Below are 57,671 nucleotides of genomic sequence, written 5' to 3'. Positions count from 1 at the left end.
GAGTGTTATTTATTTATTGTTTTTTGCTTCGTTATAGAAATTTTCCCATTCGCCGTTGTTAATTTAATGAAGTGATCCCCATCCCCTATTATTTCATTCGGTTTGTACCCGTCTAAAAGATCGATTTTTCCATTATCAACACTCACATCAAATGTCGTATTTGTCGGCTCTTTTTCCGTTTGAATCTTAATATTACCGTTATCAGATTCAAATTCAATAGGGCGATCTAAATGATTCGTCATAAGAGAGATCATTCCATTTTTTACTTTTCCTAAAACCTTACCGTTCACATCGTCCAATATGATTTTTCCGTTATCTGCTTTAACTGAAACAGCTGAAGAATATACATTTTTCAGATCAATGCGTCCATTACTTGTCGTTGCTTTCACTTGTTTTACATCAAGATTTTCTGCTTGAATACGCCCATTGTCTGTTTCAGTAGTGATAGTAGAGCCCGTAATATCTCGCAGTTCTACACGCCCATTGCTTACTTTTACTTTCACTTCTTTCACACGTAAATTCGCCGCTTTAACACGTCCATTATCACTGGAAATTCTGAGTGAATCATACACTTTTTCAGGTACATATACTTTCAATGATAATGACGTTGATATAAAATCAAAGTTATAAAGTTTTGTCTGTCGCTCTTTTAACTGGACCGAAAGTGTCGTTCCTTCTACGTCAGCCAAGAACGTATATGCCGAGCTTTTCTTCGCTGTTCCTGACACCTCTACTGTTGTTTCTTGTTTATTTGTGGGGATGATTTCAATAGCGGCGTTGTCTGTCGTCACGCTCAAATGTGTAATGTTTTGATCGGTTATTCCTTTTTCTTCCAACACAGAAACAGAGTGATTCATCTTTTTAAATGTAATGAAACTTCCCGCGGCGCCCATGAGTAAAAGAATGAGTGCGATGAGTGATATTTTTTTCATATTAAACATGTTTTAATCCACCTTTAACCATTTTCGTGTTGAATTTTAAATAGCGGACAAATCCATGTATGAGTGCCTTCGTAATAAAAAACATGCCTACGGCAATAAACAAGCCCAGTCCACAAAGCAGCATCGAGAAGAACAAATCAAATAGAATAAATGTATCTGGATTTAAAATGACATTCATAAATACAAGCAAAGGAGAAGCAATAAACGCAATACTTGACGCCCACCCGGCAAAAACCAATGCTGCAATTGCGATAAATGGTCCTAGCACGATGACTACGTTAAAAAACCCTAATCCAATCACTGCCCACATCGCACGAATAATATTTCCCGTCGTTTCCGTTTTTTCTGCTTTTTCAAGGAGATAAGAGGCAAGTAGTTCTTTTGCAATGTGATTGGGTGAACCGAGAGAAGCTGAAATGTGTTCTTCGCTTTTTCCTTCTGCTATTCCATTAGCAAAATGTTCTTCAAAGTCCTGTAAAATATCTTGCCGTTCATCTGAAGAAAGTTTTTGTAAAGATTCGTCTAAACTATTCAAGAATTGTTTTTTATTCATCACTGACACCTTCTTTTATTAATTGATTAACACCGTTTGAAAATTCCTTCCATTCCCGGGTAAGCTCGCGAAGATACATTCTCCCTTTGTCCGTTAACTTGTAATACTTACGTGATGGACCTTCCGATGATTCCTGTAAATAGGTTGTAAAATATTCTTCTTTCGTTAAACGTCTTAGCAATGGGTAGACAGAGCCTTCCGATATGGCAATTTGTTCAGATATTTTTTGAACAAGTTCATATCCGTACCGATCTTGCTTATCTAGTAATACGAGAACGCATAGTTCTAACACACCTTTTTTAAATTGTACATTCAAAGTTACATCCCTCATTCCTTCTCAGTACTATATATTATACAGTACTGAATTATAAAAAATACCGGTTGAAAATAATATACTACTTGGTACTATTTATTGCAAGGAACTATTTATTGCAAGTTACTATTCGATAAAAAAACACGTTTCCATTTCAAAACTTGATCAGAAAACGCATTTTTTATTTTGTCCACAAAGTATTGATTTAATAAATGTTGTACTTTATGTATATTGATTCGTGTCTGCTTAAATCTTTCTTCATTGCCGGTTCAACCGGTTTTCTTTCAAGTAATAGGAATTTGTATATGAAAAGTTGTTCCTTCCCCAAGGACACTTTGAACAGCAATGTTTCCTCCATGCTCTTGTACCGTTGTAAAGACTTGCGTCAGTCCCAAACCGGTTCCTTCACTTTTACTCGTGAAAAATGGTGTACCAAGTATATGGATTTTTTCTTCTGGTATCCCTATTCCCGTATCACTTATAATGATATGGTTGCAGCCATCTTTATAATAATGTTCAATTTTAATGTTCCCTTCGCCTTCAATCGCATCCAGTGCATTTGTCATTAAGTTGTAAAATGCTTTAATGAATAAGTTTTTCTTTCCTTTTATTGTTTTCTCGGAATCTTTTAAATCTATCTCTACTTCTACGCTATACAATCTGTCCTGGAATAAAAATAGGATTGACTGTATTTCTTTGCATATATTGATTTGGACAAATGGTTCATCCTGTAGATCGGGTTTGGATACTTGTAATAAATTTTTTAAGGTATCCAATGCTTTATCTAACTCCGCATTCATTGTCGTTAAATACGGATGTGAATGGCCTTCTTGATATAGCTGTAAAAACCCTTTGACCGCTGTCAATGGATTTTTCACTTCATGCGCAATACCTGCTGCGATTTGACCGATAGATGCTAATTGTTCTTGATCAGTTAATCGCTTTTCTGCTGCTTTACGGGAAGATATATCTTGAATAATGAGTTGAGCTAAAACTTTTCCTTCCATATTAAAAGGAACTACCATTAATTCTACATCAATAAGCGCCCCATCACGCCTAATCATCTTTTTCTCCCCTCGTCCCGCTATTTCTTGTTTCTCAATCACGTTTTTCAATTGTTGCTTACACAAAACATGGAACTCCGGGGAAACAAACGCAAATAAATTTTTCTGTATCACTTCATTAGATGAAAAAAAATCGAGTAATTCAACAAAGGCTTTATTACAATAAATAATTTTTCCTTCTTGTTCAACAATTAAAATCGAATTAAATGAATAATCAATTAATTGGCGAAAATCTATATTCGTTCCTCCGACTTCCGATAGCAAGTACATCACCTTCTTTAGTATAAATATAGCAAAAAGTTACCTAAAAAAGAACCAATTATTACTATTTATACTGTAATTTTTTTCTACGTGTACGTAAGAATTCAAATCACCTGAAATTGATTCACTAACATATGTAGGAAGAAAAGGAGCAAAGACAAACCCGCTTCTATCTGGAATTGTAAAAAGCAGGTTTGTCGAAGGTATAAAAACATTCACAAAAATTGTTCGTTCAACTCTTCTGCCCGCCCCATAAATCTTACCCCTTCACTTATTTGAACAGTATCACAAATGAGGTGCACAACATTGTTTTTTTCAGTCCATGCGATTAAATCTTTTTCTAATATCTTTTTCCCACAAGTAGAACATGTTAAACCTACTGCATAATTCATCATATGATCTTCCCCCTTTTATGAAAGCGCTTTATATTATTATAACGCACCTATTATGAAAATATTGTAAAATAAATAAAATTATTACGTCGAATATAGAGAACTTTTGGGGTTTCATCCGTTCGATCAAGAGAGCATTTCAAGTGATCATTTTTCATATTCATTTAATTGATCGTGTGGTATTATTGTGTTGATAATAAATAATTCAGATAAAGGCAAACTAATCGAAAGGTTAGGACGCAAAGTTACAGGTCTAAGGTCAAATGACTATGATGGCTGGGCCGCCTCATAAATTGGAGGTATGGGTGTTGAAGCGGGGCGATGTTGGAATAGAGAGATTAGACAGATTTTGGATGTTTTTACCTTCAAAAGTGACAGTTGGGTATATGAAGAAGCTATATCTATCAGATGAACAATTGTTGATCGCACACAAAGACGCACTAACACTAAAGTTAGACAAAGATTTTATTCATCTGCTTGAAATAGAAATAAAAAGAAGAGGCTTAATGCTGACAGTCGACTCCACCATACATATGGAAAACTCGGCAGAGATGAGCCGTTAATCATCCATCTTTTGATCGCTCAACAAAAACAATCTCATCATTAAACCAATTTAATGATGAGATTGTTTTTTATACCGGACACCTATTTTTTAATGATATAAATCCTTATTTTCTATAGGCATAAGAACTTGTACTAATGTGCCTGACCCCTCTTTACTGAAAATTCGAATCTTTCCTTTATGCTGCTCGATAATTTTTTTGCTTACCATTAAACCGAGACCTGTCCCGCGTTCCTTGTCCGAATAAAATGGTTCAAAGAGGTAAACTTGTTTGTCTTTTGGTATCCCTATTCCTTGATCCTTTATATCAATAGCTATCCATCCATCTTCTCTTCTTGTTGTGACTCGAACTTCTCCGCCAGAAGGCATCGCTTCAATGGCATTTTTCACAAGATTCATGATCACTTGTTTAATCTGTTTCGGTTCACAATAAACGATTGGCTGCCCTTGATCCAATTCCATTTTAATTTCCACTTGATTCAACAACGCTTCTGGTGTCATAAATGCAATCATCTCTTTTAACAAATCATTTATATATTGCTTTTTCATGATCGCTTCCTGCTCCGGCTTTGCCAGCATGAGAAATTCATTCATAATAAATTCGATTCGTTCAAGTTCAGACAAGATCACATCGCTGTAAGCATTATTCGTTTCTTCATTAAGAAGCTGTATAAATCCTTTTACGGCTGTTAGTGGATTTCTAATTTCATGGGCAATGCCGGCTGCCAGCTGCCCGATGATTCCTAATTCATCCCGTTTTTTTAACATGTTATCTCTTTTTTTTATATCTGTCATATCCTGTGATATACACATGTGATGGATGACCGTCCCTGTTTCATCCAAAATCGGTGTTATTTTTGACCAGATCCAGCGTGTTTCTTCTTCTGTGTCTCCTTTGACTTCATACTCTAATTCTTTCGGACTGTTATCCGTCGCCCTGTGAAATTCAATCAATTTATCTCGATCCTCATGATGAAGATTCTCGAGCCACTGCATTGGATCTTTAAGTAGCTCTTCGTCGCTGACTCCCCAAAAACTATCATAAGAAGGGCTCTTGTAAAGAAGCTTCCTATTACTAATATCATATAGACAAATAACTTCTTTAATGTTTTCCGTAATGTAGCTCATCACTTTTTCCCTTGTTATCAGCAATTCTTTTTGTTTTTCAATTATCTTTTGTGTCTCCAAATACTCCGTCCGATCATGTGTGACGGACGATAATGCTTTAATTTTACCTGTATCATCTTTCACCGCAGATAGGGAGAGTGCGACTGGCAAGAGTCTACCATCTTTTTTCAATCGGAATGTCGGATAATGGGCAACATTTCCTCCATTTGTCACCCGTTCTTTTAATTCATTAAATTCATCTACAAGATGCTCCGGAACAATTGGAAGGAATTGATCACTTATCTCTTTTAATGTCCATCCGTACAGTTTCTCGAACGCTTGATTCGCAGCCATCACCCGACCGTCTAAACTTATAATCGCAGCAGAACTGTCTGACATCGTAAACAAAGGATGATTTACGTTAATAATAGAATCGTTTTTAAGATGTTTTTCTTTTTCCCTGTCTTTATTATATACAATTGCTTGAATCCATCCTCTTTCAGACAGTTCTGCCGAAGCAAAGTATAGTTTACAGTACGAACCATCTTTACGAAGAAAGCGCATTATGAAGGGGGTAAAGCTATGAGGGGGTTGTAAATAAAAGAGGTTTGCTATCGTCTTTTCTTTGTCATTTGGATGAATAAATTCAAGTAAATTCTGGTCTATTATATCTACAACAATATGCTGTGAAACAGTCTCCATAACAGGGTTTATATATTTTATTCGTCCGCTTTTATCAATTAAAAGTCTTATCTCATCTTTTTCATTAGAAAACCATTGTATGGAATCGTCGTCTGTTAATTTACTGTTATAAACCAATTTTCTCCCTCTCCTTTTAGTCAAAACTCTCATAGTTGTAAATTTATTCATCAATAGATATATTCATTAAATCACGAATAAATAGTTTTGACTATTCTTTATTACTGTAATTAAAGTAAAATTTTATTTAGAGGTACAAAAAAAGAGCCGTCCCAAAACCAGTTATTCACTAATTTTTTAGGACGACCTCTCGTTTTCTTTCTTATTTTGCATTCATTGCGTTATAAATCGCGACAGTAAATGTTTCCCGTGTCGCATGATGCGTTCCATAGAACTTATCACCTGCGAAAATACCTGTTTTATCGATCATAGCCATTGCCACAATGCCTTCAAAAGCCCAGTGACTCGCATCGATATCTGAGTAACTGACACTTGCTGCAGCTGTTTGTGACATGTTGAGGTCAAATGAACGCTTGATGATGAGGGCCATTTCGTTTCGTGTCATTTCTGCTTCAGGACGGAATGTTTTGTCTGCAAATCCCGTGATGATCCCTGCTTCACGCATCGCTGCGATATCGTAAGCGAAACGGTTTGATTTTGGTACATCTGTAAAATGGCTCATTACTTTCGGTTCGATGTTCAAAACACGGTTAATAATTGCTGCTGCTTGTCCACGTGTTACTTTTTCATTTGGACGGAATGTATAATCTTCAAATCCTGTAATCACTTCTTGATCTGACAATGTTTTAATAGCTGTGTATGTAGATGAAGATTTATCGATATCTGTAAACCAATCTGGTGTCTGTGCTTCATCCGAAACGCGTTTCGCGCCTGCGTATTTCGGACCCCAGTACGGATGATTCAGTGAAACAAGATCAATTCCCTTGCTTGATGTTGCGTTTAATACCATGTTTCCACCGGCATACACTCCAACATGTGAAATACCTTTGCGATATGTATTTGCGTAGAAAACAAGATCTCCTGGTTGTAAATCACTTTTTGCTACTGAAGTTCCAACATTATATTGTTCGTCTGTTGTACGTGGCAGTGAAATACCTGCTGCATGTTTGTAAATATACTGTACGAATCCGGAACAATCAAATCCATTTGGTGTCGTCCCGCCAAAAACATATGGGACGCCCATGAATTTTTCTCCATAGGTGACGATCGATTCTCCGATTGATGCAGCTTCTGTTTTAAAAGATGCTATCGGAGAAAAGGTTAAAAACATCATTGCTGCCATAATTGAAATGATTATTTTTCTGCAACTATTCACCATAAACCTCCCGGATTCTTTTTTTCTATTAATCTCTTTGTTTCCCTTATTATTCTGATTCTACCAAAATGAAACATTAATTTGTTTTACGTTATAATGACAAATCCAATAATATTTGTAATATAAGATGAATTTTTTACCAAATTATGATTCTATTAAAATCCCGTTCATCCATTATTTTCATCTGTTATTTATTTTTCTTCCTTTTCCGTCTGGGAAACATATCGGCGTACCGAATTGACGATCTATATCGATGCGGCATTTTAATCCGTAAATACGTTCTATGTTTTCGCTCGTTATCATATCTTCGGGAGCACCCTGAATAAACACTTTTTGATCTTTTATCGCTACGAGGTGATCTGCATAGCGACAAGCTAAATTAATATCGTGTAAAACCATGACAATTGTTCTATTCTCTTCTCTATTCAAATCATAGAGCAAGTCTAAAATTTCGATTTGGTGGGTTAAGTCTAAATACGTTGTTGGTTCATCTAATAAAATAGTATCCGTATTTTGCGCAAGATTCAGGGCTATCCAAGCTCGTTGGCGCTGTCCACCAGATAATTCATGAACGTATCGATCTTGCAATTCTTCCATACTCGTTACTGTTAAAGCATGATGAACAGCGTTTTCATCTTCATTTGTCCATTGTTTGAATGTACCTTGATACGGATATCTGCCTTGTTTCACTAATTGTTCTACCGTTACGCCTTCTGGGGCGATTGGTGACTGTGGTAAAATGGCTAACTTTTTAGCGACTTCTTTTGACTTCATTTTCAAAATGTCTTGGTCATCAAGAATGACGCTGCCCGTTTGTGGTTTTAGTAAACGGGCAATGGCGTGTAACAAAGTTGATTTCCCACACCCATTTCGACCGATGAGTACGGTGATTTTCCCTTTAGGTATGGCTACATTTAATGAATCAATTATTGTCGTTTTGCCATATGCTAGTGTTATATCTTTCACATTTATTTTAATCTCGTTCATTGTATAAATCCCTCGCTTTTATTTGCTTACTTTTAATGGGGCAATTGCTACAATAACCGATTCCTTCAACATCTTTTTCTAATTTATAGTACAAGCAGCACGTTTTTCGGCATGGATTTACGATAAGTTCTTCTCCTATTTTTAAATACTGTTTAATCGGGTTTTCTTTTAAATTAAACAGATCTCCACTCGCATTTTTCAAAAAATGAAAGTCGCTGTTTAACCGTTCAATTTTAACTGGATCCATTTCTTTCGCTAATGTTTTCCGGTAAATAGAGTTAATTCGAATGGCTACGTTTTCCCACAATATGGACGATGGAACGCGGGATGTTTTTTTCAATATGTTTAAAACTGGCGTAATATGAGACGAAAAAAGGGTATGTAGCACGTTCTCACGCCATTTTTCCCTCTCCATGCTCTTTACTTCCTGCCATTTGCACATGCCTGCTTGAATACATAATGTACGTTCTTTACTTAATGCACACGCTTTTACCGGCAAATGAAGGGCACAGTTGAATTCGACCATACTGTATAAAGTGGAAGACACGACGAGATAAGCATATCTTTTCGAAAGCATGGAAGCTGTGACGGATAAACTCGGTGCTTTTATCTCGATCATTTGCTTTCGTAGAAATGATAAACATTTTTCTTCATTTAATAAGTCTGTTATCTCAATTTCCGTGAGCTTCTCATGTTCCATATGTATATCAAACGTTTTCAGTTCGTTCATCACAATACTGCTCATTTATATCATCCTTAAAATGAATTTCGATTTTTAATCAGTAAATAAAGAAAAAATGGTGCGCCGATTCCTGATGTAAAAACACCTGCTGGAATATCTAACGGTTGGAAGGCAATGCGCGCGATCCAGTCTGCAAGTACAACTAATATCGCACCGATGCCAGCTGTCGTAATGAATAAGAGTGATGTATGGTGACGCACAATTCTTCTTGAAATATGCGGCGTCAGCAAGCCAATAAAGCCGATTCCTCCAGCTACTGAAACCGATAATCCACAGAGCATGGCACTAAAGAACAAAAATACAATTCTAAATCGTTTCAAATTTAACCCTAACTGTTCGGCAACTGAGTCACCATAGCTGTACAATTCAAACTTCCGCTTCGACCACATAATCACTATAAATAAAATAGTAAACGACACAAAGATGGATATGGTTTGCAGCCAATTAGCACCATATAAACTTCCTGTCAGCCATAAATAGGCGCGTTCAGATGTGAATGAAGCAGACATAACGAGAATATAGGTGACGAGCGCACTCGCAAGTGATGCTAAACCGATGCCAATTAAAACAAGCCGATTTGCAGTAATCGTCGGATGCAGGGAAAAAAGATAAAGAATAAAGAACGTAATAATGGCACCGATAATAGCAAAGATTGGTGTCCACTGAACACCTAGTGTGTCACTAAAGTACGTTAAAAATAAAACGGCACTTACAGAAGCACCGCCTGTGACACCAATGACGTCTGGTGAAGCAAGCGGATTTCGAATAATCCCTTGTACAATTAAACCAGCTACAGCAAGTGAGGCGCCGACAATCATCCCCGACAAAACACGTGGCATCCTTAATTCCCCTAGCGCAAATTCATTCTCAATCGGTGCTAAATGAAATGTATAATTGATCACTTCATGAAGTGGTATAATATCGATTCCAACCATCAACCCTAACAAAACGACGAACAATAAACTACCCAACACCGCGATCGTTTTATAAACCTCTTTCTGTAATACATAAAACGATAGTTTCCCCTTTTTCGACCGAACGATCCATCGATTAGCCACGTGCACGCCCTCCTTTAAAAGCGACATAAATAAAGAACGGTGCTCCGATAAATGCAGTAATTACACCTAAAGGAATTTCCGCAGGCGGATGAATCAACCGCGTACTAATATCTGCAATTAGTAAAAAGATACTTCCTAATAAAATAGAATAAGGCGTCAACCAAACATAAGCATTCCCGACAAGCGATTTCGCTACATGCGGAATGATCAAACCGACAAATGCAACGTTCCCTATGACTGCTAATGAACCGCCCGCAAGCACAACCATTAAAACAAGCAGCGTCAATTTCAGCAACATCACGTTTTGTCCTAACCCTTTGGCAATACTTTCGCCAGATGCATAAATGTTCATCGACCGTCCTAAAAAACATGTCGCAATGAGCGATATAAGTAAGAACGGCAAAACGGCTAAAATCATGTTTAAAGTCCGGCCGCTAATCGTCCCTGCCATCCAAAATAAAACGTCACTCATCCCTTTTTGATTCATTAACAAAATAATTTGCGTAAAGGAGACAAACATCGCATTCACAGCAATCCCAGCTAAAATGATTTTCACAGAAGTCGTCCCTGAATAATGTAAAGAACCGAGCAAATAAACTAAAATAGCCGCCACTAGCGCTCCTAAAAAAGCAAAATAAACAAGAATGTTTAAATCTGACACGTTAAATAAAACAACGAAGACAACAATAAAGAAAATCGAACCGGAATTAATCCCTAACACGCTAGGAGAACCTAACGGATTACGTGTCAACAGCTGACTAATGACACCAGCAACGGCAAGTGATGCTCCCGTAACGACCGCAATCACCATCCGTGGAAAACGTTCTTTCCAAAGTATGATATGCGTTATATCTTGTGTATTAAACGACGTGACCATGCTATAAATATCAGCCAACGTATAATGCGTAATCCCGAACATCAAACTGGATAACATACAAACCATTAATAAAACGATTAACAAACATAAGCCAACTATCTTCCCCTTATCTTGCTTTATAAGTTGTACCATTTAATCACCATTCATATTTTGATTTCGTCCAACAGTAAAAGAGAACCTGCTTCAATGATGAACAAGGATCGTTCATTTCATCAGCAGGTTCACGATTGTCATAAGCTTTTCACTTATTTTTTCAATTCATAAATGTCATATAAACTATCGAGCATTAAGTTCGCGGATTGATAACCAGCCCCTGCACTCCAGTACACTTCATCAACTTGGTAAACCTTATCATTTTTCACTGCATCAAGCTCTTGCCAAAGCGGATGATTGGTCCACTCCTCGTAGTTTTTCTCAACGAGTTCAGAATCTTTTGAGGCATTGAAGTTAAAGATCGTATCGGCGTTCAAATCTGGAATACGTTCCTTCGTCGTAATCTTTTCTCCCCAATCTTCACCCTCAGTACCGGCAGGTCGTTCAAGTCCTTCAAATCCTAATTCTTTCAAAATAGATCCTGCATAACTATTGTAATAAACACGCATATGATCCGAGCGGAAGTTTGTAATAGCCGCTTTAATCGGTAAAGCATCACCCATTTGTGATTTGAAATCTTCTACGCGTCCATCCCACTCGGCCAATAATTCCGTTTCTTTGTCTTGTTTATTTAGTGCATCCGCCATTAAATGCAACGTATCTTTCCATTCATAAACGGTATCGTCCATAATCGTTGGTGCAATTTTAGATAATTGCGGATAAATTTCTTCATGACGATATTTAGAAGCTATAATTAAATCTGGCTTCAATTTAGAAATTTCTTCTAAATTAGGCTGTAACTCTTGTCCTACAACGGTTGCACCCTCTAAATCAGATCTTAAATATTCATAAATCGGTTGTTGATCCCAAGACTCAACGATCCCAACAGGCTTCACGCCAAGTGCCACAGCCGTATCATTCGCGCCTTGATATAACGTGACGATTCTTTCAGGCGTACCTTTAATCGTTGTCTCCCCTCCAGCATGCTTAACTACACGCTCCTCTTGAGGTGACGACGCGTTCTTCTCCTTCGTAGTCGTTTTTTCTTCATTACTGTTGCTGCACCCTGCTATAAGCAGCATCAGTGCCATCACACAAAACATAATCGAAAATAACTTATTACTGCGCAACATATGTACACTCCCTTTCCACTTGGTATTGATAATCATTTTCATTTATATGATACTATTTTTTTTCACAATGTACAGCATTATTTTCCATTCTTTTTAATTTTTCTTTTTTTTCTTTCTCAATCGCCAACTCTATTAACGTTTTATAGTTTAATTGGTTAATTTTGAAAATTCCATCTTGATCCGCAATGACATAATCACCTGATTCAAAAACGACGTTCCCCACACTTACTGCCGTGTTCACTTCTCCCTCCAACTTTAATACTCTTGTCGTTTTTGGAGATATCGACTCATAAAACACAGGTACACGACTCGTTCTCAAATAGGAAATATCTGTTACGGCTCCATTTACTATAACGGCAGATAGGCCCATTTCTTCTGCTTTCCTCGCCCTAAATTCTCCCCAACAAGCATGTGTTTTATTTCCTGACGTATCAATAACTAAAATATCTCCTTTTTTAGCTTGTTGAAGCGCAGTATTTAACGGGTAACCATCTCCACTAGATAATTTGACTGTTGTCACTTCTCCAGACACTTTCGTTACCGGGATCGTACATTCATAGTTCGCCAAAAAACCAAAATCAGTAAAGTGACCGATCGTAGACGTACTAACCATTTTAAATTTCTCTATTTCATCGGTTGAGTATTTTTCTATTCTATCGTTAACCGTTAACATAGAAGCCTCCTTATTCTTGTAAATAAAACGGATTGTGTCCAACGCCTTTTCCAGATGGCATTGCTCCTGGTACACCATCCGCTTCTAGTAATGGACGAATGATTAACTTCACTGGCCACTCTTTATTTTCAAATAGTTCATAGTGAAGGGTTTCTCTATCCGCTTCTGGAATATCGATTGTTTGTAACGATTCTCTTAATTTCGCTTCAGTAATTTGCCAAAGTCTTTTTTCTGGAATAGTATACACACTCGATAACGATTCCATAATGGCAGCCAAATTTACTTGTGTTCCAAGAGATTGAACGTAGTAAATTAACTTTTCAATCGTTTCATTGTATAAACTATTGGAATAACCTGGTCTAATATGGTAGGCCGGATCTTTAATTTGATGTTTATCTAAATACGGTTGATGCAGACGCACGGAATCATGATCTCTAAATAATAATCCAACTATTTTCTTATGCTTCAGTACGACACAACAATTTTGACCATGTATTTCTGGTACAATCCCGACTTTAAATAACCTCATCGTAATATCATAAAACGCAGCGGCTAAATCCGTATAAAAGTGGAGGACATCTTCATTTGATAAATTTTCTCCTATGATTTCCGTTAAAAAATGACGATCTTGCATCACAACACCTAAAGAAGCCATGGGGATGATTTTATACTCTTTTTTCATAATTTCTTGTGGATACACTCTCACTTGGGCGGCCAAATGACGAGGATGATCATCAAAAAGGCCCAAAGTCTCTGGCATATAGCCCCACCAATGTTTTTCTTCACATAAGAATACTCTATCAGCAAGCGTCTTATCGCACGCTATTGCTTGGCGAAACATTTGCTCTCCGGCTATCCCGTTTAATAATTTAACGACTGGCAAATATCTGGCAGCACCTAAAGATGTAACACTAATCGGTAACTTTAACATTTTCGTTGATGCTTGAGGGGATAGTAATGAACGTACAGAAGATGTCGCCAAAAAATCGCCTACTTTTGAATCTAAAATGATGATTGTTTGATCCGCTAATTCTTTTTTGAAATTTGGTAAGATCATATTGGTCATTTGCCATGGATGAACGGGTATAATCGTATAGTTTTCTTTCTTTATTTCTTTCCGTATTAACTCATTTGCGATGATCGCTTTCTGCTCCTCATTCAGCACATCAAAACTTTCCACTTCATTTTCTGGGCACCCTTTTACGATTGAATCATTACATATAGCTACCCAACATAAAGTCGTCTGCTTACCAAATTCAGCCATATAGTTTTGATAATCTTGTGATGTAAAACCTATTTTCGCTTTCGACAAAGGATGAAAGGGCCGGTCTCGTAAAGAGGCAATCATCTCGCCTTTCACAAACCAGTCATAAGGGGACTTAGGTGCACTAAATGAGTTCTCTTCCATCTGTTTTATACTAAGATTCAATTGCTGAATGGATACATTTAATCCTTCTAAGAAATCCGCCACACCTGGATGTTCATAGGCTTCTTTAGAAAGCGTATGATGCAAGATAAATTGACTAAGTTCTACAGGCGAACTTATTTCCACCCAACTACGATCCTCCTTCTTATAAATGGATGAACCAGACACCCATTGATAGCCCTGTCTATAACTTTTTTTCACAAGAAAACATAATGCATCCATATAAATCAATGATTGTTTACTTTTGTGATATAGTTTTTGAATCGTATCCGGCGCATTTGAAAGCATGTTTGTTGTCTGTTCATCAATGTGAAAAAACTGCTCTGCAATGAATGCATTCATTACGTCTGTCATAATAAGTTGTTCAGCCGTCGCATTTTTTGTTTGAGTGATTGTTTTATTCATACTGATTCCCTTCTGTTATATAGTAAAAATCCGGATGTGGATGACCTAAAAAGTCATGATGAGAAATGGTCCAACAATAAGCACCTGATTTCTCAAATACAATGGCATCTCCAACACGCATCCTTTTCACATCGGCATCTTCATAAAGCCTGTCCTTTGGTGTGCATAACTCACCTACTATCGTTACGTTCGAATTGTTTATTTCGGGCCTTTGAAACGGATAAGGCCACCTTGCTAGTGGTACAACGGAAAATGGATGATTATGACCCCAAGAAGCGGGTAATCGATTATGGTGCGTGCCGCCTCTTATGACAGCAAAGCAGCGATCTACTGACATTTTGATATCTATTACTTCTGTCACGTAATAACCAAAGTCAGCAACGATAAATCGCCCTGGTTCAAAGAATAGTTGTGTATCACCTAAGTTTTGCACGGCTTCACTTTGTGCTAATAACGACGTAAAAAGCGGCCAGTCAAATCCAGGTGTTTCATCATAAGAGACGCCAAAACCACCTCCAGCATTAATGACGTTAATATTTAATCCATATGCATGCTTCCACTGTTCTACTTTTTGAAGATAATGATGGATCATTTCTACATGTAACGCTGCTTGCATGTTATTGGATAATGAGTGGAAGTGAAAACCTTTTAAATGAACATGCGTATTTTCTCTCTCTTTCAAAATAGAGAGGGCCTCTTCCATTAACTGTTCATCGATGCCAAATTGGCTTGGACGTCCCCCCATTGAAATGTTCGTTTTAGGTAATGTTTTTGTTCTTACATTCATACGTAATAAAACGTGTATATGCTTATCCCGTTTTTTCGCCAACATGATTAATTTCCTTAATTCCAAAAGACTTTCTACATGAATATAAGAGATGTTTTCTTTCATAGCCATTTCAAGTTCATAATCTTTCTTGCCTGGTCCTCCAAACAAAATAGGTACGCTTTTGGAAACGTCTCTTACTTTTTTCAATTCGCCTATTGATGCCACTTCAAATCCTTTCACGTACGGTAACAATGCCTGAATAATTCTCTTATCTGGATTTGCTTTAATCGCATAAAATAAGTTCGTTTGCTTCGGCATTGTTTTTACCATATTGCGTACGTGTTGTTGAATGCCTTCTAAGTCATAAATATAAGCGCATATCGGATCTGTACTTTGCTCATGTACTTCATGTATTATTTTCTTTATATAACGATTCATACAGTCCTCCAGTTATATTTCGATAGTCCACTAATTTTTCCATATAGGCACGAAATGCTGTCCCTCTTTCGTCCCCTAACACAAAAATCTTAGTCCCCTTTTCCGCCCACTTTTTATGATTGTGATGATTTCTAGACACAATGGCGTAAGGCACTTTACATCGCTTTGATACTTCATATAATTCTTCTAAATGTCGTTGAACTTCTGGATGATCTGTCTCCCATGGTACGGACAAAGACTGGGACAGATCCGCCGCTCCTTCTAAAACAAAACTTACATGGGGTGAAGATAAAATTGATTCACTTTCATGAATGCCTTCCAAACTCTCTATCATCGGAACAATCATTATTTCTTCATTTGCTTTCGCAATATAATCATTTAAAGAATATTTAGCAAAAACACCTGGACTGCCGCTATTAAGACTTCTCATACCAATCGGGTGATAGTAAGCATAGTGAACGGCCTTTTCCACTTGTTCCTTATGCTGAACATGGGGGATGACAATACCTTGAGCCCCACAATCAAGCACTTTCAATATTTCATTCCGATCCACTTTCGATATTCTGACAAGTGGCGTAATATTGACTAACTCTGCTGCGCGAACCATCTCTTCAATCGTTTCCATATTCGTGGATGCATGTTCATAATCAATAATGACAAAATCAAATTCCGCATGGCCAATGAGCTCTATCATAATAGGATGCGGGATAGATACAAACATCCCAAAAACAGATTGATTTCTATTTATTTTTTCTTTGAGCTTATTGACTTTCATTCCAATGACTCCTTTGCCTGCAACAAAGGATTTTTCACTTTGCGAAAGTACAACTGACCATCGCCGTAAATACGCCGCTTCGTCATTTCTTCGATTAGGGCATCTTCAGAAAATAGATTAAAAAGGTCAAATCGCTCTTTAAATTCCGGGTAACTCTTTTGATACATCGCAATCGTTTCTACACATTTACGCCAAAACTCTTGTTCACTCAACCCCAATTTTTCAAGCGCGAAACAAATGTCTGTCATACAGATGAAGAAAAAAGCATCATATGTGTAGTCTCTTACTTCTGAAACATCTTCCGTTTGGATAAACGAGTATCGATTCACTTTCCGGTGACTTTCTGGCTCCGGATGTAATGTCGGTGCCCAATCCGGTTTCAAAAGGTGTTCCGGTGTATAGCGAACACCATCATGTAAATCTTTAATGATGATGCGTTTTGGGAATTTGTTTTCAACGACTAAAATAATATTTTGGGCATGAGATTCTAGTGCGATTCCATGGGCATACAGCAAATGGATAATTGGAAGCGTGACAACGTTAATCAATGCATCACTCCACGCCTCAATCCCATATTGATCAATCGCTGACTGGATAAAAGATTCGCTGTTTTTTTGAATGTGAGATAGAGCATTTAGCGGCCACGCTTCTTCATTCTCTTCAAGGTAGGTCGAAACATTTTCTCTATATATGGCGCCAAGGGTTCCATAAGTCGAACGATATTGAATAGGATGCAGTTCATCGTATCGAAAAGACACACCCATCACTTCTCTTAACACATTTATTTTTCCATTCGATAAGAACGAGTCTTGGTGAACAATTTTATTTAACCAGTCACTTATGAGTGGTGCATTTTGAGTAGTGTGATGAGCAAGAATACGACTCGTTGACGTATTGGTTATACTTAACGGCAATTTTATATACGGTGCATGTGTATTGTCGCGATGAGATAACGAACGAATCGATTGTTGCGCTCGATACGTATGATTAGATGCTCCTACTATTACAATATCTTTATCATTCAATTGTTGAGCAAAGACAGATTGAATCTGATGCTCTAATTGCCAAGGATGCACCGGTAAAAGAACATATTTTGTATCTTGACACCCTTTCTCTTTTATCAGTTCCATAAACTTGTTGTGATCTTCATTCGTTACATGATGCTTAACTATTTCATCCACTGACATCTCTTGCGAAACGTTGACATCGATTAGCTGTTCATTAACCGCCACCCAGTAGATCGAAACGTCTTGATTAAATTCTGGCCCATAGGCAAAGTTATCTGCTAAAGAAAAACCAATTCTTGATTTATAGCTCGGATGATACGGATGACCATCTACCATATGACTTTCCAACGCTTCATAATGCTTATCTTGTTCTGGTATTTGGTCCAATTGAAATGACTTAGACTGACTATCCTTTACAAAAGTCTCCAATAATTCATGAATGAATTGATTCGTATAGTCACCTTTCAGATTGTTCTGAATGATTTCCTCCAGAAATTCATAGAGATTCGTGCATCTCGCTCCTTCTCGTTTTATCGAATTTTTTTCTATTTTTATTCTGCCGAAAGACCATTTGGCATCTGCTTTGCATGAATAATAAACGGCATCACCTGTAGCGCTTTTTCCTGTAAAAAACCACTCTCTTCCGTTTTTTATTACTTCAATGATTTCTTCATATATGAATGCCTCTATCGTTTGGCGCATTATTCTTTCTTGTACTTCATTCATGAATGATGACTTTTCTTGAGACTGGTAATTTAGCATTTCCATACATTTCACTCCCTAATTTCTTCATTACGTTGTTCACTGGAATGTAAGATGGCGTCTCACTTTGTCCAATAAGACAACTCATCATATTTTTTTTAGCGGCAAATGTCTGAGTCGTTAGTAAATGACGTACATATTCATTTTCATTGTTTTCATATTCTTGCGTGAGAACACGGCGTACAATAGCCCAAAAATATTTTTCGTCTACTTTTGTATCTTTAGCAATTGCATGAATGAAAGAGCCTAAATGATTCACAATAAAATAATAGGAAGTGCGTGCCCATGCCGCTTCTTTTGAATAGAAAAGAGGGCCTGTCGTATTAACATCCTCTTCAACCTTTTCTCTATTCACGCTTACACCTTCTAAATCTCTAATAATAAAGACATGAGGCATTCCATCTTTTATCGTCAATAAAGAATTTTGTAAATGGGCTTCAAAGTGAATACCTTTCTCTTCTGCTAAACGAACAATAGGCAACAGTGATATTTCTAAATAACGGATGAACCATTGCTCTATCGTTCGATGATCAATCATCGAACCTAATCGAGATGGACCTCCTTCAACAGGCGATTCCACTAAACTAGACAAAACATACGTTGACGTTTCATCAAATTCAATTGGACGATAGACGATTGTAAATAATTTAGTTATATCATCATCGGCAAATTGACAAGTACATACGCCTACCTCATATGCGATCGTTGTGTGTACTTCGTTTTGGAAGCAGTTTCTCTCCAATATATAATTCGTCGCATCCAACGTTCTACGCATTTGTTCTCTATTATTGTTTCTCATCATATTCGTTATTTGAATGTTTAACGATAGCTTAATGTTACAGTTCATCTCCGGAATAAATACTGTACGCACTGAAGATGTCGGATAAGCCACCGGACCAAAGCGACCGAGTGGGATCATTTTCCCTTGATCGATATAATCCTTTACTTCTTTCATCGTTTTCACATGTTCATATTGCCATGGGTGAATGGGCAAAATGTTATAATCGTCTCTTTTCCCTTTAAGCACATGCTGTACATGCGCTTTCACACTTTCATGCAGTTCTATTTTTCTTTCTTTTGATACCCATTCTTCTTGAAAAACATCTTTTCTAACAGCTAAATAACATAACTGAAAAGAAGTATGGAGCTCAGGACAAAACTGTATCACTTCCTCTTCTGTAAATCCTTCGGTATTTTTCGGAAAAGGGTGAAACGGATGCCCATATACCAAAGATTGTTCGGATGTCACATAATTCCATTTGTGCTGATTAGCTGACTGATTTAAAAATAAAGCTAATTTATGATAGCTATTATTCACTTTAGTTAAAAAATCAATCGATCGTTTATCCGTAATTGTTGGATTATCATGCTTTAACTCTTTCACAATCAATTGAACTAAATAAGCATAATGAAGCTCTCGATCATCATTTACATCATAGTATTCATATTCATGCTCACCCATCTCTGAATAAAACGAAAGAACACCTGAGATGGTTGCATCACTTGCCGGGAAATAAAGAGAATACGTCTTCTTATTTTGATTCACCGTAAATAAGTTCGAGTCTTTACTACAAAACTCTCTAATATAACAATTCAATAATGTCTTACACGTATGGAAATTTGCTCGTTCTCGACTGTTCAATCGTTTATTATTTGCCATTTTCAACACCCACATCTAATTTTCTTCTATTTAAAAACAATGCTAACGGTAGCGTTACTAACATAAAACATCCTAATATGATGCACTCTTCTTTTAATGCCATCCATTTTGCGTATTGAGCACTCTCTCCTGTTCGACTAATCATTTGCCAACGAATGTCGTAATAACCGGTCAATAACATGACTGCAAAGGAAGAGGCTAAACGTTTTATCGTATTCGATAAGGCGGATCCTTCGTGCAGATCATCATCTGTTAATGAATTAAGTCCAATGGTGGTTACGGTCATATTTGATAATCCAATACCACTTCCTCTTACTGCCATTAAGAAGACAATGACCAGTAAAGATGTCTCTTTCGGAACAAATGCAAACAACAATACTGAAATGGCAATGAGACCAATGCCATAAGCGATAAAATGTAACGATTTGCCCGAATCCATTAAGTTTCCACCGATCCAAACAAACAAACTCGTACAAATGGCTGCCGGAATAAACATGGCACCCGTTATAGAAGGGGATAAATGAAACACCTCCTGTAACATCAATGGAATAACAAAGATAACCCCAAACATAACGGATGCCTGTATGGCAGACATAATGACTGTAATGGAATATATTGGATTACGTAATAACTTACAACGAATTAACGGTTCTTTTTGTCTGTTTTCTTTTTGAATAAAACGAATCAAAATAACTAGTCCTAAAAAAAGCAATACACATATTAACCACCTTGGAAAAGTAGGATTTGAATATAGTTGAATGCCTAGACTTAATCCACCAATTCCTAAAACCATTAATAAAATACTTTTAAGACGAATTGTTTTTTTATGTGCTGGTTGATCGAGTTTGATTTGCCTGCAACACAGTATGAATGAAAGCAGCGCAAACGGAACATTTATCCAAAATAAATATTTTAGCTCACCGAATTGAATCATGATACCGCCAAACGCTGGCCCAATAGCTGGTGCAATCGTTAATAACATCCCCCATATCCCCGTCACTTTTCCACGTACATCTTTACTGTAAATATCAAATAACAAAACTAACGACAGCGGAATCATCAAACCAGCAGCAATACCATGCATAAAGCGCACTAACAATATAATCTGTACATATTGATAAAACAAACCGCCGATCATAGAAAACAGACCATATAAACTAATTCCTAAAATATAGGTTTTCTTTTTACCGAGACGATCGACAATACTAGCAGTCAACGGCATGGTGATCGTCATCGCTAAAAGGTACAGTGTAATAATCCATCCGCCAAATGCAGTGGATATACCATACATTTGAATGAAGCTCGGTAATAAAATATTAAAAGCGCTATTCGTCAAAACTAAAGAAAAAGCACCGACCAAGATGGCAAATAATACAGAATGCTTTTTCAATTTGGCTATCTTAATCATTTGTCTTCATGATTTGAATCGCTTCAACAACCGATTTTTCAAAAATCGTTAAGACTTCTGCTGTTTCATTTTCTGTCATTGTTAATGGCGGCAAGAAACGCATCACAGCTGAGTAACGTCCTCCTACTTCAATAATTAAACCGTTATGAAAACATCTCTCTTGAATTTTCAATGCCAATTCTTCATATTGTGGATAATGTCCTAATCGATCTTTGCGGCCTTTTGGATTCACAATTTCAACCCCAATCATCAATCCTCTTCCGCGAACATCCCCAATCTCTTCATATTTTTCTTGTAACTCATTCAATCGTTCGAAAACTTGCTTGCTGCGTACATTTACATTTTCGAGTACATCGTTTTCTTTCATATATTTTAACGTTGCTAACCCAGTAGCCATACCTAATTGGTTGCCTCGGAATGTCCCGATATGTGCACCTGGATTCCATTGATCTAGTTCTTCTTTATATATAATGATTGACATTGGCAAGCCTCCACCAATCGCTTTCGAACAAACAATGACATCTGGAACGATACCTGCGTGTTCAAAAGAAAACATTTCACCTGTTCTTCCAATTCCTGTTTGAACTTCGTCTATAATTAAAGGGATCCCTCTCTCTGCCGTAACACGCCGCATTTCTTTTAACCATTCAATATCGGCTGGAATTGCGCCGCCTTCTCCTTGCACTGTTTCAAAAATCATGCCACAAGGAGAAGCGATCCCACTTTCACAATCATCTAATAAATTCTCTATATATTGCGCACTAATTTTAGCTGTCTTCCCTTCGCCAATACCAAATGGACATCGATATTCATAAGGAAAAGGTAAAAAATGAACATCCGGTAGTAAACTTTGCAAATGTTGTTTTTTGCTTAAATTACCACTCATTGACATCGTTGCTTGCGTCGATCCATGATAACCACCTTGGAACGCCAAGATAGACTTCCCTTTCGTCGCATTCTTCACTAATTTAATCGCTGCCTCAACCCCATCAGCACCTGTCGGACCACAAAATTGTATTTTAGTAGAATCCCTTAACTCTTTAGGTAATATAGAGAATATTTCTTGCATAAATTCGATTTTTAAAGGAGTTGCTAAGTCTAACGTGTGTAACGGTGTTTGCTGTTTTAACACATCTTCTATCGCTTGAATTACCACTGGATGATTGTGCCCTATAGCAAGTGTTCCTGCACCACATAAACAATCATAAAAAACATTTCCTTCCACATCCGTTATCATCATGCCCTCAGCTTTCTCAATCGCTAAGGGGAAATGACGTGGATAAGACTTTGCATTAGATTCTTTCTCATTCTGGAATTCTAAATACTTGTTCTCTGTATTACATGTGATCATAATCAGACACTCCCTTTTTTTAGTTGATTACAGGTATGAGTTTAATTGATATTGATTATCATTGTCAAGTAAATTGTTATATTTTTCATCAATTGAGACTAATTATACATTCTCCTTTTATCTTTTAGGATTTCGTCTATTAATACTATTTTGTGTATGTTTAAATTCGAATGTTATATTTTTGCCAAATAAATCTATCGTGTTTTAATAATTGGCCGCGGGGGCAGACTTATTAAAATAAAAAGACTCGAAATCCGGAAATTGTATTTCATTGACGCGGCCTGCTATTACGAAAAAATTCGCCGGGACCGCCGCTGGAAGCATACGCTTATTTATGCTGGGGGGCCTATCTTCAATATGTTGTCCATCTTGATTATTAACAGGCTAATTTATACTGGGGTTCTACACGCGCATCTCTTTTTTTACCAGTTCGTCTACTTTTCTGTCTATCTCGTGTTTTTTGCTATCATCCCGATCGATTACGGCGAAAATAATCCAAGTGACGGCAAAGCCATTTACGATGTACTGTGTGACGGAAAAGTGTATAAAGAATTTGACTGATGTGGATGATGGTTGCACCGAGCACAAGCATCGAACCCAAAAAAATCCCCAAAATCAGCTAACTGATTTTGGGGAAATCAAAAAAATATTTTTTATGTTATGCTCTTCTGTTTTCAATGATAGTTGCGATTCCCATGCCTCCTGCGATACACAAAGTGACTAATCCATATTTCTTACCGGTTCTTTCTAAATGATGAAGCGTTTTTGTCATGAGGATCGCACCAGTAGCACCGATTGGATGCCCCATTGCAATCCCCCCGCCATTCGGATTGACTTTATTTATATCAACATTTAATTCTTTTATACACGCTAATGATTGTGCGGCAAAAGCCTCATTTAATTCAATTAAATCGATGTCTTCTAACGTAAGATTTGCTTGTTTGAGCGCTTTCAATACAGCATTAACCGGGCCAATTCCCATTATGTCTGGTCTGACACCGACTGCAGCTTGAGCGATGATTCTTGCTTTAGGTTGATACCCGCGTTTTTTCGCTTCTTCTTCTGACATGACTAACAGTGCGGATGCACCATCATTGCGGCCACTTGCATTACCAGCCGTGACCGTTCCATTTTCTTTAAAAACAGCTTTTAATTGTGCTAATTTTTCTAAGCTCGTTTCTCTTGGATGTTCATCCACTTTAAATTCTTGCACACTTTTTCGTGTTTTCACTTCGTAAGGAACGATTTCTTTTTCGAATAAACCTTCTTTAATGGCTCGAGCTGCATTCTCCTGGCTTCTTAAAGCAAACTCATCTTGCTCTTCTCGTGAAATTTTATATTTTTCAGCTACGTTTTCAGCTGTGATGCCCATATTTAAATCGCCATACTCTTCTCTCGGTTGAGAACCGGGCTGACTTTCCGTATTTGGATCTAATAAAAGACCATTTCCAGATGTAAAACCGAAACGTGCATGACGCATATAATAAGGCGCCGTACTCATCGATTCAGCCCCACCTGCGATAATAATATTGCCTAACCCCGTTTGAATTTGCTGTGCGGCGGAGTTTACAGCCTGCACACCTGATCCACATTGACGATGTAGCGTGTAAGCCGGCACCTCGTCGGGTATCCCTGCGCGAAGCATCGCCACTCTAGCTAAGTTTGAAGCATCCGAACTTTGTTTCGCTTGTCCAAAAATGACTTCATCAATTACATTTGTTTCGATTCCAGTTCGATTGATCAGCTCTTGTATCACTTTTGAAGCTAAGTGATCCGCTGTTATCGTACCAAGTGAACCACCTAATTTCCCAATAGCTGTTCGAACAGCGTCAATAATTACAACATTGGTCAATGCAACTCATCCTTTCCTTTATTCCGTAAAGTCAGCTTCCGTTTTCTCTCTCACTTCTTCAATCGTAACCCCCGGCATTCGCTCAACTAGTTTTAACGTTTTATCAACGACTTCAAAAACAGCTAATTCTGTAATAATCATATCCACACTTCTTGTTGACGTAATCGGGTAGGTACACTCTTTCAATATTTTACTTTTACCGTCTTTGGACGTATGAGTTGTCGTGACAATGACTTTTTTCGCGCCGACAAGCAAATCCATCGCGCCGCCGACACCCATAATGTTTTTCCCTGGCACGGCCCAGTTTGCAATACTACCTGTTTGATCGACTTGTAAAACCCCAAGAATCGCTGCATCTACATGTTTTCCGCGAATCATAGCAAACGATTCTGCACTATTAAAGTAGGCGGCGCCAACTGCTTCTCCAACCGGTAATTTTCCTGCATTCACTAAGTTAGGATCAATATCATCTTCTTCCACATCTATTACGCCTAGAAGGCCATTTTCCGTATGAAGATAAACGTGGTCGTCTTCAATAAATTTTGCGACGAGAGTTGGGATTCCAATCCCTAAGTTCACCACACATGGTCCTGTTAATTCTTTCGCCGCACGTTTAGCAATTAATTCTTGCATTTCTTGCTTATTGCCCATTTGTTACGACACCTTCTTTCGTTAAAATCTGCTTCGCTTGAACAATATAATCTACGTACAAATGAGGTGTCACGATGGATTCTGCATCTAGCTCACCAGGCTCTACCATTTCATCCACTTCAGCAATCACAACGTCTGCAGCCGTTGCCATCAGCGGATTAAAATTCCGTGCTGTCTTGTAATAGACGAGATTTCCGAGAGTGTCTGCTTTCCAAGCTCTTATAATCGCTACATTCGCTCGAATCGCTGGTTCAAAAATATACTTGATTCCATTTATTTCACGCTCTTCTTTGCCTTCAGCCAGTTGAGTCCCTACACCTGTTGTTGTATAGTAACCACCTAAACCAGCGCCGCCTGCCCGTATCGATTCTGCAAGCGTACCTTGTGGTAAAAGCTGCAACTCAATTTCACCGCGTTGGTAGTAATCACCTACTTCACGATTACTCGTAAAATAAGAACCAACTGCTTTTTTAATTTTATTTTGGGTGAGAAGGATGCCGAGTCCTTTCCCCGCTTCACCTAAGTTGTTACTAATGATCGTTAATCCTTTCACGTCTTTTTTTGTTAAACCGTCTATTAATGTAAGTGGTGCACCGATCAGTCCAAACCCTCCAACCATTACGATATGATGATCTTCCACACAAGAAAGGGCATCTTCAATATTTTTTTTCATCTTCGTCATGCTCGTCGCCTCCCTGTAAATTGTATTATTCAATCTCTAATGATCGCCTTGCCGTTTTGATTGAATCCGTTCCTTTTAATACACGAAAAAAGGCTGCCTTAAACAGAACCATCCATTATAGACGGTTTTTTGTTTAAGACAGCCAGTCATTCATCAGTTATATTAAAAAAGGTTGTTTTTTAATCGCTATTGAATAGGCAATCATTATTTAATTTGTTTCATTTTACATCTTTTTTTAACTATTTTCAATCGCTTTAAAAAATTCATTACGAGGATTCCTTGCTAAAAAAACCTTTTTTCCTTTAAGATAGGAGGTGGATTATCTTAAATACTTTACACATGAGGATGTGGTTAACCTGCGAATTAATAAATTCATTAGCGAGTCTGGCACAACGTCTAGACGCGGAGCAGATAGATTAATTATGGACGGAAAAGTGACGATAAACGGTTCAATTGCGCAAATCGGCAGCCAAGTTGAGCCAGGGGATGATGTTCGTGTAAGCGGAAACCCGATTGGGATTACCAAAAACAATGTCTATATTGCGTTAAATAAACCTGTCGGTATTACGAGCACGACGGAAAAAAAAGTAAAAGGAAATATTATTGATTTAGTCAATCATCCTTTACGCATCCATCATATTGGACGACTGGATAAAGATTCAGAAGGCTTAATCCTTCTTACGAACGATGGAGATATTGTCAACGAAATTTTGCGTGCTGAAAATAAACACGAAAAAGAATACATTGTTTCAGTAGACAAGCCGATCAGTCCCGCCTTTTTGAAGCAGATGTCAGAGGGGGTTCACATTTTAGGGACAAAAACACTTCCTTGTGAAGTAGTACAGCTGTCAAAATATGAGTTTCAAATTACGTTAACACAAGGCTTAAATCGTCAAATTCGCCGCATGTGTGAAGAACTGGGATATGATGTCTATAGACTGCAGCGAACGCGAATTATGAATATTCATTTGAACAATCTGCCAATCGGACAATGGAGAGACTTAACAAAGAAAGAACGCAATCAATTATTCGCCGATCTAGACTATGAACCGAAGGAATGGTAAAAAAGAAGGATGCATCAAAACATTAACGTTTTGATGCATCCTTCTTTTATGTCTTACAGCCGAAAAATTAAAAATCGCTCATTCTCATTTTGTTCATACAGATCTGATACCATCACTTCTTTAAAAAGGGCAAAAGCAGTGCTCGTTTCGAGGAAATGGACATACTCTGTCGTTGGGTAGTAGAGGATTAAGTCTACGGATCGGTTCTGCTGCTCAACCGAACGCAGTATGTTATCGACGACCTTCATAAAAATTTGAATGGAGAATGGATTAAAAAAATAAAACCGGTTATCCGCCTGCTCCACTTCATATTCTTCTGCCAAACCGCGTTCAAAGTGGACGCTGCCGCCCGCCTTCTTCATTTTTTGCATGTAACTCGCCTGATTTTCTAGCGCCTCCTGATATAAATGGCCATTCATTTCAATCCCTGTAACCGTTACGTGAAAACGATGATGAACGTAAAAGGGCAGCCGGCCTTTGCCGCACCCATAATCCACGACTTGATCCGTTTTCTTTAAATCATACTCCGCAAATAGCTCATCTAGTGCCTCATAAGGTGTCGCTTCATAACGGTTATAATGAACCGATCGACTTAGCCCCTCAAGCGTACCTGCCGTTTTAATACGAAGCAGTCGATCGTAGTCTTTTTCATCCATAGAAAAGCTCCTGTTCGTTTATTCTTTATCGATTTCGTCTTAACAACATTCCTTCACTGCTAGAATTGTATATAGAGCGGTTTTTAATGAAATGACTCAACGCGTATTCCAAACGGCAAAGCAATAACGTTAGTTTATGCCACGCAAATATACTTCAAAAGCCGATTGCATAATTGGCTTTTTATACGTTAGTAGCCCTTATCGAATATGGTGTCAGTCCCTCCCGGCTTTAATATCCTAGGGGAGACTGACACCATTTGCCGTTTAGATGACTTTATCGGCCGCTTCTTATACCTTTTGAAAGCCTCTGCTTGATTACAAATTTTTAAAGAACACGCGGATAACGTCCGCTCCGCCTATAAACGCTCCTAGCGAACTTCCTATGTTAGTTAAGACGATCACGAGCAGGACCCGCGTCACTTTATTATGCCAAAAGCCTTTAATGGTAAAAACATCTTCTGAAAGCGTTTCAAAGTCGCCAACATTTGGCCGGCGGAAATACGCTTGAACAATTCCTGAAACCCAGCCGGCTGCAATCAGCGGATGCAATGTGGCAAGCGGGGCTGAAATAAAAGCAGCTAAAATAGCGAGCGGATGTCCAGTAGCAACGGCAGCGCCAATGGCTGCCAAAATGCCCGTCCATAAAATCCAGCTTAACGCTTGATCGAAACCGGCAGACGGGTTCGCCAAAAAGGTGTAGGCAATGATGGAAAGAATGAGCAATGGGATCGCCCAGCCAATTATTTTAGGGACAATTGATTTAGGTGGTGTTTGTGATAAAGCTTCTACGTCATGCTCCTTATAAATTTCTGTTGTAATGCCCGGAATATGTGCAGCGCCTAAAACCGCAACCACTTTATCACCCGGAGCTTCTTTAATTTTCTGTGCTAAGTACTGATCCCGCTCATCAATTAAAGGAACCTTTAACTTCGGGAAAGATTCCGTCAAATCAGTCAGAACGGCGTTAAGCGTGTCCTTCGATTTCATTTTTTCCATATCTTCTTCTGTAATCGTCTCTTTGCTGAAAATGCTATAAAAAACGGATGTGAGCAACTGAGCTTTCCCCGTCAGCCCGAGATTATGCCATATTCGTGAAAACGTAATTTGGATATTCCGATCAGCCAGCACCAAATCCGCGCCAGTTTCTTTCGCTGATTCAATTCCTTGAATCATTTCCTGTCCAGGCTGAATGTCAAATTGCTTCGCTAAACGGTTTTGAAAGGAAGATATGGCGAGATTCATTAAAAGTAGAGTGGCTTTCTTCTCTTTAATGACCTTAAAAATATCGGTTTCTTTCCATTTATTTCGATCCATGATTGATTGATACCGTTGATCATCTAATTCTATACAAACAGAATCGGGTCTTTCAGATTCGATCACTTCTTTTACTTGTTCCGCACTTTGCCTCGATACGTGAGCAGTGCCAATAAGGATCAATTCTTTACCATTTAACTCTATTCTCGTCACATTTTCTTCCGACATAAACGACTTCCTCTCACCCAATTTATTATTCTTTCAACAATTCTACTTCTATTTGATTATTATGCAATGTGTCAGAAGTTTTGAAAAATAAAAATCACTTCATATAAATGTTCACTAGCTCATAACATCTTTCTTTCGTAAGGCGTGCTAGTGTGCTTAGGTATTGTACAGATTCGAATGTTCCGCCTTTAAATTGAGCTGCTTCAGCCTCTGCAGTATTATCTCTATACGTGATCCATTCACGTTGTTTTTCCCTTAAACTGTTCATTTCACTAGTAGACAGCTGCATTTTTAGCACGCTATAAATTTCATTTAAGGCATTATCCCATCTTGTATACGTTTTGCTTTCTGCTTCTCTCATTTCTACTGTTGTTCCACTCTCATACAAGTAGTCTAAATCAGCTAAGCTTAGTTCAATTTCATGTAGTTTTTGTAAGTACACGTTCTTTTTACTTGCAGAAGCGATCGTTTGCACTGTTTCCTTAGCTGCTTGCTCAGCTGCTTCTGCCGCTAATTCAGCCGCTTCTTGTTTTTTTATTTCTTCATTCACTGTATATTCCATTTCATTTACTTCTTTTGAAAAGCGTTCAAATGCATTCTTCACACTTTCATCTTGTTTTAATTCTCTTATGAGTTTTTGAGCTTCATGATACTTTTTTTCACTCGTTACACTTTTTATTTGTGCTACTTTTTCAGATACCATTTTATCTTGTTCTTTACTTGTTTCTGCCGTTGTGATGAATTGCTCTAATCCCCTCTTCATACTGCTCACTAATGCTTCTTCTTTAAGTAGATGATTGGCTTTCGTTAAAGCATCATCCCATTTAGCATGTTCAATATCTTCTTTCACTTGATTATACGCGACTACCTTTTCATAGGATGCCTTCGCTTCTTCATCTTTCGGCTTTTCATCTAATGCCAGCTCAAATGATGCTAACGCTTTGTCAAATTCCCCATTAGCTAACGCCAGCTTTGCCTGTTCCATTGCTTTGTCATATGTGCTATTGCTACATCCTACTAAAAATAGACTTATGACGACCATGACTGCTAATTTCTTCACACGTTGCCTCCTCCCCTAAATTGATGTTGATAGTATGGTGAAACTTATCCCCTTATCTTTTTAAACATTGTCTAATGATTATATCACCATTTTAAAATTTACTTAAAATCGGTTTATTTAATTATTATTATTGAATTTTGCATATTGTTTCAGATGAAATCATTTGATCTCTTCCTTGCTTTCCACTGCCTTGTTTAATCGTTGCAACATGTAACCAATCCCTTTACATCCGGATAATGGATAAGTAACATGATACAATTCATCAAAGACTTCACTTATCACTTTCCTGTACTTTTTCCCTCCCAATACGATGATTTCTTGACATTCCATTAATCCATTTTCTTTCAGTTGATGACGTAAAGCTTCTGTTGTGATGATGTCATCTTTCTTTGTACCAAATGCTACATCATAATTAGCAAGCACTAGATCATCTGGAAATAAAAATCCATGTTTAGCCGAAAGAATGACCCAATCACTAAAAAATGCCGTTGCATACTTTTGACAAGCAGTGTGAAATGGGCTCCTATATACATAGCGTGCTTTCGTAGCCCCTTTCGATGGATCGACATCCCATATCTTTTTAGCACCACATGGGATTATACATAACCTTTTCATTTCGTCTGAACTCCTTCTTAATTTAAATGATAAGAACAAGCTTTTCAGTTCCTTATTATACGCTTTTTAAAATGGTACTTCCTAATTAATTGATTTCATAAAAAAAGCATTGAGCTGTATAAATCAGCTCAATGCTTTTTTCTTACTAGCCTTTAAAAGATAAATTAATTTAAACGAGAGAACCGCCTTTCTTTTTAGACAATCATATCTAAAGGGGTACAATAGTTTAACTTTTTTAAACTGTTATATTAAAAAGATCCATACAAAGAGAGGAGCTAATAAAGAACCAATGACTGCGCAGACTGTCATCGCAACAGAGCTCATGGAGACTGCTTTTTCTCCATATTCGAATGCTTTCGCTGTGCCAATCGCATGAGAAGCTGTTCCAAATCCGACCCCCTGGCCGATGAAATGGTGAATTCGGAAAACCTTTAATAGACTCGGTCCGAAGATAACTCCTGTAAATCCAGCGATCATGACAAATATCGCAGCTAATGAGGGAATGCCGCCCAAATCCGAGGCAATCTGCATCGCGACAGGTGTTGTAACGGATTTAGGTAACAGTGTATAGATGATTTCCTTAGAGAACCCTAAATATTTAGCAAACAATATCCCACTTGTCATTCCTACTACCGTACCGATGAATAATCCGCCCATAATCGGGACTAAATTTTCCCATAGGGTTACTCGCTGTTTATATAATGGATAGGCTAGAGAAACAACAGCCGGACCTAACAACAGATTAATCCAGTCTCCTCCGATCATATACGTTTGATAAGGGATATTAAATCCGATTAAAATTAGAACGATGGCAACGGCTGCTGTGATGGCTGGCATTAAAATAGGGTAATGAAAACGAAAGTAAAGTCGGTTCATAACGAGATAAATCACAACCGTTAAAACAATAATCAGAATGGCTATAAGCGTTCTTTCCATGATTTTAATTCCTTTCGTTTCGTCTCTTCACGTTGAGCAAGATATTGACTCGTGTAACCGGCTATTGCCATCGTGATAAGCGTACTAAGAACAACGATCAAGATTAAAAAGATCCCTTTTCCAGCGAAAACATGGAAGTAATTCATCACTCCAACGGTAGCCGGTATAAAAAATAACGGCAAATAGGAGAGAATAAAATTCGCTCCGGACTCAATCCAATTCACTGGACAAACCTTAAACATTAAAGTTAACCATAATAACAATAATCCAATTATACTTCCCGGAAGTGGCAAATGAAGCCTATCAGACAACCAAACGCCCACGATGTAAAATATATATAACACTACAATTTGCAGAAAAACCTTTATGAACTTCATAGACAAATGCGCGTTCACCTTGAACAAATCAAAAGAACACGATTTTCCCCTCCTTACAGGTTATAAATACAAGCGCCAATAAAATGATTAGGTCAATATTTTTGCCTCAATCATTTTAGCCCTTCCCTGTGAATTATGTCAATGTTTTTGACCTTTTTTGTTTTTTTTGATATTCTGAAAACAAAAAGGAGTTTCATTGCCTTGTCAAATACTGTTCATGATAACCAGCATTTTAAAAAAATCGCTTTATTTTTTTTCGCCTATCGCAGTTTCAATGAAAAGCCAGACATCATTGCCGAAAAATATAATATCCAGCGAGTTCACCATCGTCTTCTTTTTTTTATTGGCAACCTTCCCGGACTTAGTATCAACGAATTACTGACTCTCCTCGAAGTAACGAAACAAGCCGTAAACGGACCTCTTCGACAATTAAAAGATAAAAAATATATCATCACCGATACAGATGAAAGCGATAAGCGCATTAAAAGATTGTTTCTGACAGAAAGCGGCAAACAATTGTTAGATGAGCTGACTGAAGTTCAAATTGAACAAATGGAGTCGATTTTTAATCAACTCGGTAAAGAACATGAAGATTCGTGGATAAAAGTAATGGAAGCGTATGCAGTGGAAAGGCCCAACAGCAAATATTTTTTTGACTCCCTTTGATTTTGTAAGCGACAACATAAAAAAGTCGATTTTCTGTAATAGAATCGACTTTTTTATTTATCCTCATTCCATTTACATCATTTATTTTGGGAGGGTCAATTGCCATGAAACACCGAACTGATCAACAACCCAACCAAACTTCTTACTAAAGGAATAATCATCTAACGGCATTAAAATGCTCCCGCCCTCCGTTAATTTTTCATAAATGCGGTTAATTTCTTCTTCCGTGTCACATGTGATAAATAAAGAAAACGAAGGGGTAAATGTAAATTCATGCTTTATATGACTATCAATACACATAAATTGCTGGCCTTTTAATGAGAAGGCAGCTTGCATAACACTCCCCTCTTCACCTGCTTCATTTGCTCCATAACGGGTAATACTCGTTATTTCTGAATCCTCAATCAAGGAAACATAATAATTCATAGCTTCTTCCGCATTTCCTTGAAACATTAAAAATGGCGTCACTTTTCCCATCATGAACCAGCTCCTTATTTTCAATATTGTTTTTTTACTCAGAATGGTTTATCTCTTCTCTGATATTTACCTTAATCATAAAAATCGATGTAAGTCAATAAATGAGCCGATTTGTGACCTTCTTACAGGCACGTTTAGTGTTATGGCGTTTGACCGGACGAAATGGTATTCGATTGATCTTGAAAAACTCGACTCGCTTATCGGACCAGGTGATCCAATGGACGAGATGACGGAATCCAAACAAACAGACGAGACGGTCAAGCCAGCTGCTTCTCTAAAAAGACAGAACACGCAACAAAATGCAGTATCCGAACGTGAAGCTTTTGAACAGTCACTCGGAATAGAAAAAGTGCCAGAAGCGATTGAGCTGGCCCGTTCTAAAGGAATTACGACGTGGGCATACATTCGGGCCATTTTACGAAATTGGAAAAAAGACAGTCACAAACCGAAAAAATGAGCACGAAAAAAACGGCTGCCGGACTGGTTTATAAAAGACGTGAGCGTGATGGAATGGGACGATCACTTTGAACAAGACCGCGCATCCTTTTTAGCGGAACTCCGCGGTGCCAAGATGCACGTCAAAAATAGTGCCAAGTCTCTCACTTAGAGACTGACACCATCATAAATATTGCTCATTCACTGCAGCGGTTGTTATTCACCGCTTAATTTCACAAGAATTTTCGCTTGTGATTTATCATTGATTAACGCTTCAAATCCCTTGTTCACGATCTCTTCTAGTTCGATATGATCTGTGATGACAGGCGTTGGATCAAGTTGACCACTCGCCATTAATTTAACCGTATCTTCGAAAACATCCGGCTCATAAGCGAGTGTCGATACAATATGTACACCGCTTGCTGTTAATTTCATTGGCTCAAAATTCACTGGTTTTTCATATAAAGCAACGATCGTGACAATTCCACGTGCACGTGTCACTTCAATAGCTTGATTAAACGTAGGTGCGACACCAGCCACTTCAAATGCACGGTCTACACCGTCTGGATAAATAGATCTAATATACTCAACTGGGTCTTTTTCGCCTGAATTAATGACATGTGTCGCGCCAACTTCTTTTGCTTTTTGCAATCTTGTTTCTGATAAATCAAAAGCAAATATCTCTTTGGCACCCGCCGCTTTTGCTGAAATAATCGTCAATAATCCAATTGGGCCCGCACCAAAAACGGCGACAGATTCACCAAATTTCATTTGTGATTCTTTAATTGCTTGCACGGTAACAGCTGTCGGTTCAATGAGCGCTGCCTGTTCTAATGACATGTTTTCAGGAAGTTTCACAACATTTTTTTCATCAACGACGACAAAATCTGCAAATCCACCATCTGAGTTTAAACCGACGAATGCAAATCCTTTATACATATCTACTAGTGGATCGTTATGTGTTCCGCTAATAATTAATGGATTAATCGCTACTTTATCGCCCTCTTTTAAACCGTGAACATTAGAACCGACTTCTTCCACAACGCCCGAGAATTCATGTCCCATCGTTAATGGTGCTTGTTGACCTGTTAAAGGATCGTTATATACTGGAATAATACTTGGTCCAGCTGCATACTCGTGTAAATCACTACCACAAATACCTGCCCATGCTACTTTCACTTTTACTTGATCACTAGAAACGTTGGAGATTTCACGTTCTTCAACCCGGATATCTTTCAAACCATACCAAACGGCTGCTCTCACTTTAAATCCCTCCATTTAAATATATGATCTTGACTCCTATTTAATTATAATAACTACAATTAGTGATGTAAAGTTTTTCAACTCGGAGTCTATTATTTCATCTAAAGGCAGCACGATGAAATAGACGTCTACTTATGGTTAAACAAATAGAGCGATACAAATAGCAAGAAGATCGCAACGGCCTTTTTGGCATCAATGGGCATACGCATGCCGCCAAATAGCCCAAATTGGTCAATAATCGCACCCATCACGATTTGTCCGGCAATAACCGCGGCGAAAGTAGACGCCACGCCAATTTTTGGTACGACTAAAATCGAAATCGTCAAATATAAAGCACCTAACAATCCTCCGAGCAATTGCCACTTTGGAACTGCCGTTGCGGCTAACAGATTGCCTTTTCCGAAGAACAGGACTGCAAAGAACAAAGCAAGCGTTCCAATACCGAACGAAATAAATGAACTTTCAAGGATGCCTGTTTTTTTTCCCAGTCCTCCATTGATTTGACTTTGAGCGGCAACGGCGATACCGCCAATGATTGCAAGTAACGGAAATAGTATCTTCACAAGTTTTAATCCCCTTATCTCATCCATATTTTACTTATCATTTTAAATGTAGCAAACGTTCTGCTAATTAACCATCGCTTTACATTCTTAAAAAACAAAAAAGAGACGTTTTCAAAAGAAATCCTTTTAAAAACGTCCCTATTATACAAATAAAACAGCCAGTCCCAATGCTTCTTCTAGGTTGGTGAAAGTAAGTAGTCCGTTTTCTTTTTCCCTTTGGACACGAGATTCAGTGCCCAATTTCACCATTCCAGCTCTTCTTTTTGCAGTAGAACTAAACGTGTATGCCCCACCTTGCCATACGCGATTTACTATGTTCTTCGTCCATTCATTAATATTTTCGTAAAGCCACTGGATCGCGGTCATACCATTCTTTGCGAAGAAACGAGCTGCAAGCAGCCATGAGTTCTTCAATTTTTTGTGTAGAATGAGCCAGTATACGCAATGTAAAGCCGCCTTCTATCAATAGAGACAGTCCTGCTTTGCACTCGTCTAAATCTTTTCCGATTACACTGTATAATCGTTGAAGAACGTCCTCATTTACTTGTTCACTCATCACAATCATCGAACCTAGATGAGTATACCCTTCCATATAACCGATCCCGTCCACACCAGCTTCATCGGGCTGCAGCTTTAAATGATCGAACATAATCAATTTTTCATCTAAATAAATTTCATTTTTCAATTGAAGCAAATCATACCGAAACCACTCTCCATCTGGAGACCAGCCCGGTGTTAAAATATCACTATAAAAAAGGGTGGCCCCACGCTCCATCCGAATGATCGTATTTTGCTTATACTTGGCATCACGATAGGCGATAAGCGGATCAGGTATGTATTCAAGCACACTGCCTTTTTTCAAGATGATTTCATTTTCTTGAAGAACGGGTGTATGCGGTGTTCTGTAAACTTTCGTCGCAGACTGTGTCGTCAAGATCAGCTCAGCCTGTTCCTCAAGTGTAATTTCCATCCGGTAACGGTCCCCATCTACATATCCGCCCCCTGGATTAATGAGAAAATAACATGCTTGTCCGCTGTTATCAAGATAATGGGGACGCAGCATTTTAAATGCACCTTGGAAATATACTTGTTTTGTTACCGTCTTATCCCGTTTTTTCTCCATGCTCAGACGCAAAACGCCTGTCCATTTGTCCATCTTAATTCAACCCGGCGAGTAAAACGTTTTGTTTAATCCAGTTGATGACTTCATCCAAACCTGTATTGTCCTGCAAGTTCGTGAAAATAAATGGTTTTTCGCCTCGGAATACTTTCGTATCAGCAGCCATTACATCTAGATTCGCATGTACATACGGAGCAAGATCGATTTTATTTATAATGAAAAGATCTGATTTAATCATTCCTTGTCCGCCTTTGCGCGGAATTTTCTCTCCTTGAGCCACATCGATAATGTAGATGGAAAAATCAACAAGTTCAGGGCTGAATGTAGCCGCCAAATTATCGCCACCGCTCTCCACGAAGATCAAGTCCAAATCAGGGTGGCGTTTTTTCAACTCTTCAATCGCCGCACTATTCATTGACGTGTCCTCACGAATCGCTGTATGAGGGCAGCCTCCTGTTTCAACGCCAATAATTCGGTCATCAGGCAAAACACCATTGTTCATTAAGTATTTAGCATCTTCCTTCGTGTAAATATCGTTCGTAATCGCCGCCATGCTAATATCACCCTGCATGTGACGCGTTAATTTTTCGACAAGCATTGTTTTACCGGCACCAACCGGGCCGCCTACACCAATTTTAATCGGTTCCATATTAAAAGCACGTCCTTTCATTATTAAGACATAAAAATACGGATATGTACCCGTTCGTGTTTCATTTGAGAAATTTCCAGACCCGGGGCCACAGCTCCAAAGTCAGCGATGTCCATTATCCGGATTTGTTCGACCGCTTTTGTAATCGATTGCTGAATATCACGTAAAATAAACTGACCGGCCGTCTGACCAAGTGGTATACCGCGCACTGCATTTTGAGTCAGACCCAAGATTGTCGAATAAAGATAAGTGGATAAAATGACATTCTCCGGCACATTTAACTGGTGAGCAATCATTGTAAATACAATAGCAGGATGACCAAATGCCTCTCCGTTCGCTGTTTTTTCTTTATACAGAGACAGCAAAGGAGCTGGATAAAGATCATTTCCGATAGTCAACATGCGCTCCCCTATCTTATACGTGCCCTCTCTCGTTTCTCTCGGAAGAGCTTGTACCGTTATTTTCCGGTCAAGCGTCCAAATCTCCTCGGCATCATTTCGTTCAAGCGCTTCAAAAGCAAGACGGCAGGCCAGTCCATCTGTATAGACGAGCTGTCCTGTTACATACATCCGCAGCCATTCTGAAAAACTGTCTTTATCGTGTACTTTATTTTCCTGTATGTATGTTTCCAAACCGAACGAATGACTAAATGCTCCTGTCGGCAAGTTGGAATCACATAGCTGAAATAAAGACAGCAAATAGTTATCCATGACTATGTCCTATATGCCGGAATGCTTTTTTCACTTTTCGTTTTTCACGCGCATACGGGATACCGAGCTCCTCAAGTAGTTCTTCGACAAGATAGTCATATTGAACGAGCATCTGATCTTCTTCAAATTGGGCTGGCAAATGCCGGTTGCCAAGCTGATGAGCAATCGTTCCCATCTCATTCATGCTTCGCGGCTGAATAACGATAACGTCGTCCGGAAATACTTCAATTAAAACGATATTCTTTTCATCCATGTACAGCACGTCGCCCGCATTTAACTCACGGGATTCGCTTAAACGAATGCCAATCTCACGGCCATGATCCGTTTTGACGCGCTGAATACGTTTCACTAAGTCACTGCTTTCTAAATACACTTTTTCTTTATGTGTACGGGCAACAAGCTCCGGATCAAGCTCGTCAATATGTCCCACAATTTTCTCAATAATCATCTTTTCACCTCAAAATAAGAAATAGCGTTGCCCCATTGGTACGACTTCTACCGGGTCACACGTAATATGTTCGCCATCCACACGTACTTCATACGTTTCTGGATCGACCGTAATTTCAGGTGTTGCATCGTTCATTTTCATGTCTTTTTTTGACAATGATCGAATGCCGTATACAGGAAGGACTGTTTTTTGAAGTCCCAGTTTTTCATGAACGCCGCCTTCATACGCTGCCTTTGAGACGAATGTAATAGAGGCCTTATATTTTGCTTTTCCCATTGTCCCGTACATTGGACGATACAAAATTGGCTGAGGCGTCGGGATGGATGCATTGGCATCGCCCATTAAACTATAGACAGCCTGACCGCCTTTTAAAATCATGTTCGGTTTTACACCAAAAAATTTCGGATCCCATAATACAAGATCGGCGAATTTTCCAACTTCAATCGAACCGACGTACTCGGAAATTCCGTGTGCGATGGCTGGATTGATTGTATATTTCGCAACGTAACGTTTTACACGATTGTTATCACCAACGCCATTGTCATTTTCAAATTTGCCCCGCTGTTTTTTCATTTTATCCGCTGTTTGCCATGTCCGTAAAACAACTTCTCCAATACGGCCCATCGCTTGTGAGTCGGAGCTCGTAATACTAAACACACCCATATCCTGCAAAATATCTTCCGCTGCAATCGTTTCTCCCCGAATCCGCGAATCGGCAAATGCCACATCTTCCGGAATATCCGGATTTAAGTGATGACACACCATCAACATATCAAGGTGCTCATCAATCGTATTCACCGTGTACGGGAGCGTCGGATTTGTCGAAGCAGGAAGCACATTCGGATAGCCAGCCAGTTTAATAATATCCGGTGCATGACCGCCGCCGGCTCCTTCTGTATGGTACGTATGAATAAGACGGCCTTTAAATGCGGCCGCTGTATCTTCCGCAAAACCACCTTCATTCAATGTATCGGAATGGAGTGCGACTTGAACATCATATTCATCAGCGATTTTTAAAGACAAATCAATTGCTGAACGTGTTGCACCCCAGTCTTCATGAACCTTCAGCCCGATCACACCAGCTCGAACTTGCTCTGCAAGCGGCTCTTCTGCACCGGCGTGTCCTTTTCCTAAGAAGCCAACGTTAATCGGCATATCTTCTGCCGCTTCAAGCATGCGGTGAATATTCCATTCACCCGGTGTAACCGTCGTTGCTTTTGACCCTTCCGCTGGTCCTGTTCCGCCACCGATCAGCGTTGTCAATCCAGCAGTTAGAGCTGTTTCTACTTGAGCAGGGTTAATGAAATGGACATGTGTGTCAATTCCGCCTGCTGTTAAAATTTTTCCTTCCCCGGCAATAATTTCAGTGGATGCGCCGATCACAATATCGACACCATCCATCAATAGCGGATTGCCCGCTTTTCCAATCGCAAAAATTTTGCCATCACGAACAGCTACGTCCGCTTTGTAAATACCTGTATAATCTAAAACAATGACACTTGTGATAACAAGATCCGGAACGTTATCGGCACGAACGGCAAGCGGGTGACTGCCCATTCCATCACGGATCACTTTACCTCCGCCAAAAACGACTTCATCTCCATATTGCGTATGGTCTTTTTCAATTTCAATAAATAAATCTGTATCCGCTAGACGAACGGCATCGCCTGTCGTTGGACCGTACATATCAGAATATTGTTTTCTCGTCATACGAAAGCTCATGTGTATTACCCCCGGTCTAATGATCCTTCTGTTTTATTGTTCAATCCATATACACGTCTTTCACCTGTGAATGCGACCAATTGTATTTCTTTTTTATCGCCCGGCTCAAAACGAACAGCTGCACCCGCTGGAATATTTAAGCGAAATCCAAAGGCAGCATCTCGATCAAATTCAAGACTTTCGTTAATTTCATAAAAATGAAAATGGGACCCTACCTGCACAGGACGGTCACCTTTATTCAAAACGGAAATCTTTTTCGTTTCCTGTCCTTCATTGCAAACAATATCGTCTGACTTTAAAATGTATTCTCCAGGTATCATGTCAAAAATCCCTCCCTTATCGTATCGGCACGTGAACAGTCACCAGTTTTACACCGTCTGGAAACGTCGCTTCTACTTGCACATCATCAATCATTTCTGCCACGCCTTCCATGACATCGTCTGCCGTTAAAATTGTCGTCCCATATTCCATTAACTCGGCAACCGTTTTGCCGTCACGAGCTCCTTCTAAAATTTCATACGTAATCAACGCAACCGCTTCCGGGTGATTCAGCTTCAGTCCCCGATCTTTCCGGCGCCTTGCCAGATCCGCTGCCACAACAATTAATAACTTTTCCTGTTCACGAGGCAACAAGTGCATATAAATTCCTCCATTTGTATCAACATTTTTGATTTCTTTCTGCTAAATAATATAAGATGGCCTCACATATATCAATTGTTACATATTAAACGTTGGTTTTTTGCTAGATATTTTAAAATCAGGAGCTTTTTTATGTAAAAACATGTCACTGCAAGCCGCTTGCCCGCCATGCTTTCCGCTTCACTAAAAGGGATCTCGCAAGTTCTTTTATCGGTGGTGAACATTCCGCTTTGAATTCTGGATTATACGGTTACAACGCCATATTAACGATTTTCGCCATCTCCGACGTTTTTCATAACAAAAAGAAGCGTATGCCCTTTTGCGGTCTTATGGCGGCGGCAACATCTGTGCTGATCACCGCAAGTCTGGATAGCTTCTTACTGCCATATGGTCTGCCACCTCTCACTATGCCGTTCGTTTTAAGCACATGGCTGTTTTTATTTGCCCAAAACGAATGCCTAACCTTTAAATGAATGTACCTGAAAAAGAGAATACTTATTATGAATCTAGGGAATACCTCAAAGAGAATGCTTTTAAAAGGAGTGTAAACAATGTCTGACAAAAACGAACTAGAAGAGTTTGAAGTAGAGCCTGTATTTGAAAATCGTCTTCACGAACGTTATGAATTCGCAGTTAAAGTTCATGGTAGTGAGTTTAAAGGTCATTTTCACAATGAGGAAATTCAATGGCTTCAACCACATCCGAGGCAAATGATCGGTGATGATAAAACGGACGCTTTAGAAAAAAGTATCTATAAGCTGATGAAAGAACATAGTACGACTAGTGGTGTTAAAGATGTCGAACTCACTCCAGCATTTGAGGGAAGATTGCATGAACGTCAACAATTTACCATTCAAATTCAAGGTGAAGAATATAAAGGCTTTGTTCATGAAGGGGAAATACAATGGTTCCATCCTCATCCCCATCAAGAGCTTAAAGATGAACACGTCCAGGCAATTGAAGCAGAGATTCATGAAAAAATAGCTGATCAAGAAAAAGAATAACCTTTTTCTTGATCGACTATGTCTCAGAATAGACGAAATAAGTTAGATTTCCAGCATCGGAATTCGGCTTTTGTACTTATTGATGAGTTCTCTATTATGTTCTTCGGCTCCATCAATGTTGCCACTTTTAAATATAGGGGGGGTAAAGTCATTTTCGAGCATGATCTTAACGGCTTCGACCATTATTCCATTCGCAATGGCCATACTAATAACTGTTGAGCCTGAACCAAAGGGTACATCGAGGGATTCTTGTGTCATAAGTGCATCTCCGACTTCAATATGGTTATCAATCGAAAGATCAACTGAACTATATAAATATTGTCCATTTTCATGTCGGGATGATTGGCTTTTGGCGTAGCTTGGAGAGGTTATAGCAATAACAAAAGCACCTTGTTTTTTAGCGATTTCAGCAACATCAATCGGAACAGGATTTCTTCCAGACGTTGAGACAACAATCACGATATCTTCTGGATGAATCCTGTCATGAATCATGAATTGCTCAGCAAAATGTTGTTGTTTTTCTAATTGTGACGAGCGTACTGCTCCTTTATGCAGCATGACATCTTCAATGAGTATTGGACTGATAGGAGCAAGCCCACCTGCACGATAAAATAACTCTTCCCCAATCATATGAGAATGACCGCAGCCAAATAGATGAATGATTCCATCATGTTGGACACATTCTGAAACCTTTTGAGCCGCTTTTTTTACCTTCTCTTTTTCATCTTTTTCGACAATGTCTAATAGTTCCCTCAACTTTTGAAAATAGTGATTGAACATGCTGAAAATTTCCCACCTTTATTCATTTTCACCGTTTCATCTGAATCATAAACTTATAACGATCTGCGCGGTATGATGATTTGACAAGTTCAACAGGAGTCCCATTTTGCAGAAATGTATTTCTTTGAATACGCATGACTGGTGCTCCTTTTTGAATGTTTAAATGTTGTGATTCCATTTGATTTGCGACGGACGATTCAATAACTTGGGAAGCATGATCGATTCTGAAATTTAATTGATTTTCAATATACGCATATAAAGATTGATTTACAATTTGTTCGGTTAGTCCTTTAATAAGATTAGCCGAAATATAATTTGTTTCTAGCGCCATCGGAACATCATCTGCTAAACGAATTCGCTTAATTTCATATACAGGCCCATATTCTTTAATGGCTAACTGTCTCGCAATTTGACTTGTCGCAGGAATGATTTCAAAGTGGATAAGTTGACTACCCGGCTTCATTCCTCGTGCTTTCATATCTTCAGTAAAGCTTGTTAAGCCATGAAGAGTCTGTTCGATTTTTTGTTCAGCAACAAAAGTCCCTTTTCCTTGTAATCGATGTAAGTAGCCATTGTTTACAAGTTGAGTAAAAGCTTGCCTGACGGTCATTCTGCTAATTTGGTATTTTTCTGCAAACTCTCTTTCAGAGGGAAGACTATCTCCTGGCTTTAGCTCACCTTTTTCAATTTGTTCTTGAATAAGTTCTATTATTTGATAATAAATAGGAATAGGGACATTCTTTTTAATCATTCTTCATTCACCTGTATCCTTTCCATACGAATCAAAAAACATGAATGAAGCTTCATTGAGCAGGTTACTTAATGATACGTTACAGGTATTTATCATAGGTGTACCGTCAAACCTGTACATTCCCACGTGCTGCTTCATCTACAATAATTGTAACACATGAATGCTTTCTTAATACAGATGCGGGGAAGTTTTCACTGATCTCACCGTGTACGAGTTGGAAAAAAGCTTCTCTTTTGTTAGTACCTGATATTAGCAGCAGAATTGCTTTGCTTTTCATAATGGTTGCAATCCCCATCGTAATCGCTTGGGCAGGAACTTCTGCACGATTGCCGAAAAATCTTGCGTTTGCTTCTCGAGTTGAATGAGTTAAGTCGATAATATGGGTTTGGCTATCAAAAGATGTGCCAGGTTCATTAAATCCAATGTGCCCGTTGCTTCCAATTCCAAGGATTTGAAGATCAATTCCACCATGTTCTTTAATCAAATGTTCAAAATCTGAACATTCTTTTTTCAAATCATTCACATTCCCATGAGGTACATTTGTTTTAGACATTTGAATATCAATATGATCAAATAAGTGATCGTTCATGAAATAACGATAGCTATTGTGATTATATTCTGAAAGGCCTATGTACTCGTCTAAATTAAATGTTGTTACATTTTTGTAAGACGTGTGGTTTTTTTGATGGTCTTCAATTAACTGTTTATACATTCCAACAGGTGTTCCACCTGTTGCTAACCCTAGGTTGATCGTTTGATTACGGCGTACGTTATCACGAACAAATTCAGCAGCTTTTTTGCTCATTTCTTGATAGTCTTTTACTTCAATTATATTCATATCGTTTCTCCTTCGCTGTGAAAGGCACGTTTTCCGCGGCAAAATGTCATCACTACATTTAGATTTTCATCCAAAATGACAATGTCTGCATCTTTCCCTACCGCAATACTGCCTTTGTGATCTAAGATATTTAATTGTTTGGCGGGATTGACAGAAGCCATTTCAACGGCATCTTCTAGTGAGCAGCCTGTAAAAGTTATAACATTTTTCACTGCGTGTCCTAATTTCAGAATACTCCCTGCAAGGGTGCCATCACAAAGAACCGCTTTTCCATCCTTAACGGTCACATCTTGACCACCTAGATCATAGGTACCGTTTTTCAAACCTTTTGCACGCATTGAATCTGTTATTAAAATTAACCCTTTCTTCCCTTTTTGTTGGTAAGCAAGCTTGACCATTTCTGGTCGAACATGAACGCCATCAACGATGAGTTCCGTTTTTAATTCATCACGCAAAAAAGAGGCTCCAACTACACCAGGTTCGCGATGATGCAGGCCACGCATTTGATTAAATAGATGTGTCACATGACTGACTCCTGCATTAATCGCTTCGATTACTTCATTATAGGTAGCATCAGAATGACCGATGGAAGCAATGATCCCATTCTCTTTTAAATGCTTCACCATTTCTAAACCTCTTGGTTGTTCGGGTGCTAACGTAACGAGCTTAATCTTTTCCTTCGCTAGTCTATTCCATCTTTTAAAATCCTCTACATTTGGATCGATGATATAGTTCAGTGGTTGTGCACCTGCTCTTTTTTTATTTACAAATGGACCTTCAAGATGAATTCCAATTATTTCAGCTTTTCCTGGCGTTTGCTGATCACAAATATAATTACCTGCATTGGCTAATGCTTCTTCAATGGCCACACCACTTTGTGTCATTGTAGTTGCTAAAAAGGCAGTTGTACCTTCTTGTGGGAGTGCTTTTGCCATTATATCTAATGCTTCCTCCGTTGTGTCCATTGCATCAGCACCATTGGCTCCATGAATATGAACATCGATAAAACCAGGAATCGCCTTATAAGTAGAGGCCACTTCTATAACGTCAAATTGCTCCTCATTGTCTACTTTTTCAAGTGATCCAAACTCCATTATTTTCTGATCTTTTATTTTGATATATCCACGTTCAATTTTCATATCTTCAGAATATATTTGCATGCCCTTGAGCAAGATAGGTTTATCTTTTGGATTCATTGAAATTTCATCCTTTCTCATCTAATTATATCTTAACATCCCTAAAGTATAGTTGTCTATACCAATTAATTTATTTAATTGACTCTCACCAGTACCTCTTGAATTATACATTAAAAATCGATACGTATTTATCTGTTTTATAAAAAACGGGCTTAAAAATTTTCAAAAATGGTATAGACATCTATAACGATAAGATGCTATGCTGTTTTTATCTTGGAGAGCCTTTTCAACCCGTTTAGCCAGAAAATCAAAAAAGGAGTGTTATTCACATGTTTGGATTTTTTAAGCGTAAAGAGAATGAAGTAATAAAGGATATAGCTGGACCATCTGGTACAACAGGTCTGTTGCCCCTAAATGATCAAGACTTTGTCATGCCAATTGAAGGTGAAATCATTCCGATTACAGAAGTTGAAGATCCAGTATTCTCAGAGAAAATGATGGGTGATGGCTTTGCCATTATTCCCACAAATGGTTCAGTTGTATCACCGGTTGATGGAGAAATTATGAATGTCTTTCCGACTAAACATGCAATTGGAATTAAATCAAAACAAGGGTATGAAATTCTAATTCATGTAGGTTTAGAAACCGTCAATTTAAAAGGTGAAGGCTTTACTGCTCTCGTTAAAGAAGGAGATCAAATCTCAAAAGGAACAGAATTGTTGACGTTTGATCTTGAGTACATTAAGAATTCTGCTCCTTCTACTGTCACACCAGTGATATTTACTAATGCAACAAATATCACTGTGAAAAAACAGGGTGAAGTAAGACAAGGGGATTACGGTATAGTATCCGCTCAATAAATTTATAGGAGGTAGTACTTATGGGAAAGTTTTTTGAAAAAGCTCAGCAATTTGGGAAGTCGTTTATGCTCCCAATCGCTGTCTTACCCGCCGCAGGTTTGCTGCTTGGTATAGGCGGTGCGCTATCAAACCCAAATACGGTTTCAGCTTATCCATTTTTAGATATTGTATGGCTTCAAGCGATTTTTACGATTATGAGTTCGGCAGGAAGCATTGTATTTGGTAACTTACCGATTATTTTTGCAGTCGGTGTTGCGGTTGGTCTAGCTCGTTCAGATAAAGGAACGGCTGGATTGGCTGCCATGATTGGATATTTTGTCATGAATAGTGCGATAAATGCCTTGCTCTCTATTACTGGACAACTTGCCAAAGACAATTTAGCTGGAGCCGGACAGGGTATGGCTGTTGGGATTCAGACACTGGAAACAGGAGTGTTTGGCGGGATTATCATCGGGATTGTCGCAGCCGCACTCCACAATAAATACAATAAAATTGAACTCCCTCAAGTTCTTGGATTTTTCGGAGGATCTCGATTCATTCCGATCGTTGTTTCCTTTACATCGATCTTTGTAGGGGCCGTTCTTTTTGTCGTCTGGCCTTATTTCCAACTTTTCATTAATCAATTAGGCTCGTTAGTGACGAGCACAGGAACAATCGGAACATTCTTCTATGGTTTTATTTTACGAATGCTAGGTCCTTTAGGTCTACATCATATTTTCTATTTGCCATTTTGGCAAACTGCTTTAGGTGGCACAATGGAGATTGGCGGGAAATTGATTAGTGGTACCCAAAACATCTTCTTTGCGCAATTAGCTGATCCTCAAACGGAACAATATTACGAGGGAGTTTCAAGGTTTATGTCTGGTAGGTTTATAACGATGATGTTTGGTCTACCTGGGGCAGCACTCGCTATTTATCACTGTGCTAAGCCAAAAAATAAAAAAATAGTCGCAGGAATTCTTCTTTCTGCCGCATTAACTTCCTTTTTAACAGGAATAACCGAACCACTTGAATTCAGCTTTTTATTTGTCGCTCCTGTTCTTTATTTCGTCCATGCTCTATTTGACGGATTAGCTTTTATGATGTCTGATATCTTTAATATCACAATTGGACAAACCTTCTCTGGTGGATTCATTGATTTCGTCTTATTTGGTATTCTCCAAGGAGTAGATAAAACCAATTGGCTCTATGTATTAGTTGTCGGTATTCCATGGTTCTTCTTGTACTACTTTACATTCAAATTTCTCATTAAGAAAAACAATTACAAAGTCCTTGGTCGTGAAGATGAGGAACAAGCTGTTTCCGATAATCAAGTAGCAGCTACTGAGCGTGCTAAAACGATTGTTGAAGGTTTAGGCGGATCACATAATATTGATGTAGTGGATTGTTGTGCAACTCGTTTGCGTGTCACAGTCAAAGATGAATCATTATTAAATGAAGGTATTATTAAACAAACAGGTTCAAAAGGTATTGTTAAAAAAGGAACTGGCGTACAAATTATTTACGGTCCACAAGTGACGATTGTTAAAAACGAAGTTGAAGAGTACTTGGATCAATGAGAATAGAATCTATCTGTACAAGGAGTGTTTTACATGCAACCAGTAGTAGATCAACTATATAAAGGATTAATTGTATCCTGTCAAGCATTAGAGGGTGAACCTTTACACAGTTCATACATTATGGGATGTATGGCCTTAGCCGCTAAGGAAGGTGGAGCAATCGGAATCCGCGCAAACTCTGTTTCTGATATTTTAGAAATAAAAAAACAAGTAGATCTTCCAATCATCGGAATCATCAAGCAAGTTTATGGAGAGAATCCTGTTTTTATCACACCCACTATGAAGGAAATTGATGCATTAATGACAACAGGTGCAGAAATTATTGCAACAGATGCAACCTCACGCATAAGACCTGACGGAAGTACATTAGAATCATTTTATAAGGAGATAAAATCAAAATATCCCCATGTTATTCTAATGGCAGATGTTTCCTCCGTCGAGGAAGCGATCTATGCCGACAATCTTGGGTTTGACATTATAGCTCCCACTTTATATGGATACACGGAAGAAACAAGTGGATTGAAAATTGACGATAACGATTATGCTGTAATTAAACAAATTGTCAAAGAAGTTAAAAAGGCAAAGGTCATCGCGGAAGGAAACGTCTCTACGCCAGAAATTGCCCGTTCTGTTTTAAATATCAATGTTCATGCAGTAGTAGTAGGTGGAGCAATTACAAGACCACAAAATATTACAAAAAGATTCGCTGATGCTTTACGAAAGTAGTTTATGTGATTGGATAATATAAGTTGAACGAATAAATAACTTCAATTAATCGTAAAAGGACTCAGGCTAATGCTTGAGTCCTTTTACGATTGTATTTAAAAAGTTGAACGATTACAACGCCAATATATATTAAAATAACGCCTACTACTCTGGCCAAGGTTGCTGGGTGATGGATGAATTGAATTTACACGTACATTAGCACTTGCTGATTCAATAGCTGCGCTTTTGTAAGTCTCACTACCGCATGTTTGGAAGCAATATAAGGAGATACAACCGGACTTACCTCATTCACTTTTACTATCCGTTCATTTTTTCAGGACATGATCCATAGCTTCCCCTTCTAAGTAAATGAAATACCCATTCATTTACTAGACATATAGCGATCGTATCTATATACTAAAATAGTTACCTACGTTAACTATTACCTTCGATAACTTTTTTTATAAAGGAGTGTTTCTAATCAAGACTTATCGAAAATTTTTTCAACAACTGTTGCTATTGTACCGGCCTTTTGAGAATCGACTTAATACCCGGCTCGCCAAGCATGATCTATACAGAGCGCAATGGTCCACCTTGTATTATTTATTCAACAACGGTTCTGCAACGCTTGTAGAGCTTTCTAATTATCAATATGTAGAGAAACCTACCGTTACGAGGACCATTCATCGCTTGGAAGAACTCGGGTATGTAGAGCATGTCCCCGGCAAAGATAGACGCGAAAAAAGAATGCAGCTAACAGAGCTTGGTAAAAACATCTATAAGGATGTCCGTGTGACGATTGACCAATTTGAACAGGATATTTTAAAAGGTATCTCGGAGGAGGAGCAGCTCGAGGCCATCCGCATTATGACAGAAATACGGAACAATATTATAGAGTAAGGGGATAATAAAGTGAATCAATCAAGACCTAAACTGTGGACGAAGGATTTTATCATTGTTTCCTTCGTCAATTTTTTCTTAACGTTAATCTTTTATTTATTAATGGTGACCCTCGCGGTCTACGCAGTAAATGAATTGGATGCTTCTACAAGTCAGGCCGGACTTATATCGGGGATTTTTATTATCGGAACTTTAATTGGGCGGCTGTTTATCGGCCGCATTATGGATTCGATTGGCCGCAAGAGAACGTTGTTCATTGGGTTAATCTTTTTTACGTTGACGACACTTTTATATTTTGTCAATTTCGGGATCACCTTCCTGCTTATTAACCGTTTCATCCATGGTATTGCACTCGGCGTGGCGAGCACAGCAACCGGAACGATTGTAGCCCAGATTATCCCGGCAACACGAAAAGGAGAAGGCATCGGCTACTACAGTATGAGTGCGACACTGGCTACTGCCATCGGACCATTCATCGGATTATATATGAGCCAGCACACAAGCTTCCAAATGATTTTTAGTTTCTGCCTTGCTTTAGGGATCATCAGTTTGATCACTGCATTCTTCGTATATGTGCCGGCACTAGAAGCATCAACAAAAAATGCTGAAACAAAAGGATTCAATCTTTCCAGCTTTATTGAGCCAAAGGCACTGCCCATCGCATTCATTACTCTAGCAATCGCCTTTTGTTACTCCAGCGTCCTTTCTTTTATTAGTTTCTATGCCATTGAAATCGACCTGGTGAATACAGCAAGCTTCTTCTTCGTCGTATATGCAGCAGCCGTATTAGCCTCGCGCCCATTCACAGGCCGCTTAATGGACGTAAAAGGCGCGAACTTTATTATGTATCCCGCCTTTCTTATCTTTGGAGCTGGAATGTTGCTTTTAAGTTCAGCAGACAAAAGCATCACTTTATTATTAGCCGGCTTCCTGATTGGCCTCGGCTTCGGTAATATGCAGTCAAGCACCCAGGCGATTGCCGTTAAATTGACCCCTCCTCATCGCATGGGACTGGCTACGTCGACCTTCTTTATATTTCTTGACGCAGGACTTGGATTCGGTCCTTATCTACTTGGATTCATCATTCCATTAACTGGCTACAGTACTCTTTATGTCATCATGGGTGTTGTGATCCTGGCAACGACTGTTCTGTACTACTTCCTGCACGGCAAGAAAGAAAGCGCAGCAAAGGCGATCCATGCTTCGACTTCGGTTTGATAGATAATGAGAAAAGGGACATCCTATAATAGGGATATCCCTTTTTTTTCGTTTCTTATTAGTAAAAATAAGCACTCGCTCTTTTCATTCTGCAAGTTTTCTTAACATGACGATGCCTCCTTCTTGTCTGCCAGCTTTTTATACTGGGAACCATCTGCATTTTTTAAATTTGATTCAATGTCTTGACAAATGAAATGGAGTGTATTAACATTACCTCATATTCAAGATATTCAAATTTAAGATAATTAAAATTTAAGAATAAAACCCCTTCCTTAAGAAAAGAACATTATAGGGAATATTCAATTCCAGATAAAGGGGTTGATATTATTCATAAATTTTAGTTAAAACACAACTTTATTGGTGGTGAAGTATATGGGTTTTTTAGACAAATTATTTGGTAAATCAACTAATGAGGAGGAAAAAACAATGTCAAAATTAAATATCGGAATTATTTTAGGAAGCACTCGTCAAGGACGTGTAAGTCCACAAGTAGGTGAATGGGTAAAAGGAATTGCTGAAAAACGTGGAGATGCAAATTATGAAATCGTTGATATTGCAGACTTCAATTTACCATTTGTATTTACAACTGCTGGTGATGAACCTGGAATAAAAGCTTGGTCAGAAAAACTTGCTAGCTTAGATGGATTCGTATTCATTACTCAAGAATACAATCACAGCATTACAGGAGCATTGAAAAATGCACTTGATTCAGCACGTGATGAATGGAACAATAAAGCAGCAGGTATCGTAAGCTATGGCTCAACAGGTGGAGCCCGTGCCGCTGAGCATTTGCGTGGAATCTTAGGAGAATTACTCGTTGCAGACGTTCGTACACATCCAACATTGTCATTATTTACAGACTTTGAAAACGGAACGGCTTTCAAACCGGCTGATTTACATCTTGATAATGTTAATGGTATGCTTGACCAAGTGATTGCATGGAGCGGTGCATTAAAAACGTTGCGATAAAAACCATTATAATAGAAGTAAAAAAAGGGTGGATCATGAATCCTCCCTTTTTTCGTGGTGAAACGAAATTTAAAAGAAGTTCTAATTAATCTACGATCACAGCACTATTCTCATTTAAAAAAAGAGAGGAGAAATCATCATATGACAATTTCTCCTCTCTTTTTGTTTTAGAAAATGCTTTACGAATGGAGTCAAATAATTTAACAGAAATTAACAACAGGTATCAACGTTTAATTATCCACCAATTTTGTTTTAATCTTTCCACTAGACGGTTTTCCCTCTAGTGTATCTTCTGCTTGTTTTGCTCGTTTAATAAAGAAAGCAAGAACAAGTGCTACACCTGCAATAAAAGTAGCCACTAAGAAAGCATCATTAATTCCTTCTAACATGGCTTTCATGGCCATTTGTTGTTGCATTTCAGCTGTTGGCTGCCCTGCCACATTTCCCGTAGCACTTGCAGCCATTTCAGTCGCATGTGTTTCCGTACGAGTGGACATGATTGTAACTAACAACGCCGTACCAATGGCGCCTGATACTTGCTGTAACGTATTGTTCATAGCCGTACCATGTGGATAAAAGCGTCTGGGCAATTGATTTAAGCCATTCGTCGAAACCGGCATCATCACCATCGATATCCCAAACATCCGTACAGAATATAAAATCATTAAATGTATATAGGAAGTATCAAGAGTTAATTTACTGAAATAATAAGTCGTGACCGTTGTAATGATTAAGCCAATGACCGCTAATACACGTCCTCCATACTTATCAAATAATTTCCCTGTAATTGGTGACATGACGGCCATCAAAATCGCCCCTGGCAACATCATTAACCCTGCATCTATTGGAGATATTCCCCGTATGGTTTGAACATAAATAGGCAGCAGCAGCATAGCAGAAAACATGGCCATCATAAGAACCATAGAAATGACCGATGATAAGGCAAACATCGGGTACCGAAAGATCCTGAATTCAAGCATTGGTCTGTCTAATTTATATTGACGTAAAATAAACGAAACTAATGAAAGAGCTCCAACAATAATCGTCCCATAGACTTGGGGGCTATCCCAGCCTTTACTACCAGCAGAACTAAATCCATATAGCAATCCGCCAAAGCCTACGCTTGATAGCAGAAGCGAAAATAAATCCAGGCGGATATCCACTTTATCCTTTTTATCTTTAAGTACAAAAAAGCCAATCAAAACAATAACAGCTGCAATTGGCGTGACAAAGTGGAAAAGCATTCTCCAGTCATAATGTTCAATGATCCAGCCCGATAAAGTCGGACCAATCGCTGGTGCACCCATTAAAACGAAACCGAAAACACCCATGGCAGCTCCCCTTTTTTCCACAGGAAAGCTCGTTAACATGACATTCATTAACAATGGCATCATAATGGCCGAACCAGAGGCTTGAACCATCCGGCCCGTTAATAGAAGAGGGAATGCATGGGCAAAACCAGCAAGAATGGTCCCGAGTGTAAATAAACCCATAGCTACTAAGAATAAACGGCGAACAGAAAATTTTTGAATTAAGAAAGCCGTAGTAGGTATCAAAATCCCATTTACTAACATAAATCCTGTCGTTAGCCACTGCACAGTCGATGGGCCTACATTTAAGTCCTTCATAATCGACGGCAGTGCGATATTTAGTAACGTATTGTTTAAAAAACTAATAAAAGCTCCGATCATCAGTACAGCGATTAGCCCATACGGTGGACGATCAGTCTTTTTTATAGTGTGATCCATTATTGTTCCCCCTATAAACTTACAGTTCATTTTTTTGTACTTATATTTCACGTATAGACTATAATATACTAGCAGTTCAAATATTACAATATAAAAATATCCCTTTAATAATTGAGTTTATATATACTTTATAAATGAGTATTATGAATATTTGTACAGAGAGTATAAACAAAAAAAGCGGAAATATGAACGTCAGGAAACTAGTTTGGGCTAAAAACGGCTCATCAATTATTTATTGATAAAGGTTTTCAATCCACGTCCATTCGAAATAGATTGGATCAAAGCGAAATCTTTAAAGGAACATGGAAAGTAAGAAATCCTATTGTGAATAACCTCTGCTCCTGTTGAGCAATGGCTACTTTTTAACTTGTTTCTTCTATTGTGTCCCGCTGTTCAGAATAAATTTCAGTCCACAGCGTCTTTTTAAAGACCGTGGCCTAACTCTTCTTCAAGCGCTGTTTATTTTTAAAACTAAAAAACCAGCTGCGTATGCAGCTGGTCTTCACTTTTATATAGCTGATTCTTCTGTTAAGTCAAATGCTCTCGACAAAAAAATCGCCATTTGTCCACGTGTCACTTTTTCATTCGGTTTAAAAGATCCATCAGGAAAACCTTGAATAATGCCGCTTTCAAAAGCAGATTGAGTATATCCGCTCGCTCCATGTGCTGCTTTTACATCCGTGAAAACGGTGCTTGTCCGTCCTCCATCTAATTGCAGTGAACGGCCTATCATAATCGCCGCTTCTGCTCTTGTCACAATTCCTTCTGCTTTGAATGTACCATTTGATCCGCCGCTCACCACACCTTTATTCACAAGATAAATAATCTTATCATACAACCGATGTTTGGCTGGAATATCACTAAAAGTACTTACATGCACATTGGTGAAACCGCTGCACATGAAAACAACTACGAGTATATACATAACCCATTTCCTCATCATTCCCTACTCCCTCAAAACCGAGTGCTTTTATCGCCCCAAACTGTGTTCTAGTGCTACGTACGCCAATATTGTTCATACATCCGGTACTCATTCTTCAGTACAGCGACAAGCTGGCATGCCTGGAACGTTCCCGCTCGTTGGAGAAATTCTTTTTTGTTTGCATTGTTCTTCAAGCATCCTTGTTAAAACTTGCTGGATGTTGGCCGATTGTTCTGTTGCAAATGCAGGGTCGGCTAAATTTTTTTCTTCTAGTGGATCGACTGTAAGGATGATCAACGGGACATGAATCGATTCTTCATACATGTTATACCACTTCTGATAAAGACCGCTATGTGCCCCTAGGAGTTCTCCGTGATCGGATGTAAATAAAACAATTGTATTTTTATGGAAACTCGATTGATGAGGATATTCGGTCGTTTCTTATGAGGATCAGTGCAGCTTCGTTTTCTCCCACACATCTTGTCCCCCTCCTTTTTAAAATGACAAATGCTTTACTACCTTATGTACATTCAAGAAGAAATTGACCTGTTGAAATACATGCTCAAACGGAAATTTTGTTTATCGGCATGCATATACATCAAAAAAGGAGGGGTTTTCTTGGCTTATTTATGGACGATCACGATAGGGTTTCTTCTTATTCTTGGACTAATCGGCAGTGTATTTTTCCACTTTGTTCGATCCGCACTAGATCCTCAAAGACACGACAAAAATTAATTATTAATAAAACGGTGTCAGTCCCCCATTTTTTACCGTACTGGGGACAGACACCGTCATTTTATTTTAATTATTTCAGATATTTATTTTATACTTAGTTAGATAGTTAGAACAATTAATGATCATCCGCTACGTTTTTCGAACTAGCTTTAAATATTCTATAAGTGAAGTAAGTTGGTTCTCGGTTATGTACTGTGCTAATTATGCTTTCATTTCTTCTTTAATACTTCATAGACTTTCCTCTAACTGTTTACCCTTATCGGTCAAACTAATTTTTTAACTCTACCGTCTTTCCCACTATTTGTCCTCTTAACTAAACCTTTGCGTTTTAATTCGAATAATATCTCTCCGTTATCGAGTTCCATTACTCCGCAATTCACTCATTGCATGGATTTCCATATAGTTTTTCCCCCATTCATCCATTTTTTCTAGAATAGGCAATAAACTTTCTCCTTTTTTAGTTAGTGAATACTCTACTTTAGGCGGAACAACTGGATAAACTTCACGATGGACAAGATGATCTTCTTCCAGTTCTCGTAATTGACTCACTAGCATTCGTTGAGTAATTCCTGGAATTAACGCTTTTAGTTCGCCAAAACGCTTCATTCCATCTTTCCCTAAATGCCACAAGATACGCATTTTCCATTTCCCACTAAACATAGAAAGAGTAAGTTCTTTTTCACAGTTAAATGTTTTGTCTTGTAAATGAATCATCATTTTGTCCTCCGTTCGTGTATTTTTCCATATTATCTAAAAAAGCGCATACTTTTCCTGCATGAACGGGCAGTGAGATCCCACTTTAGACTCAAAAGGATTTTATCGATTTTTACAATAAAGTTCGGGAAGGGAACGACTACATGTATTCATTTCTTGTCCCCTACTATTAATTATCTCTTAACTAAGTATATTATATCCAAGTCTGTTCTTTTACACAAATCCCAATTTTCCGAAAATAGTAAATTGGAGTTAGTATAGTTTCACGGACACCGGTCTACAAAGCGACATCAATTCCTTCACACTGCCGTTTTCGAATTTGATCCCGTTCTTCTTCTGCCATCCAAGAAAGAATCTGCAAAACAAGATCCGTTATGAAAGGCCCTAAACTGTCTTTATATTGAGTAGTGTCTAACAAAGGCATATCCGTCACGACAATATCTACCTGGATGTTTTTCGCGAGGTCGTTTCACTCGTGCAAAATCTCTTCCTTTGTTTTTTGACATGCGGAACGTCAGTTAAATATACACTTATAATATTTAAACGGCTCATATAAAATAGTTTGATCAAAAGTTTGAATAAAAAAATAACCCCCAACCGTGTTGAGAGCTATTTCTATATTAAAATTACCAATAAACAAAATCATGAAATGGAAGGACTATTCTGACACGTCGAATTTTGTACTGGATGACTGTTTACAAGCTCCCACTTCAAAAGCCGTTAAGCTTGATGTCAGAAGGAGTTGACGGTATTTTTGTTTTTTCTTGTACATCAAGTAACATTCTTTCAGCCAGTTGATCGAACCATCTCTCGTCACCGGTTTGAATGGCCAGATCAATCAAACAATCCCAATCCTCTTTTTCAAGTGTTAAATTGAGTTTTTCAACGCGATCTATGGTAAATAGTTTCGGTGTTGGTTTCATCGAGTGCATCACACCTTCAACGTAATTTGCTACTTTTGTGATAAACACCTCATTGCGCGCCACAGAAATAATCTCAATAAAACCGATCACCTGATAATTATCGATCTGAGCAATAACCCAATCTCCATTTCTCAACATGCGACTTGCTCCTTCCTGTATTTATTCTATGTCACCTGACATTTCTTTATTTAGCTGTACCGATTAAAATAAGGGCTTGTCTACCACTATGAGTAGTCTCCTATTATCATTATCCCATTAAGTCTTTTTAAAGCAATGATTAATAAGAGCCATAACTGGAAACGCTTTCATTTTTTCAATTACGTATAATTTTCAAAAATAGTTTCATTTTTCCTCTTCACAAATAAATATCTAGATATGGATATGAACTTTACCCCGGCAGAGTTTTTTCTTTTGTCCTTTTTGGGTATACAGTACAAAAAGGAGTGATTCATGTGAACAAAACAACTTATTTTGAACTCCATAAAGACTACCTACTCAAACTCGACGAACAAACAAGACAGTACGAACTAGATCAATTTGAGACAGTCCAGCTTCACATGTATAACTGGCTACAGAAGGAACGAGGACTCTCACCTGTTCAGGCACAAGCTATCATTGACCATTCTATCGTGAGCCGCATCATAGAAGAAAACAGCGGTGAGAATAGCGGAAATAAAGTATGAGCCATCAGGCTTCTTTTTTACCTTCTCATAGATATATATTCTATGTGAATTTACAACATAAAGGTTAACCGAATATTAACAGCCCAATCTCTCAATGCTATTATGAGAAATTGGGCTTTCGTTACTTCACAATTGCGCCCGATTGTTAAAGAAGAAATATCGGGAGCGTCAAGAATTTTGTGTAAATGACGGAATCCCTTTTCTTATGGACCGTCATTTAGTCTGTTGTTTTGAACCTGGCTGCGAGCTCCGCACGTGCTTGATCGAAACCGATATGACATCGTGTAGCGAAGCGTTGGTTGTATTCTTCGAATCGTGAAACAAGGAATCGTTCCAGTGCTTCTTCGTTCGGGAACTGCTCTTTTCG

60 protein-coding genes, 4 pseudogenes and 1 riboswitch are annotated in these 57,671 nt (G+C 38.4%); of the genes and pseudogenes, 14 read left to right on the top strand and 50 right to left on the bottom strand.

Features of this window, described 5'->3' with window-relative positions; translation table 11 throughout:
* Window positions 1-5: 5 nt before the first annotated feature.
* The 5 genes from AWH49_RS09580 to AWH49_RS09560 form a co-directional block, all read right to left on the bottom strand.
* The gene (locus AWH49_RS09580) at window positions 6-941 is read right to left on the bottom strand and encodes a DUF4097 family beta strand repeat-containing protein (protein ID WP_063965513.1); all 936 of its coding nucleotides are present in this window, start codon (window positions 939-941) and stop codon (window positions 6-8) included.
* Window positions 934-1,494: an HAAS signaling domain-containing protein gene (locus AWH49_RS09575; RefSeq protein ID WP_063965512.1), complete on the bottom strand. Its 561-nt coding sequence runs from the start codon at window positions 1,492-1,494 to the stop codon at window positions 934-936. Before AWH49_RS09575 ends, AWH49_RS09580 begins: the two co-directional genes overlap by 8 nt.
* On the bottom strand, window positions 1,487-1,810 hold the full coding sequence (locus tag AWH49_RS09570; protein WP_018393530.1) for a PadR family transcriptional regulator: 324 nt from the start codon (window positions 1,808-1,810) through the stop codon (window positions 1,487-1,489). Before AWH49_RS09570 ends, AWH49_RS09575 begins: the two co-directional genes overlap by 8 nt.
* A gap of 281 nt (window positions 1,811-2,091) precedes the next feature.
* The gene (locus tag AWH49_RS09565) at window positions 2,092-3,141 is read right to left on the bottom strand and encodes a two-component system sensor histidine kinase NtrB (RefSeq protein ID WP_034287058.1); all 1,050 of its coding nucleotides are present in this window, start codon (window positions 3,139-3,141) and stop codon (window positions 2,092-2,094) included.
* Window positions 3,142-3,347: 206 nt separating this feature from the next.
* A complete protein-coding gene (locus AWH49_RS09560) occupies window positions 3,348-3,527 on the bottom strand; it encodes a hypothetical protein (RefSeq protein WP_034287059.1) in 180 nt (59 codons plus the stop codon).
* Window positions 3,528-3,728: 201 nt separating this feature from the next.
* Window positions 3,729-3,813: riboswitch (cyclic di-GMP riboswitch) on the top strand.
* 19 nt (window positions 3,814-3,832) lie between these two features.
* Here AWH49_RS09560 and AWH49_RS19155 point away from each other — a divergent pair.
* Window positions 3,833-4,087, top strand: coding sequence for a sporulation histidine kinase inhibitor Sda (locus tag AWH49_RS19155; protein WP_034287062.1), 255 nt, complete (start codon window positions 3,833-3,835; stop codon window positions 4,085-4,087).
* Between the two features lie 89 nt (window positions 4,088-4,176).
* Here the strand turns inward: AWH49_RS19155 and AWH49_RS09555 are convergent, their stop codons facing one another.
* The 15 genes from AWH49_RS09555 to AWH49_RS09485 all read right to left on the bottom strand — a co-directional run bounded on the left by AWH49_RS09555 (window position 4,177) and on the right by AWH49_RS09485 (window position 22,792).
* Window positions 4,177-6,012 (bottom strand): PAS domain-containing sensor histidine kinase, encoded by a 1,836-nt coding sequence (locus AWH49_RS09555; protein WP_063965511.1) that lies wholly within the window; start codon window positions 6,010-6,012, stop codon window positions 4,177-4,179.
* 202 nt (window positions 6,013-6,214) lie between these two features.
* The gene (locus tag AWH49_RS09550; RefSeq protein ID WP_063965510.1) at window positions 6,215-7,231 is read right to left on the bottom strand and encodes a C40 family peptidase; all 1,017 of its coding nucleotides are present in this window, start codon (window positions 7,229-7,231) and stop codon (window positions 6,215-6,217) included.
* 177 nt (window positions 7,232-7,408) lie between these two features.
* The gene (locus AWH49_RS09545) at window positions 7,409-8,215 is read right to left on the bottom strand and encodes an ABC transporter ATP-binding protein (RefSeq protein WP_063965509.1); all 807 of its coding nucleotides are present in this window, start codon (window positions 8,213-8,215) and stop codon (window positions 7,409-7,411) included.
* A complete protein-coding gene (locus AWH49_RS09540) occupies window positions 8,202-8,960 on the bottom strand; it encodes an IucA/IucC family C-terminal-domain containing protein (protein WP_063965508.1) in 759 nt (252 codons plus the stop codon). The genes AWH49_RS09545 and AWH49_RS09540 overlap by 14 nt, the downstream gene beginning before the upstream one ends.
* Window positions 8,961-8,971: 11 nt before the next feature.
* The gene (locus tag AWH49_RS09535) at window positions 8,972-10,015 is read right to left on the bottom strand and encodes a FecCD family ABC transporter permease (RefSeq protein ID WP_157723701.1); all 1,044 of its coding nucleotides are present in this window, start codon (window positions 10,013-10,015) and stop codon (window positions 8,972-8,974) included.
* Entirely contained in the window at window positions 10,008-11,024 is a 1,017-nt protein-coding gene (locus AWH49_RS09530) for a FecCD family ABC transporter permease (RefSeq protein ID WP_063965506.1), read from the bottom strand. Before AWH49_RS09530 ends, AWH49_RS09535 begins: the two co-directional genes overlap by 8 nt.
* A 113-nt stretch (window positions 11,025-11,137) precedes the next feature.
* Entirely contained in the window at window positions 11,138-12,118 is a 981-nt protein-coding gene (locus AWH49_RS09525) for an ABC transporter substrate-binding protein (RefSeq protein ID WP_063965505.1), read from the bottom strand.
* A 52-nt stretch (window positions 12,119-12,170) separates the two neighbouring features.
* Entirely contained in the window at window positions 12,171-12,791 is a 621-nt protein-coding gene (locus tag AWH49_RS09520) for an RraA family protein (RefSeq protein WP_063965504.1), read from the bottom strand.
* Between the two features lie 10 nt (window positions 12,792-12,801).
* On the bottom strand, window positions 12,802-14,622 hold the full coding sequence (locus AWH49_RS09515; RefSeq protein WP_063965503.1) for an IucA/IucC family protein: 1,821 nt from the start codon (window positions 14,620-14,622) through the stop codon (window positions 12,802-12,804).
* A complete protein-coding gene (locus tag AWH49_RS09510) occupies window positions 14,615-15,829 on the bottom strand; it encodes a type III PLP-dependent enzyme (RefSeq protein ID WP_063965502.1) in 1,215 nt (404 codons plus the stop codon). The genes AWH49_RS09515 and AWH49_RS09510 overlap by 8 nt, the downstream gene beginning before the upstream one ends.
* Window positions 15,798-16,604, bottom strand: a complete 807-nt coding sequence (locus AWH49_RS09505; RefSeq protein ID WP_063965501.1) for an HpcH/HpaI aldolase family protein — start codon at window positions 16,602-16,604, stop codon at window positions 15,798-15,800. Before AWH49_RS09505 ends, AWH49_RS09510 begins: the two co-directional genes overlap by 32 nt.
* Window positions 16,601-18,379, bottom strand: coding sequence for an IucA/IucC family protein (locus tag AWH49_RS09500; protein WP_063965500.1), 1,779 nt, complete (start codon window positions 18,377-18,379; stop codon window positions 16,601-16,603). The genes AWH49_RS09505 and AWH49_RS09500 overlap by 4 nt, the downstream gene beginning before the upstream one ends.
* The gene (locus tag AWH49_RS09495; RefSeq protein ID WP_244886796.1) at window positions 18,330-20,033 is read right to left on the bottom strand and encodes an IucA/IucC family protein; all 1,704 of its coding nucleotides are present in this window, start codon (window positions 20,031-20,033) and stop codon (window positions 18,330-18,332) included. Before AWH49_RS09495 ends, AWH49_RS09500 begins: the two co-directional genes overlap by 50 nt.
* A complete protein-coding gene (locus AWH49_RS09490; RefSeq protein ID WP_063965499.1) occupies window positions 20,023-21,441 on the bottom strand; it encodes an MFS transporter in 1,419 nt (472 codons plus the stop codon). Before AWH49_RS09490 ends, AWH49_RS09495 begins: the two co-directional genes overlap by 11 nt.
* On the bottom strand, window positions 21,434-22,792 hold the full coding sequence (locus AWH49_RS09485) for a diaminobutyrate--2-oxoglutarate transaminase (RefSeq protein WP_063965498.1): 1,359 nt from the start codon (window positions 22,790-22,792) through the stop codon (window positions 21,434-21,436). Before AWH49_RS09485 ends, AWH49_RS09490 begins: the two co-directional genes overlap by 8 nt.
* 357 nt (window positions 22,793-23,149) lie before the next feature.
* On the opposite strand from AWH49_RS09485, the gene AWH49_RS20515 reads away from it, so the two are divergent.
* The gene (locus AWH49_RS20515) at window positions 23,150-23,353 is read left to right on the top strand and encodes a hypothetical protein (protein WP_211268391.1); all 204 of its coding nucleotides are present in this window, start codon (window positions 23,150-23,152) and stop codon (window positions 23,351-23,353) included.
* Window positions 23,354-23,450: 97 nt separating this feature from the next.
* Here the strand turns inward: AWH49_RS20515 and AWH49_RS09475 are convergent, their stop codons facing one another.
* From AWH49_RS09475 to AWH49_RS09465, 3 genes are read right to left on the bottom strand one after another with little or no spacing between them, the layout of a single operon-like run.
* Window positions 23,451-24,644: a thiolase family protein gene (locus tag AWH49_RS09475; protein ID WP_063965497.1), complete on the bottom strand. Its 1,194-nt coding sequence runs from the start codon at window positions 24,642-24,644 to the stop codon at window positions 23,451-23,453.
* 18 nt (window positions 24,645-24,662) lie between these two features.
* Window positions 24,663-25,295, bottom strand: coding sequence for a 3-oxoacid CoA-transferase subunit B (locus AWH49_RS09470; RefSeq protein WP_063965496.1), 633 nt, complete (start codon window positions 25,293-25,295; stop codon window positions 24,663-24,665).
* Complete coding sequence (locus AWH49_RS09465) at window positions 25,285-25,968, bottom strand: CoA transferase subunit A (protein WP_063965551.1); 684 nt, start codon at window positions 25,966-25,968, stop codon at window positions 25,285-25,287. The genes AWH49_RS09470 and AWH49_RS09465 overlap by 11 nt, the downstream gene beginning before the upstream one ends.
* A 356-nt stretch (window positions 25,969-26,324) precedes the next feature.
* Here AWH49_RS09465 and rluF point away from each other — a divergent pair, with 356 nt between their 5' ends.
* The gene (rluF, locus tag AWH49_RS09460; RefSeq protein WP_211268390.1) at window positions 26,325-27,041 is read left to right on the top strand and encodes a 23S rRNA pseudouridine(2604) synthase RluF; all 717 of its coding nucleotides are present in this window, start codon (window positions 26,325-26,327) and stop codon (window positions 27,039-27,041) included.
* 53 nt (window positions 27,042-27,094) lie between these two features.
* On the opposite strand, the gene AWH49_RS09455 is transcribed toward rluF, so the two are convergent.
* The 6 genes from AWH49_RS09455 to AWH49_RS09430 form a co-directional block, all read right to left on the bottom strand.
* Window positions 27,095-27,697, bottom strand: a complete 603-nt coding sequence (locus AWH49_RS09455) for a class I SAM-dependent methyltransferase (RefSeq protein WP_063965495.1) — start codon at window positions 27,695-27,697, stop codon at window positions 27,095-27,097.
* A gap of 315 nt (window positions 27,698-28,012) precedes the next feature.
* A complete protein-coding gene (locus tag AWH49_RS09450) occupies window positions 28,013-29,179 on the bottom strand; it encodes a TraB/GumN family protein (RefSeq protein WP_063965494.1) in 1,167 nt (388 codons plus the stop codon).
* A gap of 94 nt (window positions 29,180-29,273) precedes the next feature.
* Window positions 29,274-30,239 carry a lysozyme inhibitor LprI family protein gene (locus AWH49_RS09445; RefSeq protein ID WP_063965493.1) on the bottom strand — a complete coding sequence of 322 codons (966 nt, stop codon included), beginning with the start codon at window positions 30,237-30,239 and terminating at the stop codon, window positions 29,274-29,276.
* 159 nt (window positions 30,240-30,398) lie between these two features.
* On the bottom strand, window positions 30,399-30,854 hold the full coding sequence (locus AWH49_RS09440) for a DUF6884 domain-containing protein (protein ID WP_063965492.1): 456 nt from the start codon (window positions 30,852-30,854) through the stop codon (window positions 30,399-30,401).
* A 243-nt stretch (window positions 30,855-31,097) separates the two neighbouring features.
* Complete coding sequence (locus tag AWH49_RS09435; protein WP_063965491.1) at window positions 31,098-31,790, bottom strand: LrgB family protein; 693 nt, start codon at window positions 31,788-31,790, stop codon at window positions 31,098-31,100.
* Complete coding sequence (locus tag AWH49_RS09430; RefSeq protein WP_063965549.1) at window positions 31,772-32,167, bottom strand: CidA/LrgA family holin-like protein; 396 nt, start codon at window positions 32,165-32,167, stop codon at window positions 31,772-31,774. Before AWH49_RS09430 ends, AWH49_RS09435 begins: the two co-directional genes overlap by 19 nt.
* A gap of 201 nt (window positions 32,168-32,368) precedes the next feature.
* On the opposite strand from AWH49_RS09430, the gene AWH49_RS09425 reads away from it, so the two are divergent.
* Window positions 32,369-32,833: a MarR family winged helix-turn-helix transcriptional regulator gene (locus tag AWH49_RS09425; protein ID WP_063965490.1), complete on the top strand. Its 465-nt coding sequence runs from the start codon at window positions 32,369-32,371 to the stop codon at window positions 32,831-32,833.
* Window positions 32,834-32,914: 81 nt separating this feature from the next.
* On the opposite strand, the gene AWH49_RS09420 is transcribed toward AWH49_RS09425, so the two are convergent.
* The gene (locus AWH49_RS09420) at window positions 32,915-33,310 is read right to left on the bottom strand and encodes a VOC family protein (protein ID WP_063965489.1); all 396 of its coding nucleotides are present in this window, start codon (window positions 33,308-33,310) and stop codon (window positions 32,915-32,917) included.
* A gap of 142 nt (window positions 33,311-33,452) precedes the next feature.
* On the opposite strand from AWH49_RS09420, the gene AWH49_RS09415 reads away from it, so the two are divergent.
* A complete protein-coding gene (locus AWH49_RS09415) occupies window positions 33,453-33,767 on the top strand; it encodes a DnaD domain protein (RefSeq protein WP_157723700.1) in 315 nt (104 codons plus the stop codon).
* A 194-nt stretch (window positions 33,768-33,961) separates the two neighbouring features.
* Here AWH49_RS09415 and AWH49_RS09410 read toward each other — a convergent pair whose 3' ends face one another.
* The 9 genes from AWH49_RS09410 to AWH49_RS09370 all read right to left on the bottom strand — a co-directional run bounded on the left by AWH49_RS09410 (window position 33,962) and on the right by AWH49_RS09370 (window position 40,859).
* Window positions 33,962-35,008 carry a 2,3-butanediol dehydrogenase gene (locus AWH49_RS09410; protein WP_063965487.1) on the bottom strand — a complete coding sequence of 349 codons (1,047 nt, stop codon included), beginning with the start codon at window positions 35,006-35,008 and terminating at the stop codon, window positions 33,962-33,964.
* A 128-nt stretch (window positions 35,009-35,136) separates the two neighbouring features.
* Window positions 35,137-35,571 carry a DMT family transporter gene (locus AWH49_RS09405; protein WP_018393557.1) on the bottom strand — a complete coding sequence of 145 codons (435 nt, stop codon included), beginning with the start codon at window positions 35,569-35,571 and terminating at the stop codon, window positions 35,137-35,139.
* Between the two features lie 331 nt (window positions 35,572-35,902).
* Window positions 35,903-36,727: an urease accessory protein UreD gene (locus AWH49_RS09400; protein ID WP_063965486.1), complete on the bottom strand. Its 825-nt coding sequence runs from the start codon at window positions 36,725-36,727 to the stop codon at window positions 35,903-35,905.
* Window position 36,728: 1 nt separating this feature from the next.
* On the bottom strand, window positions 36,729-37,340 hold the full coding sequence (gene ureG, locus AWH49_RS09395; RefSeq protein ID WP_018393560.1) for an urease accessory protein UreG: 612 nt from the start codon (window positions 37,338-37,340) through the stop codon (window positions 36,729-36,731).
* Between the two features lie 23 nt (window positions 37,341-37,363).
* Entirely contained in the window at window positions 37,364-38,050 is a 687-nt protein-coding gene (locus AWH49_RS09390) for an urease accessory protein UreF (RefSeq protein ID WP_063965485.1), read from the bottom strand.
* Window positions 38,043-38,498, bottom strand: coding sequence for an urease accessory protein UreE (ureE, locus tag AWH49_RS09385; RefSeq protein WP_018393562.1), 456 nt, complete (start codon window positions 38,496-38,498; stop codon window positions 38,043-38,045). The genes AWH49_RS09390 and ureE overlap by 8 nt, the downstream gene beginning before the upstream one ends.
* Before the next feature lie 9 nt (window positions 38,499-38,507).
* Window positions 38,508-40,220: an urease subunit alpha gene (gene ureC / locus AWH49_RS09380; protein ID WP_063965484.1), complete on the bottom strand. Its 1,713-nt coding sequence runs from the start codon at window positions 40,218-40,220 to the stop codon at window positions 38,508-38,510.
* A 5-nt stretch (window positions 40,221-40,225) separates the two neighbouring features.
* The gene (locus AWH49_RS09375) at window positions 40,226-40,540 is read right to left on the bottom strand and encodes an urease subunit beta (RefSeq protein WP_034287101.1); all 315 of its coding nucleotides are present in this window, start codon (window positions 40,538-40,540) and stop codon (window positions 40,226-40,228) included.
* Window positions 40,541-40,556: 16 nt separating this feature from the next.
* Complete coding sequence (locus tag AWH49_RS09370; protein ID WP_018393565.1) at window positions 40,557-40,859, bottom strand: urease subunit gamma; 303 nt, start codon at window positions 40,857-40,859, stop codon at window positions 40,557-40,559.
* Window positions 40,860-41,068: 209 nt separating this feature from the next.
* Between AWH49_RS09370 and AWH49_RS21245 the strand changes: the two genes are divergently transcribed.
* Window positions 41,069-41,332 (top strand): urea transporter, encoded by a 264-nt coding sequence (locus AWH49_RS21245; RefSeq protein WP_082862755.1) that lies wholly within the window; start codon window positions 41,069-41,071, stop codon window positions 41,330-41,332.
* A 78-nt stretch (window positions 41,333-41,410) separates the two neighbouring features.
* The gene (locus AWH49_RS09365; RefSeq protein WP_063965483.1) at window positions 41,411-41,863 is read left to right on the top strand and encodes a hypothetical protein; all 453 of its coding nucleotides are present in this window, start codon (window positions 41,411-41,413) and stop codon (window positions 41,861-41,863) included.
* A gap of 42 nt (window positions 41,864-41,905) precedes the next feature.
* On the opposite strand, the gene AWH49_RS09360 is transcribed toward AWH49_RS09365, so the two are convergent.
* The 4 genes from AWH49_RS09360 to nagA all read right to left on the bottom strand — a co-directional run bounded on the left by AWH49_RS09360 (window position 41,906) and on the right by nagA (window position 45,428).
* Entirely contained in the window at window positions 41,906-42,643 is a 738-nt protein-coding gene (locus AWH49_RS09360) for an SIS domain-containing protein (protein ID WP_063965482.1), read from the bottom strand.
* Between the two features lie 28 nt (window positions 42,644-42,671).
* Window positions 42,672-43,394 (bottom strand): GntR family transcriptional regulator, encoded by a 723-nt coding sequence (locus AWH49_RS09355; RefSeq protein ID WP_063965481.1) that lies wholly within the window; start codon window positions 43,392-43,394, stop codon window positions 42,672-42,674.
* Between the two features lie 106 nt (window positions 43,395-43,500).
* Window positions 43,501-44,232: a glucosamine-6-phosphate deaminase gene (gene nagB / locus AWH49_RS09350; protein WP_063965480.1), complete on the bottom strand. Its 732-nt coding sequence runs from the start codon at window positions 44,230-44,232 to the stop codon at window positions 43,501-43,503.
* Complete coding sequence (nagA, locus tag AWH49_RS09345; RefSeq protein WP_063965479.1) at window positions 44,229-45,428, bottom strand: N-acetylglucosamine-6-phosphate deacetylase; 1,200 nt, start codon at window positions 45,426-45,428, stop codon at window positions 44,229-44,231. Before nagA ends, nagB begins: the two co-directional genes overlap by 4 nt.
* A 374-nt stretch (window positions 45,429-45,802) precedes the next feature.
* Here nagA and AWH49_RS09340 point away from each other — a divergent pair.
* The 6 genes and pseudogenes from AWH49_RS09340 to AWH49_RS09315 all read left to right on the top strand — a co-directional run.
* A pseudogene (locus AWH49_RS09340) lies at window positions 45,803-46,228 on the top strand (PTS sugar transporter subunit IIA); the annotation flags it as partial.
* A 20-nt stretch (window positions 46,229-46,248) separates the two neighbouring features.
* Entirely contained in the window at window positions 46,249-47,787 is a 1,539-nt protein-coding gene (locus AWH49_RS09335; RefSeq protein WP_018393572.1) for a maltose/glucose-specific PTS transporter subunit IIC, read from the top strand.
* A gap of 33 nt (window positions 47,788-47,820) precedes the next feature.
* Window positions 47,821-48,513, top strand: coding sequence for an N-acetylmannosamine-6-phosphate 2-epimerase (locus AWH49_RS09330; RefSeq protein ID WP_063965477.1), 693 nt, complete (start codon window positions 47,821-47,823; stop codon window positions 48,511-48,513).
* 459 nt (window positions 48,514-48,972) lie between these two features.
* Window positions 48,973-49,392, top strand: a complete 420-nt coding sequence (locus AWH49_RS09325; RefSeq protein WP_082862762.1) for a MarR family winged helix-turn-helix transcriptional regulator — start codon at window positions 48,973-48,975, stop codon at window positions 49,390-49,392.
* 12 nt (window positions 49,393-49,404) lie between these two features.
* A complete protein-coding gene (locus AWH49_RS09320) occupies window positions 49,405-50,610 on the top strand; it encodes an MFS transporter (RefSeq protein ID WP_063965475.1) in 1,206 nt (401 codons plus the stop codon).
* Window positions 50,611-50,982: 372 nt separating this feature from the next.
* Window positions 50,983-51,579, top strand: a complete 597-nt coding sequence (locus tag AWH49_RS09315) for an NADPH-dependent FMN reductase (RefSeq protein WP_034287119.1) — start codon at window positions 50,983-50,985, stop codon at window positions 51,577-51,579.
* Window positions 51,580-51,809: 230 nt separating this feature from the next.
* Here AWH49_RS09315 and AWH49_RS09310 read toward each other — a convergent pair whose 3' ends face one another.
* From AWH49_RS09310 to AWH49_RS09285, 6 genes and pseudogenes are all read right to left on the bottom strand, one after another.
* Entirely contained in the window at window positions 51,810-53,327 is a 1,518-nt protein-coding gene (locus AWH49_RS09310; RefSeq protein WP_063965474.1) for a DHA2 family efflux MFS transporter permease subunit, read from the bottom strand.
* 508 nt (window positions 53,328-53,835) lie between these two features.
* Window positions 53,836-54,267, bottom strand: a complete 432-nt coding sequence (locus AWH49_RS09305) for an S-layer homology domain-containing protein (RefSeq protein ID WP_063965473.1) — start codon at window positions 54,265-54,267, stop codon at window positions 53,836-53,838.
* A gap of 270 nt (window positions 54,268-54,537) precedes the next feature.
* Window positions 54,538-54,666, bottom strand: a pseudogene (locus tag AWH49_RS21240) (sulfatase-like hydrolase/transferase); the annotation flags it as partial.
* A 669-nt stretch (window positions 54,667-55,335) separates the two neighbouring features.
* A complete protein-coding gene (gene hxlR, locus AWH49_RS09295; RefSeq protein WP_034287135.1) occupies window positions 55,336-55,698 on the bottom strand; it encodes a transcriptional activator HxlR in 363 nt (120 codons plus the stop codon).
* 280 nt (window positions 55,699-55,978) lie between these two features.
* Window positions 55,979-56,197, bottom strand: a pseudogene (locus tag AWH49_RS09290) (recombinase family protein); the annotation flags it as partial.
* Between the two features lie 211 nt (window positions 56,198-56,408).
* Window positions 56,409-56,759 (bottom strand): hypothetical protein, encoded by a 351-nt coding sequence (locus AWH49_RS09285; RefSeq protein WP_018393581.1) that lies wholly within the window; start codon window positions 56,757-56,759, stop codon window positions 56,409-56,411.
* Between the two features lie 314 nt (window positions 56,760-57,073).
* Between AWH49_RS09285 and AWH49_RS09280 the strand changes: the two genes are divergently transcribed.
* Window positions 57,074-57,304 carry a hypothetical protein gene (locus AWH49_RS09280; protein ID WP_034287143.1) on the top strand — a complete coding sequence of 77 codons (231 nt, stop codon included), beginning with the start codon at window positions 57,074-57,076 and terminating at the stop codon, window positions 57,302-57,304.
* 217 nt (window positions 57,305-57,521) lie between these two features.
* On the opposite strand, the pseudogene AWH49_RS19695 reads toward AWH49_RS09280, so the two are convergent.
* A pseudogene (locus AWH49_RS19695) lies at window positions 57,522-57,671 on the bottom strand (IS256 family transposase); the annotation flags it as partial.

Source organism: Domibacillus aminovorans (assembly GCF_001643235.1).
Classification (GTDB): Bacteria; Bacillota; Bacilli; order Bacillales; family Domibacillaceae; genus Domibacillus; species Domibacillus aminovorans.
This window is presented reverse-complemented; position numbering and strand designations above follow the sequence as displayed.

Coding starts and splice junctions, on each gene's coding strand:
- AWH49_RS09430 (WP_063965549.1), bottom strand. CDS start 32,167: ATGAAGTTCATAAAGGTTTTTCTGCAAATTGTAGTGTTATATATATTT.
- nagA (WP_063965479.1), bottom strand. CDS start 45,428: ATGAATCCAAAAGATAAACCTATCTTGCTCAAGGGCATGCAAATATAT.
- AWH49_RS09500 (WP_063965500.1), bottom strand. CDS start 18,379: ATGGAAATGCTAAATTACCAGTCTCAAGAAAAGTCATCATTCATGAAT.
- AWH49_RS09420 (WP_063965489.1), bottom strand. CDS start 33,310: ATGGGAAAAGTGACGCCATTTTTAATGTTTCAAGGAAATGCGGAAGAA.
- AWH49_RS09550 (WP_063965510.1), bottom strand. CDS start 7,231: ATGGTGAATAGTTGCAGAAAAATAATCATTTCAATTATGGCAGCAATG.
- AWH49_RS09315 (WP_034287119.1), top strand. CDS start 50,983: ATGGGTTTTTTAGACAAATTATTTGGTAAATCAACTAATGAGGAGGAA.
- AWH49_RS09525 (WP_063965505.1), bottom strand. CDS start 12,118: ATGTTGCGCAGTAATAAGTTATTTTCGATTATGTTTTGTGTGATGGCA.
- AWH49_RS09515 (WP_063965503.1), bottom strand. CDS start 14,622: ATGAATAAAACAATCACTCAAACAAAAAATGCGACGGCTGAACAACTT.
- AWH49_RS09400 (WP_063965486.1), bottom strand. CDS start 36,727: ATGGACAAATGGACAGGCGTTTTGCGTCTGAGCATGGAGAAAAAACGG.
- AWH49_RS09360 (WP_063965482.1), bottom strand. CDS start 42,643: ATGTTCAATCACTATTTTCAAAAGTTGAGGGAACTATTAGACATTGTC.
- AWH49_RS09375 (WP_034287101.1), bottom strand. CDS start 40,540: ATGATACCTGGAGAATACATTTTAAAGTCAGACGATATTGTTTGCAAT.
- AWH49_RS09455 (WP_063965495.1), bottom strand. CDS start 27,697: ATGGATGAAAAAGACTACGATCGACTGCTTCGTATTAAAACGGCAGGT.
- AWH49_RS09490 (WP_063965499.1), bottom strand. CDS start 21,441: ATGATTAAGATAGCCAAATTGAAAAAGCATTCTGTATTATTTGCCATC.
- hxlR (WP_034287135.1), bottom strand. CDS start 55,698: ATGATTCATTTACAAGACAAAACATTTAACTGTGAAAAAGAACTTACT.
- AWH49_RS09310 (WP_063965474.1), bottom strand. CDS start 53,327: ATGGATCACACTATAAAAAAGACTGATCGTCCACCGTATGGGCTAATC.
- AWH49_RS09505 (WP_063965501.1), bottom strand. CDS start 16,604: ATGAAAGTCAATAAGCTCAAAGAAAAAATAAATAGAAATCAATCTGTT.
- AWH49_RS09415 (WP_157723700.1), top strand. CDS start 33,453: ATGGCGTTTGACCGGACGAAATGGTATTCGATTGATCTTGAAAAACTC.
- AWH49_RS09435 (WP_063965491.1), bottom strand. CDS start 31,790: ATGGAAAGAACGCTTATAGCCATTCTGATTATTGTTTTAACGGTTGTG.
- AWH49_RS09285 (WP_018393581.1), bottom strand. CDS start 56,759: ATGTTGAGAAATGGAGATTGGGTTATTGCTCAGATCGATAATTATCAG.
- AWH49_RS09510 (WP_063965502.1), bottom strand. CDS start 15,829: ATGAATCGTTATATAAAGAAAATAATACATGAAGTACATGAGCAAAGT.
- AWH49_RS09335 (WP_018393572.1), top strand. CDS start 46,249: ATGGGAAAGTTTTTTGAAAAAGCTCAGCAATTTGGGAAGTCGTTTATG.
- AWH49_RS09565 (WP_034287058.1), bottom strand. CDS start 3,141: ATGTACTTGCTATCGGAAGTCGGAGGAACGAATATAGATTTTCGCCAA.
- AWH49_RS09485 (WP_063965498.1), bottom strand. CDS start 22,792: ATGATCACATGTAATACAGAGAACAAGTATTTAGAATTCCAGAATGAG.
- AWH49_RS09440 (WP_063965492.1), bottom strand. CDS start 30,854: ATGAAAAGGTTATGTATAATCCCATGTGGTGCTAAAAAGATATGGGAT.
- AWH49_RS09540 (WP_063965508.1), bottom strand. CDS start 8,960: ATGAGCAGTATTGTGATGAACGAACTGAAAACGTTTGATATACATATG.
- AWH49_RS09580 (WP_063965513.1), bottom strand. CDS start 941: ATGTTTAATATGAAAAAAATATCACTCATCGCACTCATTCTTTTACTC.
- AWH49_RS09470 (WP_063965496.1), bottom strand. CDS start 25,295: ATGGGCAATAAGCAAGAAATGCAAGAATTAATTGCTAAACGTGCGGCG.
- ureG (WP_018393560.1), bottom strand. CDS start 37,340: ATGGAACCGATTAAAATTGGTGTAGGCGGCCCGGTTGGTGCCGGTAAA.
- AWH49_RS09520 (WP_063965504.1), bottom strand. CDS start 12,791: ATGTTAACGGTTAACGATAGAATAGAAAAATACTCAACCGATGAAATA.
- AWH49_RS09465 (WP_063965551.1), bottom strand. CDS start 25,968: ATGAAAAAAAATATTGAAGATGCCCTTTCTTGTGTGGAAGATCATCAT.
- AWH49_RS09365 (WP_063965483.1), top strand. CDS start 41,411: ATGTCTGACAAAAACGAACTAGAAGAGTTTGAAGTAGAGCCTGTATTT.
- AWH49_RS09575 (WP_063965512.1), bottom strand. CDS start 1,494: ATGAATAAAAAACAATTCTTGAATAGTTTAGACGAATCTTTACAAAAA.
- AWH49_RS09330 (WP_063965477.1), top strand. CDS start 47,821: ATGCAACCAGTAGTAGATCAACTATATAAAGGATTAATTGTATCCTGT.
- AWH49_RS09530 (WP_063965506.1), bottom strand. CDS start 11,024: ATGGTACAACTTATAAAGCAAGATAAGGGGAAGATAGTTGGCTTATGT.
- AWH49_RS09390 (WP_063965485.1), bottom strand. CDS start 38,050: ATGGATAACTATTTGCTGTCTTTATTTCAGCTATGTGATTCCAACTTG.
- AWH49_RS09450 (WP_063965494.1), bottom strand. CDS start 29,179: ATGTCGGAAGAAAATGTGACGAGAATAGAGTTAAATGGTAAAGAATTG.
- AWH49_RS09355 (WP_063965481.1), bottom strand. CDS start 43,394: ATGATTAAAAAGAATGTCCCTATTCCTATTTATTATCAAATAATAGAA.
- AWH49_RS20515 (WP_211268391.1), top strand. CDS start 23,150: ATGTTGTCCATCTTGATTATTAACAGGCTAATTTATACTGGGGTTCTA.
- AWH49_RS09545 (WP_063965509.1), bottom strand. CDS start 8,215: ATGAACGAGATTAAAATAAATGTGAAAGATATAACACTAGCATATGGC.
- AWH49_RS09495 (WP_244886796.1), bottom strand. CDS start 20,033: ATGGCAAATAATAAACGATTGAACAGTCGAGAACGAGCAAATTTCCAT.
- ureC (WP_063965484.1), bottom strand. CDS start 40,220: ATGAGCTTTCGTATGACGAGAAAACAATATTCTGATATGTACGGTCCA.
- AWH49_RS09305 (WP_063965473.1), bottom strand. CDS start 54,267: ATGAGGAAATGGGTTATGTATATACTCGTAGTTGTTTTCATGTGCAGC.
- AWH49_RS09370 (WP_018393565.1), bottom strand. CDS start 40,859: ATGCACTTGTTGCCTCGTGAACAGGAAAAGTTATTAATTGTTGTGGCA.
- ureE (WP_018393562.1), bottom strand. CDS start 38,498: ATGATTATTGAGAAAATTGTGGGACATATTGACGAGCTTGATCCGGAG.
- AWH49_RS09560 (WP_034287059.1), bottom strand. CDS start 3,527: ATGATGAATTATGCAGTAGGTTTAACATGTTCTACTTGTGGGAAAAAG.
- nagB (WP_063965480.1), bottom strand. CDS start 44,232: ATGAATATAATTGAAGTAAAAGACTATCAAGAAATGAGCAAAAAAGCT.